We start from the raw sequence: 54,604 nt of genomic DNA, 5'->3' as shown, positions 1-54,604 counted from the left end.
AATACTCAAATAGGCAAACAAAAAAGCCCACCCAGGGGGTGGGTAGGACTTAGAGTCCGAGCGCTCGCAAAATAGTGCGCAACTTCGCGGACGTCTCTTCCAGCTCGGCGTTGGCGTCTGAGTCGGAGACGATTCCACCACCGGCCCAGGCCCGTGCCGTAAGTCCGTCGCCCGAGACCTCCGCGCAGCGGATGGCGACCATGTATTCGCCATCGCCCGAGTTATCGCACCAGCCGACGGTACCGGCGTAGAACCCGCGGTCGGATTCGGCTGTCTGGATGACGGATTCGGCGGCATCGGTAGGCGTACCGCAAATGGCTGGGGTGGGGTGGACGAGCGCGGCGAGCTCGAGCGCGGTCAAGTGAGGGTCCTTGAGCGTGCCGACTACCGGTGTGCCCAGGTGCCACATTTCATTGGTCTTCATGAGTTGCGGTGTGAGTGGCGCGTCCAAAGTTTCGCACAGTGGTGAAAGGATTCGGCGCAGATGGTCGACCACAAAGGCGTGCTCCCGGAGATCCTTGGGGGAGCGGGCCAAGTCCTGCCCGGCTAGGATGTCGCGTGCCTTGTCTTTCTGGCGCGCCGCCGAACCGGCCAAGGGGAAAGCGCTCACTGTGGATCCTTGGCGCTTGATAAGGACCTCCGGCGAGGAGCCGACGAGCATGGCGCCCTCGCGGCCTGCCGGGGTGAGGTCAGCGATGAAGCCGTCGCGGTGGTACGACATGTCAATGAGTCGCGCGGCGACCAGTCGGGGGTCGGTGGGTTCGCTGAATTCAATGTCGACTGCGCGCGCTAAGACCACTTTGTCAAGCTTGGACTCTTGAATCGTGGCGATGGCAGCCTCGACGCGACGCAGATGTTCTTCCGGTTCTGGTTCGAATCCGGTGACGCGCGCATTCAGCGTTCTGTTGCGGTAATGCGCGTGCGGTTCCAGCGGGCCGTCCTCGCGGATGATGCTCTCTGGCACCGTTAAGGCAACCCGTGCGCCGCGTTCGAAGGGGAGCGCGCCCACGATTATCTCGACGTCTCCGGACCTGAGCGCTGCGACGGCGGCATCGAGATCGTCAAAGGTCTGCTGGGCACCCTGGGTGCGCACGGAGCCAGTCGCGCGAGAGAGCAGAAAGTCCGGCGCGGTAGAAGGGCGTGAAGAAAACATAGACCTCCAGCTTACTTCGTGGGGGAATTCTTAAGGAATCGAGCGTGTCAGCTGATAAACGAGAAAAGAACTGAAACTAAAGTGACGAAAGTGTTTAATGTGAATCTCGTCAAACGGCGCCTCGTTGTGCTTGCAGTGGCCGCCGCTTTGTCCATTGGCATTGTCCCCGCTCACGCGCAGGAAGTCCCAGCGCCGGCTCCCGTACAGGAGCAGCTTGCCGAGGTTCCTACCGCCCCCCGCGCCCATTGAAACCCCGGCCGATAGCGCGCCCGCCGGTGAGCAACTGGTTCCCGAGGGAGTGCAGGAAGCGACGCCTGTTGCACCTGCACCGGTCCCAGTAATCCCGGTTCAGGAAGACCCCACGGTGAATCCCGTCCAGCCCGTCGCCAACGGCCAGACTGTCTCCGTCGATGTCGAACACGAGGGCAAGCCCCGCCGTTATCTGCTGCGCATCCCCGACAATTACAACCCCGATGACGCCGCGCCCGCCCTCTTTGGCTTCGGCGGCTGGGAAGATAGTCCAGAGAATTTCTCCAGCTACGCCCGCATGTAGAACACCGGTGCCCACGGTGAAGCCATCATCGTCTATCCCGAAGGCTACGAGCGTGCCTGGGAGGCCGCGCCTTACGCCAAGACTCGCGACGGCGAGGACATCCGCTTCATCAAGCGCATCCTTGACGATATCGACCTCGACTACCGCGTCGATCGGTCCCGCGTCTACGCCATGGGCATGTCCAACGGTGGCGGCTTTACCTCCGTCCTGGGCTGCCACGCGCAGGACACCTTTGCCGCCGTCGCGATGGTCTCCGGTGCCTTCTACAACCCGGTTGAGATGAATTGCGTCGATGCCCCCATGGCCACCCTCATCATGCACGGCACCGCGGATAAGATGATGACCTACGACGGCGGCACCCGACACGAGGCCGGTTACCTGCCCGTTCGCACGGTCCTCGGCGGCTACCTCAACCGCAACCGCTGCGACATGACCTTTATGTCGGAGCCCGCCGCCAGCGGTTCCGAGCGCCTCAACTTCAACGGTTGCCAGCAGCCGGTCGAGCTCCTTAAGGTCCCGGCGGACCACACCTGGTTCTGGGCTCCCGATGCCGCCAACGAGGTGTGGAACTTCCTCTCCGATAAGCACAAGTACGTCGTCCCGGCTCCCGCGCCGACGGCGTAGCTCTTACTGCCTAGTCCACCCGCGGAATCACTGTTGTGTCCGCGGGCTTTTCTTTCTTTTCTGGCTGCTTCGGACGGCGTGCGACAAAGAGAAGCAGGCCGACTCCGAAGATGAGGAAAGCACCGCCGAAGCCTGCGAGCACGCCTGCCCAGAAGTTGGTGATGTCGCTCGAAGTGCTTATTGGAGTGATCTGGGCCGGGCGAATGGGGTTGCTCTCGGCGGGTTCCGCTGGAGTCTCGGCTTCCTTGCGCGGAGCTGGGGCTGCGGCTTTCTGGGGCTTGGAAGCCGCAGGCGTGGGAGCCTGGATCTTCGACGCAGCGCCATTATTTCCATCCTGTGGGCTTGACTTTACGGGTGCGGGGGCTGTTACATCCGGTACGGAGTTGTCGCGCTCGGTCGGCTCAGCATTCGGAGCGACGTGGGGCGGTGTAGCGCGGGAGGAAGTCGTTTCAGAGAGCGTGGAGGGCCGAGTGCTTGGGGCTGAGGACACTTTGAGGAAGGACTCGGCCTCTTTGTAGGTTTTGTCGAGCTCGCGATCGAGCTTGCCTATTTCTTTGTCGATGCCTTTGATGTCCTTGGCGAGTCTGCGCGGGTCGGTGGATTCCTCCGCGTCGCACGGGGCGCCGACCGAATACTTCACGGAGGCGGTGGCGTCCGCGTCCGCAGTCGCTACGCGGAGCGTGAGCGTGTAGTCGCCGTCCTCGGAGAAATCGATGTCGATGTCCTCCTCGGAATTCGGAGGGACTGTGGTCTCGTCGAAGCGGGTGGTTCCGGTGCCCTTGGAGTCATCGAGCGTGAGAGTGACGGCATCGGAGGAGTCGTTGGTGACGTGGAGCGTCGCGTCGGCTCCGTCGGTGGTGCGCAGCGAGTTGGAATTGGAAATGGTGAGCGTGGCTTCGTCGCCGCAGCGGGGTGCGGCAGCGGCGAAGGGGACGAGTGCGCTGGTGGACAAAACGGCGGCGGTGACGAGCGCTAGGCGGCGCATGACGAAGTCTCCTTTGCAGTACGGAAAGTGGGAAGCAGAGGGCTCAGCGCCCAGACAAGAAGGAAGCAGGCAGTAAGCACGAGAACGATGGTGGCGCCGGCAGGAAGGTCGATGGCCCAAGCGAGATAGATGCCCACGAAGGAGCCGAGAGCGCCAATGAGTGCGGAAAGCGCCATCATGGACCGCAGGCTCGTGGTGAGCAGGCGGGCGGTCGCGGCCGGCGTGATGAGCAGTGCCAGGACCAGAATGTTGCCGATAGTGCCCACGGAGATGACTATGGCGGCGGTGACCGCGAGATACAGAACGACGTCGAGGACCGCGACGGGCAGGCCCATGGCGCGGGCGGTCTCGCGGTCGAGACACGCGGCGGTGAGCTGTGGACCGATGAGAATGACGAGTCCGATGACGACGACGTTGACTGCGACGGCCGCAATGAGGTCGGTGCGCGAAACGCCCGTGAGCGAGCCGAAGAGGAAGCTCGTGAGTGACGCGGTATAGCCGTCGATGCGGGAGATGATGAGCATGCCCAAAGCGAAGGATGCGGCGAAGAAAATGCCGATGATGGAATCCTCGCGGATGTGGCGGCGCTGCGCGAAGACGGCGATGAGCAGGGCGACGGCGCAGCCAGCGACGGCGCCACCAAGGAGCACAGAGGTGTGCAGTGCAAAGGCGACGGCGAGGCCGGGGAAGACGGCGTGGGAGACGGCATCGCCGATAAAGGCCATGCCGCGCAGGACGACGTAGCAGCCCACGACGCCGCACACGCACGCGGCGAGGATCGCCATGATGACGGCGTGGAGCAGGAAGTCGAGGCGCGGGTTGGCGAGGTCAGTGAAGAAATCGAGGAGCGTGACGTCTAGCATGCGACCCCCACGGCAGCGAGGAGAGGCGAGTGGGCGGATACTCCGAAGGTGTCGACCCACGGCTGCGGTGTGGCGAGGATGTCGGCCGCGGGGCCATCCGCGATGACGGTGCGATTGAAAAGCACGAGGCGGTGGCACGTGTGGGCAGCCTCGGCCAGATTATGCGTCGACATGAGGATGGACGTTCCCGCTTGGGTGAGTTCCTCAAAGAGCGCGAGGAGCGACTCGGTATTCGGAGCGTCGAGGCCGGTAAACGGCTCGTCGAGAAGGAGGACATCGGGACGCGTGGCGAGAGCACGCGCGATGAGCACGCGTTGGCGTTGTCCGCCGGAGAGCTGCTCGATGGGACGGCGGGCAAACTCCGTGAGGCCAACCAACGCGATTGCTTCTTGTGCTGCGCGATGGTCGACGCGTCGAAGCCAGCCGAACCGGCGCGTGCGGCCGCTCGCGACACAGTCGGCGACGGTGATGGGAAAATCCCACGCAACGTCGTGGCGCTGGGGAACGTAACCCAGCGCGGCGCGCGTGGTGATGGAACCGGAATAGCGCACGAGACCGAGTATTGAGCGCAGGAGCGTCGTCTTGCCTGCACCGTTGGGGCCGAGCAGACCGATGAATTCGCCGGACTCGACCGTCAAGGAGGCGTCCCTGACTACTCGGCGGCCGCCTAACGCGACGGAGACATCGGACGCAGTGATAGCGGGATTAGCCACGGCGAACACCCCGCAGCGCGGCGCCGAGTGCGCCGAGGACGACGAGTGCAAGGACGATGCCCACGGTCCACCAGGCCCACATCGGCAGTCCGGCGAAGCCTGCGGACGCTGTGGTGGGTTCGAAGGGGAGGGAACGGGCGGCATCGGCAGCCTGGGGCGTGGCGGCGTCGGGGCCGACGGCGAAGTTGAGGACGGCATCGGTAGCAAGCTCCTCGCCCGAGGTGGTGGTCGTGGTGAGGCGCAGGCCGACCTTGTGGGCGCCGGGCTCGGTGAACGTCCAGTTGGCGTGGGTGTGCGTGTGCAGATCGACCCACAAGGAGTCTTCGCCGTGCTCGGCGGTGCTAAAGAGCAGTTGGGGCGCCTCGAAGCCGCCATTCTGAAGGAAGAGTGAGAAATCGCCCGGGCCGGAGTGGCCGAGGAACTCGATGTTCACGCCGCGGTCCGCGACCTCGGTCAACGACGGTGCCTGGGTATTCCACCCCAGCCAGGGCACTCCTGCGACCTCGGTCTGCGGGATGACCCATACCTGGGAGCCAGGCTGAGCGCCGGTAAAGGCGAAGTCATTGGTCTCCGGCAGGGTTTGCAGGGCCTTGTCATCGACGGCGAAGACGACATCTTTCGGGTCACGCCACACCGGTGTGGGCTGGGAGTCGTCGCGGGCCTTGAACTGGGCCTGGCCGTCGACGATGAGCGCGCCCATGTCCACGTGCCCGTGGTCGATAACGGCGGCCTCGCCAGACGGGGCGACGGACTCATCCGCGGAGACAACCTGCGCGAGGTCACCCGCCCACGCCGGAGCCGCCGTGAAAGCGAGTGCGCCGGCGAGCAGAAGAGTAGGAATGCGATGGTTCATGATTAGTCCTTTAAACAGTCGTGAAGGGAGCGCGCGTTAAAGCGCATTAGATCGATATAGGTGGGGACGGACGCGTCGAGGGTGTCGCCGTAGATGGTGCATACGCGTCGGCCTGCCGCGGAGGCGGTCTCCCGCAGGGTTTGCGTACTGGCTTCTTCGGAAGGTTCGATAAAGACGGCGGGGACGTCGAGATTCTCCAACGTGCGACGCAACGCGATGACGTCGCGTGGGGACGGCTCGACGGCGGGATTCGGCGTGACGAACCCGGCGCTGCGCACGCCGTAGCCCTGCTCGAGGTATGCGTAACCGTGGTGTGTGGTGACAAGGTTGCGGCGTGGCTCCGGGATGTCGGCGATGAGGGAGCGGATTTCGGAATCCACCCCGCGCAAGGACTCGTTATAGGCACGGGCATGATCGCGGTATTCCGCGCCGTGCGACGGATCGACTTGCGCGAGTTCGTCTGCGATGACGTCGACGTAGGCCATGGCGTTGGCCACGTTGTGCCATAGGTGTGGGTCGACCTCGCCGTGGATGTGTTGGCCGAGCACCGCTTGCGGCAGGAGGTACGTCTCGCTGCCGGGGACGCCTAAGAAGCGATAGGACGGGTCCGGCGGAATCTCCTGCAGGACCGACGACGGAACGGCGATGACACTCGCCGCTGGATCGAAGTCATCGGAGCCATCCCGCAGCACAATGCCGCGGGAAGAATCCGCCGCGATGTCGAGATGGCCCTCATCAATGACATCGAGGTCGGGTGGGGGAGTCACGCCCACCGCTATCGTTATCACTGCGGGTTCGGTCAGCGAGGACGACAAGTGCAAACGGTAGATGCCCGGCGCGCTAAAAGCCCAGGACAGGTGCGTGTGCGCGTTGCCGGGCAGTTCCGTTGAATCAGGACCGCCGTCCGAGGAGTCAAAGAGGACGCGCGGCGTGCCGAATGTCGAGACGACGTACGCCGCAACCGATCCGGGCCCTTCAACCGAGTCCAAGGAAATGGTGGCGGAATCCCTAGAACCAGCGACGCGCAGACCAAGCCAGATCGCGTCGAGTGCCACGTTTTCCACGAGCGGCACGAGCTTTGCCCCGCGGGTGGACGCTACGTCGGCGACGTCGACGACGGGGCCTGAAGATACGCTATGCACGGAATCCATGAGTGTCTGCGGCTCGAGCAGAAGGCCATTGGCAAATGCGACATCGGCATTGGCTACCTCCCGCGAGGTGCGCAGCGTCGGCTCGAAAGAGTGCGGGTCCTTGCCCGCCGGGATGAGGGTCGTGACGTGCGCGTCCGGCGCAACATTGCGTGCGAGATCCGCGATGATCGGCGTCGTCGCCACGATGCGCAGGCCGTCCTCCTGGGTCGGTGCCGTACACCCGCTTAGGCCGAGCGTTACCGCGAGTACGAGCGCCGCCTTACGCACGGTATCGCGTCCAAGCAAGTAGGCCGACGCCCAGTCCCAGCACGAGCATGCCCACACCGAGCGCGCCCACGCCCCAGGCCAGGTAGCTCTCACTCGAGGCAGCAAGCTTCGTGCCTGGGCGCAGGGTGCCCGATTCGGCACCCGCTTGTTGCACTGCCGCGTCGCCTCCGGAGACGCCTGCCGAGCGACCCGACACAGAATGAGAATCGCCCGAGCCCGTCGTACCGCCAGTCGGTGCGACGCCAATGGAACCCGGCGCGGTTGAGCAGTCGCCGCCGTCTGGGTTGACCTCTGCGCCGAAGTCGAAGTGGCCGGAGCTCAGCGCACCACTAGGCTGTCCGCCGCCCACCGCGAAGTGGAGGGTGGCCTCTCCGCTGACAGTCTCGCCGGCTGTTGTCGTGGCGGTCTGGCGAATGGTCAGCGAGTAGTTGCCGGGCTGGCTAAACAGCCAGTTGGGGTGAACGTGCGTATTTTCTGGAATGTCCACCGCGCCTTGGGCTTGGCCGCCAACGACGCGGAACCATTCGTCGCCGACAATCGTGCCTAGCCCTCCTTGCGTGTAGACCATGACATCGCCGGGGCCGTTAAAGCTCGTGATGTCCCACGTCACCGGGCCCGATGTATATTCGCGCATGGTGGGGTGCTGGGTGTTCGCGCCCAGCCACGGCACGCCGGCGACTTGGGTGGAGCCGATCATCCACGCCGGGCCCTGCGGCACGGGGCCGATGTCCTGCGGCAGGTCGACCTTTCCGGTATCTGAGATGTAAAACGTCGCGCCATCCGCGTCGATCCAGGCCGGTGGGCTGACCGTGTCGTCTTTGATCTTGGGGTTCAGCCCCGCCACGCAGGCCGCGCTTTCCGATGCCGCCTCAGGGGCCGGGGCGGACTCAGCCGGGCGAGGAGCGGCAGGACGCGGGGCTGCTGCGCGCGCCTGGGTTGAGCGCGGTGCGGCGGCACGCGAGGGTTGTGCCGAAGTGGAGGTCTGCGTGCGCTTCAACGAACCATGGCTGGTGGACGTGTCGGTGTTGTCTTCGTCGTCTTTGGCGTCGTTGCCGTGGTCGCGGTCCACATCGCGGTCGGAACCGGAAGAATCGCCGACCTCCCACGTGTACGTCACGGAGTTAGAGGTCTTGCCCTTGCTTTCCGCGTGGACGGTCATCTCGTACGTGCCGGGTTTGGAAAACGCCCAGTTTGCGTGACGGTGGGCACCGTAGGGCTGATTGATGGTTTCCCCGCGCGTGAGTTCAATGCTGCCGGAGCCGGTGACTGGCTCGACGTCACCGAAGTTTGAGGTGCGGAAGACGTATACCGAACCGGGCCCGGAGACATCCTCGAAGACCAAGTCGACGTTGTCGAAGCCTGCGCGGCCGGCTGGCTGCGTATCCCAGCCCGGCCAGAGCAACGAGTGGTCCTGGTCCTGCGGCAGGAAGTAGGACGAGCCACCGATGTCCGGGATGCCTTCCGTGACCGAGTTCCATGCTGATTCTTTGACGACGAGCACGACGTCGTCGCCGGAGTGCTCCACGTCGTTGCCGGTGATGTCTTCCTTCAAGCCGAGAGTGAGGTCACCGCCCGGCGCGGTGACGTAGAAGGCATCGACGTGTCCAGTATCGAAGCGTTCGGCGGCGAGAGCGTGCGGTACGCCCGCGACGACGCAGAGCAGCAGCGTGGCCCACACCGCGAGAAAGCGTGTCGTCCGTGATGAAACAAGCATGGGGTTATCCCTTTATGAGAAAGAAGTCTGTGATGTCTGTGTAAAGAGCTGCGCACCGACAGCTCGAAAACGAGCCATCGGTGGAGGGGCAGAGGGCTACCTAGTCGTTAGCGGAAACGTTTAAGCATCTCTTGGACGCGGGCCCAAAGCTCAGCGCCGTGGTCGCGGAAGAATCCGCCGAGCGCACCGAAGACACCGGCGATGACCACCGGAATGACCCAGCCCCAGGGCTTCGCGTTGCTGGAGCCGTCCGCCTTCGGGGCCGGCTTCGGTGCGGGCTTCGGCTTGACCTCGTCCGAAGGCTTCACGTCATCAGAGGGCTGCGGCTCGGACGGCTTGACCTCGTCAGAGGGCTGGGAGTTGTCGAGATCCGACTTGCAGTCCTTGATTGCCTGGTCGCCAACGGCGAGGGTGAGCGTCTGCGGAGCCGAGGTGATCTTCTTGCCGTCCTTGGTGGTGGTGTCGTAGGTGACCTTGAACTCGTAGATGCCCGGCTTCGAGAACGCCCACGTCGTGTGGGTGTGGGTAGCGAAATCGGTCTCGATCGTGTGGTCACCCTTGGTCGAATCCATGAGCACTTCCTGCTCTTGGCCAAGATTGCGACTAATAAACAGCCCCCACGTCGCACCCTCCGGGACGGACTTCGGTTCGAAGTTCAGGTTGACGGTTCCGTTGGTCTGCCCATAGTCGAGGGACTGTGTGTTGTAGCCCGGCCAGATGATGTCGTGGTTTTGGGTTTCCGGAAGCATATAGAACTTCTCGCCAACCTTGCCCATGAAGTCGAGCTTCTTATCGCCCATGCGCTCGCTGCGCTTGACGAGAGCGTTGTCGTGGACAGCGAGCACGACGTCATCGAGCGGACGGTCGACGACGCCCTTGTCCACGAGGGACGTTTCGTCCTCCAACACCGTGGTGAGCTTGTCGCCCTCGCGCATCGCTTTGATGTCCACGTGGCCGTGGTCGAGGAAGTGCTTGCTCGAGCACTTCTTTTCGGGCACAGCCGGTTCGGAGGGCTGCTGGTGTGGCTTAGTCGTCGGTGTTGGGGCTGCTGAAGACCCAGTGGACTCGGATTCGGTAGCACTGCCCAAAGTCCCCTTCGCGTCGAAAGTTTTGCCCCGCTGGTAACTCTTCGCGAGGACGACCGTGCCGGACTGAGCCTTGATGGTCGGGTGGGGGATGACGACAACGCGGGCTTCCTGGCCGTTGTAGAGGTTCTCGTCACCGATCAGGACCTCGCCGTGACCATTGTGGATATAGCCTTCGAAGTCGAGCCCCGCGTATGTGGCGTCACCACCATCGTAGAAACCGCCGCTGATGAATCCGTTGAAGTTCTTATCTTCGGTCTCAACGACGAGCTTGGAGGAGGATTCGCCGTACGGCTCAATGTGAGCGGTGAACTTCGAATTCGTGACGGTCGGCTCTTCCGTGTCTTGTAGCTGGCGCACCGTTGACGCGTCGCCGGTGTGGTCGGACCAGGTCTCCGCTGAATCCTCGGAGGTGACGGCGGCTTCCTTTCCGGGGGTGTAGTGCAGCGGCGTTGAGACCCAGCGCGGGCCATCGTCCGGGGTAAATACAGCCTGGATCTGGGAGTCCTTGGGGCCCAAGAACTCGTCCCACTGTGCAGTACCGTCCTTGACGTCCAGATCTGTGAGGAAGTAGCCGTCGATAAAAAGCGTGAGCGTGCCGTTAGCTTTGTTTCCGGCCTCGAACTTGAGCGTCGACAGGTGCTCATCACCTTCCTGGGACCGCTTTGCCTTGGGAGCCACGCTCAGGGAGTAAGCGGCATCGGCAAGCTCAGCCTGGGAGCCGGGCTTGGCTGCGTCGAAGCGCTCGCGCGTGCTCTGAGTCTTTTCCGCCTTGGGGGACTGGCCGCCTACTTGCACTACGGCGACGGTCGGTTGCGAGGCGATGAGTTTTCCGTCCTTGCCGCGCGCGGTGGTGCGGTACGTCAGCTCATAACGGCCCGGCTTAGAAAATGCCGTGTAGTTGTGGAAGTGACTTCCTGCGGTGAGCGGAATGGACTTCGGGGAGTCCTGAGAAGTGCCGAGCAAACGGTGTAGGCCAGATTCGGAATCAAGATAGCTAAACAGCTCGACGTCGCCGGGGCCATTGACAGAGAGGAGGTCGAGTGACGCGGTGTGATCGCGGAAAGCTTCCATGGGAAGCCCAGCGTCGGCCCCAAATCCCATCCAAATTGGCTGTTGGGATCCCCAGGTAGCAGCCGGAGCGGTGTAGTAAGTCTCGCCTGGTTCGCCAAAAAAGTCGAAGAGGCCATTTTTGGGCAGTGTGAACTGGTATTGATTCCGGCCGTCGCTCCCGTAACCTTTTCCAACCCACGCAACAGTATCGTCCAGGGGAGTCGTTGTGCCTGAGACCTCGGACTTGAGGACGAACGTGTCGTTTGCCCAGAAGGTCTTCGGCGAGTCGACGTGCGCGGCGGTGGCGACGGTGCGGCCGTCGTCCGGGCCGGCGTGCGCGACGGCGGGGGAGACCAGAGCTACTGCGGTGAGCAGAGCGAGAGAGCGAGAGTGAATGCGAGACACGAGGGTCCTTTCTTCAGTTATTTTGGAACGGAGCACACTATAGGTGATGACTTTCATTACCGTTAGTGGATACCCCCGTGGAATTTTTGTGGCCAGCATTTATTGATAGTTGTTTCCATTACGCTTACCCCCGCCTCGTTCTGAGTGTTCGTCCGTGCTGGTCTACCATGGTGGGCATGACTGAGAACGCTAGTGACATTCGGGTTCGATTCTGCCCGTCCCCGACCGGCACGCCCCACGTGGGCATGGTCCGCACCGCCCTGTTCAACTGGGCTTATGCCCGCCACACCGGCGGCAAGCTCATCTTCCGTATCGAAGATACTGACGCCGCCCGTGACTCGGAAGAGTCCTACCAGGCCATCATCGACTCGCTCGAGTGGCTTGGCTTGGGCTGGGACGAAGGCGTCAACGTCGGCGGTCCCGACGGCCCGTACCGCCAGTCTCAGCGCATGGACATCTATGCGGACGTCCTGCAGAAGCTCATTGATGGCGGCTATGTTTACCCGGCGTACTCCACCGCGGAAGAGGTTGAGGAGCGCCACAAGGCGGCTGGCCGCGATCCGAAGCTGGGCTACGATAACTACGACCGCAACCTCACCGAGGAGCAGATCGAGGCCTTCAAGGCCGAAGGTCGCAAGCCTGTGTGGCGCCTGCGCATGCCGGACAAGGACTGGACCTGGAACGATCTCGTCCGCGGCGAGATGACCTTTAAGTCTGAGACTCAACCCGACTATGTGGTAGCCCGCTCCAACGGCGCGCCGCTGTACACGCTGGTCAACCCGGTTGATGACGCACTGATGAACATCACGCACGTCCTCCGCGGTGAGGACCTGCTGTCCTCGACCCCGCGTCAGCTGGCCCTGTATGAGGCGCTGGTCGAACTTGGCATTGCCAAGCAGACTCCGCAGTTCGGTCACCTGCCGTTCGTTATGGGTGAGGGCAACAAGAAGCTGTCCAAGCGTGACCCGCAGTCCAACCTGTTCAACCACCGCGACAACGGCATCATCCCCGAGGGTATGCTCAACTACCTGTCCCTTTTGGGCTGGTCCCTGTCTGCGGAGCAGGACATCTTCTCCGTCGAGGAGCTCATCGCCAACTTCGACGTCAAGGACGTTCTAGGCAACCCGGCCCGCTTTGATCAGAAGAAGCTCGAGGCCATCAACGCGGACCACATTCGCCTGCTCGCTCCGGAGGTCTTCAAGGACCGCCTGCGCGCGTACTTCACCGAGTACACCGACTTCCCAGCCGTCTATGACGACGCGAAGTTCACCATCGCCGCGGATCTCGTCCAGACGCGCATCAAGGTGCTCTCGGACGCCTACGACCTGCTCAAGTTCCTCATCATCTCGGATGACAAGCTCGAGCTAGACTCGAAGTCTGCGAAGAAGAACCTCAAGGAGGACGCCGTCCAGCCGCTCGAGGTGGGCATCGCCGCCCTCGAGGGCATCGAGGACTGGACCACCGCCAACATCGAGGCTGCGCTGTCCAAGGCTCTCATCGAGGACTTGGAACTTAAGCCGCGCAAGGCCTACGGCGCCCTGCGTGTTGGCATGTCCGGTCAGCAGGTCTCCCCGCCGCTCTTCGAGTCCATGGAACTCTTGGGCAAGGAGTCGACCATCGCGCGTCTCAAGGCTGCCTTGGCCGTGACGCCGTACCAGGCGCCCGAGACCTAAGAGCTTGCCGATGCCCCCGCAACCTTCCGGTTGGCGGGGGTTTCGCGTGTTTTAATCGGCGACGACGTATTCCCACTGGGGGTCGGGGATATGTCCGTCGCGCAGCTCGAGCAGTGCCAGGCCATGCGCCATGGCGGTGTAGCTCAGCCCCAACTGCGTATTGTTGTCGGCCATCCAGTGGAAGGGCTCGCGCGCCCAGCCCGGCAAGTCCCTGGGCAAGTACTCGCGCGGGAAGAGTCGGCCCGTCATGAGCTCGTAGAGATAGGGGTTCTCACGGAAATAGTCGCGGTGGGCGGCGAGGACCCCTGTGGCGCCGTTTTCTTCCCATCCCTCGCGCAGATGCTGACCGTATTCGCTGAGTGCCTCTGTGGCGACGAGAGCCGCGATTTCCTCCATACCGGAGACGTGCTTGTAGAGACTCGGCGCCTTGATACCGATTTCATTGGCGATGTCGCGAATAGAAATCTCTGGCCACCCGTAGTCCTGTAGGAGCAGGCGGGCGGCGGTGACAATCTCGTCCGTACGGCTCATGAACGTATCTTTCTTCCGGCGGGCGATAGATTCTACGCGTGCCCGTGTAACGATGAAGCTAACACAATTAGCCACGCGATGTCACCTTGAGAACTTGGTCTGACCTGCCGATTTGTCACACGTGCCGTTCCTGCCTATAGTTATTTCTCGTCGCACAGAGCGAGTCACTTACACTGACAAAGTGAAAGAGACAAGCACTTGATGACAATGGCCTATGGTGTAATTGGCAACACAACGGTTTCTGGTACCGTCATTCTAGGTTCGAGTCCTGGTAGGCCAGCAGTGTTCACTGCCGGAATAAGCAGTAACACTAGTTCTATGCCCCGTTCGTCTAGCGGCCTAGGACGCTGGCCTCTCACGCCGGTAACACGGGTTCAAATCCCGTACGGGGTACAAAATAGCGAAAGCCTCCAACTTCGGTTGGAGGCTTTCGCCGTGCACGGCCTGCCTACTGCGCGGCGTGGTGCTCGCCGACGAGACGCGCGACGTGCAGCGCAAGGTAGCTCACCTCGTCGTCAGTGAGCGGCGCGCCAAGGCGCAGCTCGAGGATGGAGGCGAGGCGGCTGGCGCAGGTTACCGCTTGCGGGTGGGACAGCTGCAGGCTGTCTTTGAGGACGCTCATGCCCTCGTTGAGCTGCCGGCCTTCGCTCACGCGCACGAAGAAGTAGCGCATGTGCGTGATAAAACGTGCGGCGGAAATGGACTGACGGTCGAGTTCGATGTCAAAGCTTGTATCGATGATGTCGAAGAGCTGCCCGAACACGCCCGTCATGCGGTAGGTTTCCGCAAGGCCGTCTGTGTGGAAACCAGCGTTGACCAAGTGCATGGCGATGGCAACGGCCTCGACCTGCGGCAGGTCGAGCTCGAGCTGCTTGTTCACGTGGGCAAGAATCCGCTCTCCGGCCGCGTACTCAGCGGGGTAGAGGTGCTTGACCTCGGCGGTGAGTGGATGCGGCTGGGCGGCGGTGGCGGCATCGGCAGCAACGCGCACCGCAGCGACGCTGAGGTGGTCAGCGAGGGCCACAACGGTGGCCGAGCCTCGATCCTCGAATTCGGCACGGAGCGCGTCATCGGCCGCGGCGAGGAACCTGGGGTCCAGCGCCGCGAGCTGTTGCGCGAGGTTATCGCTATCGCGATCATTTTCGGGCCTGAACGTGCGCGTGACTTTGTCAGTCTTGACCGGCTGGCCAGGCTTCGCTTGGAAGCCCACGCCCCACCCAGTGAGGATGGCTTCCGCGCCGGTCTCGTCGACCGCGAGGACGACGTTGTTATTGAGCACACGCACGACCTTCATCGCTGCAGATTGCCTCTCTTTGGATGGGAACGGGCGGGACTACTTGGTGAGGGACTCGCCGTTGGTGGCGATGACCTCTTTGTACCAGTCGAAGGACTTCTTTTTGTAGCGATCGAGCGTGCCGGAGCCGTCATCGTCGCGGTCGACGTAGATGAAGCCGTAACGCTTGGACATCTGCGCTGTCGATGCGGAGACCAAGTCGATGCAGCCCCACGTGGTGTAGCCGAGGACCTCGACACCGTCCTCGACAGCCTCGCCGACCTGGACCAGGTGCTGGTTCAGGTAGTCGATGCGGTAGTCATCCTCGACAGTGGGGCCTTCGGGGCCATCGACGAGCTTGTCTTTGGCACCCAAGCCGTTTTCAACGATGAACAGCGGCTTCTGCCAGCGGTCCCAGTATTCGTTCATGATGATGCGCAGGCCGACCGGGTCGATTTGCCAGCCCCACTCGGAGGCCACGAGGGTCGGGTTGGGAACGCCACCCACGATATTTCCTTGACCTGCCGTGTCCTTGGCCGGATCAGCAGTTTCGCACACGGACATATAGTAGGAGAAGGAGACGAAGTCGACCGTGTTGGTAAGGTCGTCACGATCCTGCTCAGTGATATCCAGCTCGACACCGAGGTTCTTGAGCTTGCGCAGGTAGTAACCCGGGTAGTACCCACGGCAGTGGATATCACCAAAGGCAAGGTCATCGTGGCTCTTATCCAGCGCTTTGAGGGCATCCTGTGGATTCGGCGTTAGCGGGTAGCGTGGCACCGCGATGATCATGCAGCCGACCTTGTTGTTCGGGTCTATTTCGTGTGCAATCTTAGTGACACGTGCAGAGCCCACGAGTTCGTGGTGGACAGCTTGGTAAAGCTTCTGCGGGCCAACCTCCTCTGGCGTGCCCTCGAGACCACCGAAGAACGGGAAGTGGAGTACCGAATTAATCTCGTTGAAGGTGAGCCAGTAGTGCACGCGACCCTTGTAACGCTCGAACACGGTGCGGCAGTACTTCTCAAAGAAGTTGATGACTTCACGGTTGGACCACCCGCCGTACTCGCGTGCGATGGCGAGAGGTGTTTCGTAGTGGCTCAGCGTGACGAGGGGCTCGATGCCGTACTTCTCGAGTTCGTCGAGCACGCGGTCATAGAAGCGCAGGCCCTCCTCGTTCGGCTCATCTTCATCGCCGCGTGGGAAGATGCGGCTCCAGGCAATGGAGAAGCGGAAGGTCTTAAAGCCCATCTCACCGAACAGTGCGATGTCCTCGGCATAGCGATGATAGAAATCGATGGCCTCAAGCTTGAGGTTGTCATCCGTGGGGCCTTCCGTGGGCGGAGTTTGCAAGCCATCGGGCATGACGTCTTGGATGCTCAGGCCCTTGCCATCCACGTTGTATGCGCCTTCGATTTGGTTTGCGGCGGTGGCGCCGCCCCAAAGGAAATTCTGTGGGAACATGTATGGATTTCTCCTTGTGATGAATGCTGGAAGGCAGGACGTTGGTGTCCAGCCTAGGGATAAGTGGATTACTTCGCCGCGCGCAGGCCGGCTTCTCCAGCGACGACCAAGCCAGGCTGTGCGAGGTGCTCGACCGTGCTGAGCTTCTTCGAATTGGTGACAATGAGAAGGGTCGTGGCCTTGTACCCAGCCTTAGCTACCGCGTCGAGGTCCACGTCGACGATGGGCTGGCCAGCTTGGACGTGGTCGCCCACCGTGACGTGGGGCGTAAAGCCCTCGCCGTCCATCTGAACCGTGTCGATGCCTACGTGAACGAGGGTCTCGACGCCACCAGCTGACTTGATGCCGACGGCGTGGCCGGACTTGGGAGCGGCGACGACTTTGCCCGATACCGGTGCGAGCACCTGTCCATTCGATGGCTCGACGGCGATGGATTCGCCCATGGCGCCTGAAGCGAAGACCTTGTCTTCAACCTCGTCGAGCGGGATGACCGTGCCGTTGACGGGGATGAGCACCGTGTCAGACGACGCGTCCTCTGTTGCAGCGGCCGTGTTGTCGTCGCCTTCAGTGGCTTCGAGCTCGGCTGCGGCCTTAGCGGCCTTGGCTTCTTCTTCCCTGCGCTCAGCGCGGGGGAGCAGGATCCAGGTACCGACAAACGCGATGACCATGGCGATAATCGTGCCGATGACGAACATGAGGAAGTTGCCTTCGCCCAGTGCCGCAGGGAATGCGAGCAGGGACGGGAACGTGAAGGAGTTGAAGGACACACCGGCCAGGCCGATGATGATGCCGCCGACAGCACCACCCACGACGCCAGCGTAGAACGGAACCTTGAGTGGGAGGTTGATGCCGTAGATGGCAGGTTCAGTAACACCCGCCAGGATGCCGGAGACAGCGGACGGGCCGGCGAGCTTGCGACGCGCCGGAAGGTGCGACCGGAGTGCGACAGCGATAACTGCTGCGGCTTGGGCCATTACGGCTGCCTGGAGAGGTGCCATCATCGCGGAATGGCCCAGGTTGGCGATGTCATTGAGGAAGATAGGGACGAAGCCCCAGTGCAGACCGAAGATGACGAGGACCTGCCAGAAAGCACCGAGCAAACCCCCGGCCAGCCACGGAGCGACCTGGAACAGCCAGGCGACGCCAGCAGAAATCCACGCGGCCAGCTTCATAGTCAGGGGGCCTACAGTGAGCAGGACGATGGGGACCATGATGAGCAAGACGAGGACTGGAGTCATGAAGTTGCGCACCGCGGAAGGCAGAATCTTCTCGCAGTAATGCTGCACGTAGCTGGCCAGCCACACGGTGACGATGGCCGGAATGACGGACGAGCTGTAATCCATCGCCGTGAGCGGAATACCGAGAAGCTTGAGGTCAGCGTCAACCGAAGCGAGCCCGATAATGCTCGGGTAGACGAGCGGAGCAACGGTCGCCATGGCGATAAACTCGTTCATCTTGAACCGACGTGCGGCGGTCACTGCGAGGAACATGGGCAGGAAGAAGAACAGGCCGTCTGCCAGTGCAGCAAAGACGATGTAATTCGTGGATTCGGTGTCAAACCAGCCCAGGTTTGTTCCAGCAGAGAGGAATGCTTTGACGAGGGCAATGCCGGCGAGGGGCCACAGGATTGGAGTAAACAGCGAAGAAATGAGCTGGATGAAGGCGTTAAATGCGTTGGGCTTTTCTCCATTGTCTTCATCGGAATCTTCGACCGCTGCGCCCCTGGCACCCTTGGTCGCCATACCGGGTAGCGACACCACGGCGTCATACGCAAATGGCACATCGTTGCCAATGACGATCTGATGCTGGCCACCGGCCTTCATGAGCGCAATGACGCCCGCGGTGTCCTCAATCTTTGAGTCGTTGACTTTACAGGCGTCTTTAATCTTGAAGCGCAGACGCGTGGCGCAGTGGGTCACGGAGCTGACGTTGTCTGCTCCGCCGAGTCCTTCGAGCACTGCCTTGGACAGCGGCTCGAAGTCGGTCTTCGTGGTCATCGTGTACTCCTTGGTGGAAGAGCTGGGCGAAAATGCAAAAAGACCTGAGCCCCACGCGCGCCCTTGAAAGGCGAGCGTGTTGCTCAGGTCTTGCCCCGAACTAAATCGGGTTACAATCCGCGTCCCAGCGTTACTGGAAACCTGTTCTTATGATGCTGCGGAGCGCTCATAAAAGTCAAGAAAAGTGTGGTACTTCACGAAAGTGACGAGATGCCCCATGAGGTGCTCATGTCGGGGGCCTGATTACTGTGTACTGAGAGAAGTAGCCGCACCGCAGTATCCCAGGAGAGACGACGATGAGCGAAGAACGTGAGCCGATGAATGCAGTCCCGAGCAGCAGCCCCGAGCTGCGTACCCAGTTGGCGCAGCAGCTAGCTGAGCTCGTTCCGGAAGCGTTCAGCGACGGCAGGATCGACGTCGCGAAGCTCGGTGAGCTCCTTGGCGAGGATGCTTCCGATGCCGCCGAGCGCTTCGGCTTGTTCTGGCCTGGGAAGAAGCGTGCCATGCGGGCAGCACAGCAGCCCACTACCGCCACGTTGCGGCCCGATAAGGCCAACTCCAAGGAGTGGGATACCACCGAGAACGTCTTCATCGAGGGCGACAACCTGGAAGTCCTCAAGGTTTTGCAGAAGCACTACCACGGCAAAATCAAGATGATCTATATCGATCCGCCGTACAACACGGGTCACGATTTCGTCTATCCGGACAACTTCAAAGAGGGGATTGGCACCTATCTCGACTGGTCGAAACAAGTCAACGAGGAAGGCAAGAAACTCTCCTCCAACTCTGAGTCGGAGGGGCGTTTCCATTCCAACTGGCTCAACATGATGTATCCGCGCCTGAAGCTCGCGCGCAACCTGCTTAGCCAAGACGGCGTCATCTTCGTGAGTATTAGCGATGACGAGTACTCGCACCTAAAGAAGTGCCTCGATGAAATCTTTGGCGAGCTGAACTTCGAAGGCTCGATCCACTGGCGCCGGCGCCACAATCAGCCCAATGACCCCACCAAGCTCATCGGGCTTGTGGCCGAGCACATTCTGGTCTGCGCACGGAACTCGGCGCATCTCAAGCACGCTGGCGTGGGCAAGCTGCCGCTCACGGGCAAATTCACGAACCCCGATAACGACCCGCGCGGACCGTGGAATTCCAAGCCATGGAAGGTGGGTGCAGGCCAAGGCGGTTCCTCGTACACGATTGTTTCGCCTACGGGCGTCGAGTTCAACGAGGTGTGGATGGGCGAGAAGGCGACCTTTGAAAGGCTGCTTGCTGATAACCGCATTGTCTTCACCAAGGGCGGCGACGGCTTGCCGCGCAAGAAGCAATTCCAGTCCGAGCGTGAGGAAAGCGGTCAGTCCGCCACCAACTGGTTCCCGCATGAATTGTTTGGCAGCAACCAGGAAGGCTCCGCAGAAGTCGCTGAACTCTTCGGTGTAAAAAGCATTTTCAGCAACCCCAAGCCCACGAAGCTGCTGCAGAACTTGGTGCGCCTGGGCAATCTGAACGACGGCGATATTGCCCTGGACTTCTTCGCGGGATCCGGAAGCCTGGCGCATGCCGTCATGCAGCTTAATGCCGAGGACGGCGTGCGTCGCCGTACCATTCAGGTGCAGCTTCCTGAACCCACACCGGAGAACTCCGCAGCGCGGAAGGTCGGCTTCGAGGACATCGCGAGCATCTCCCGTGAGCGCATCCGGAGGGCAGGTGACAAAGTAGCCGCCGAGTACGCCGAGGTGATCGCACAACGCGAGGTGCCCCTCGATACGGGATTCCGTTCCTACGTGCTTTCGGATACCAACTTTGTGAAGTGGCAGACGGCGGCGGATACGGACGTGACGACGCTGGAGCAGCACTTGCTAGACCTGCGCGGAAGCGTGGACGACGACGCTACGGTGGATGACATCCTTGCGGAAATCCTCATTAAACAGGGATTGTCGCTCACTGAGAAGATCCGTGACTGCGACATCGCCGGCGCGGGTTATAAGGCCGTGGTTCGCAGCGACGGGGCTGGCGGTGAAGAGGTTGCGGTTTTGGCGTATCTCGACGAGCATGTCACCCCGACTCTCGCGCAGTTGCGTGATGCGGTCGCCATGAAGCCAGTGCAGTTCATCATTCTGGAAGATGCGTTCCAGGGAGACGACGAGTTGAAGACCAACCTCGTCCAGATGTGCCGTACTGCGGGTGTGGATCTCTGGACCGCCTAGGGGTAATGGCAGACCTTTTCGTTCGAACTGGTATGGAGGTACCCCATACCAGGCAGGAGCCACACTATATTTTGCTGCACAAAAGAGGGACTGTGGGTGAATACCAGCTATTAGTTTTGCGAAGGTCTTCCCACGGCGCGGACTGGGGTTTAGGCTACGGGTTGTAAGCAGAAAGCGGACAGAAAGGATGCGAATGGACGAAAGTCAAGCGCATTATTACTCAGACGGTTTCTCCCTGATGTAGTGCGAAAATAGCGGCATAGCCATAATCCACAACTTCTTTTTTAACAACGATTGTACGAAGTACAGGAGCTTAAAAGCACAATGCATATAGGACGAAACGTCGTCCCGGACCAGCGCCACACAACCTAGCTTCTAGCCCTTTTACCTACAGGTTTGCAGCGGAATAACCACTGATTCGATCCGCACCACGGCTCCGCGAAGCTTTAACGAAGTAGCTCACACACGGTCCGGGATTTTTATTGGTTTTCTAGGCCTTTACTTGTGCTGAACCGCGTTGATTTGGGAAGCATGTGAACGATGGCGCGGGCCACGTGCTTTGCGCTTGCTTGCATGTCCACTGAGAGGCATACGGTCCAATCGTGGCTAACTCTAGGGTCCGGAACTGTTGCTGTTGCTACTGTTCGGTGCGTGCCGCTTCTTCTTGCTTGCGCTGGGCTTCGTGCTTCGCGATGACTTCAGCATCGTGACGCAGCGCGTAGTGAATACATCCTTGTGGTTGGAGAGCGCAGGAACCTGTGTTCGCTGGCCACTGGGATGCTGCACTTTCACATTCGTCCTGTGAGTTGTAGGGGGTCGCGTAAGAACCACTTGTATCCATGGTCAGCTTCGTGCAGAACGACTGGATCCTGGTGGCTCGGTTCTTGCGCAGGCGCTGTGGGTTCTGACGTCGCTAGTTCGTTGTGTTCGGTCGTGGGGGGCTCTGTCGTTTGGTGTGTTGTGCTGCTGCTCGTTGCCGGAGGAGTCGTCGTGCTTGTTTTCGTCGGGGACTCTTTCACTGTGGTGACGTGGGTAATGGTGACCCGTTCGGACTCGCCCGTGTTGCAAGCCGTTAGCGCCAGTGCGGTGGCGCAGAGGGTGGTGCTGGCACATAGTTTTTCCGTCGCATTTCTATGGTGTGTACTGCGGATTTGGTGGAATGTAGACGCGTCGTTTACTCTTATGAAGTCCGCAGCGAGCCTCGCTTACTGCACAGACCGCGCCCCGTTCGTCTAGCGGCCTAGGACGCTGGCCTCTCACGCCGGTAACACGGGTTCAAATCCCGTACGGGGTACAACGTTAAGCCTCCACTTTTGTGGAGGTTTATTTCTTTTTCTTTCGCGGGTGCCATGCGGGGGGATGTTTTACTTCGCTTGCTACGCTGTGCTCACTCTTTCTCTCACTCTCTCGTAAAGCAGGCTATACGATGGCAACCGGTAAACATCGCAGGCATTCTCAGCAGCATCAGAACCCCAATGATGCAGTGGCGCACGCTCTCGACGGGCTGTGCGAACTACGCGTCAAACCTCGGGCAACGTGGTATGCGATAAGCGCAGTGATCGTCGTTATTGCTCTGGTGCTGGGGGTGACGGTCGCGGCTTTAAGAGGCTCGAATTCGGAGGAGCCAGCAGTGTCGCATGCCCCTGAGTCTCCAGTAACGACCTCAAGTGTGGCGGATCCACTCAAGGATTCTGATAACGACGGGCTTAAGGATGGCGAGGAAACCCGACTCGGTATCGATCCGCACAAAGCAGACACTGACCAGGACGGGCTTAAGGATGGCGAGGAAACCCGACTCGGTACTGATCCGCGCAAAGCAGATACAGACCAGGACGGGCTTACTGACGGATTTGAGGTCGACGACACCGGTACGGATCCTCTGAAGGCGGACACTGACGGCGACGGAGTGGATGACGCGGAGGAACTGGATGCGGGTTCGGATCCGCATATCAACGATTCGGATGGCGATGGCCTCGATGACTTTGAGGAAATTCAGACCTACGGCACTGACCCACTCTCACGCGATACGGATGCGGACGGCTATAACGACGCCTTCGAAGTGACCTATCGAGCAGTCAAGGAGCTTGATCCGCTGTTTGAGGACGTAGAGGTCTCGAAGCTCACATACGCCAAAGATTTCGCCAAAGGAGCCTTCGCTGGCGATGCCATGCCGGTAGATTCCGTCGCTTGGTTGGCAGGGAACATTCTCGTCGCAGGGGCAGGGCTCATTCCGGGTATCGGCAAATTCATTGCGCATGCTGCAGATCTACGAGACTTTTTGGTCTCCGCTATTCATGGTGATTGGGTCACGGCGGCGTTTACTGCAGTAGGCATCATTGGATTTGCTGGAGACGCTGCTTCCATCCCGAAGCGTGTATCGGCTTTTAGCACCACATACCCTGCGCTGGCCGCGAGTGCGGGCACGCTCATTGCAAGGATTCCGAAGCTTCCCAAGCCGGTTCGCGAGAACGCAAGCAAAGGTGTTTATAAGCAGTGGGATTACCTCGTTAAGGAAGGCGCAACTCCCGAAAGCCTTCTCCGCCTGATGAAGGGAGGGCGGGTGAACCTCGACAAGTTAGCGGGATATCGCCAGCGGCCGGGACATGTTGCAACCCCAGCTGTGGAGTTTATGAAAGATGGCCGCGCAGGCGAGGACTATCTCAAGCTCATGCTCGTGAAGAAACGACTCGTGAGGAAGAATATTGAGCCCTCAACCCAGGTCGTGCTGCGGACGTCGGAGTGCGTTGAGGTGTGCAACCGGGCGGTGCGGCGCGTGGATGTTTTCGCTGACGGAATTGCCCACGAATCGAAAGTGGGGCCAGTGGTGCTCACGGAGTCTATTAGAAGGCAAGTCGAATCTGATGCTTACCTCATAGAAACCGGACAGATCAAAGGAGCAACGTGGCACTTTTTCCCCAGCGCCGTATCAAATCAATTGGGTCCGAGCGAGCCCCTTCTCGAATTGCTCGAGAGCAAAGGGATTAAGTACAGCATCGCCTTGCCTCGCTAAACCGGCCCGCTGCTGTCCGCTGCACACGGGGGCGCTCTTCGCTATTGTCGAGACGTATGAACATTCGTGCTGTGACAGAATCCGATATTCCAGGTGCGGCTGCCGTGTTGGCGGCCGCGTTCGCTCATGATCCGTCGTTCGGACGGGTGATCGGAAACCTCGAGAACCCAGAGGAGGCGCTCGACGCGTTGTTTCGGGCGCAGCTGCGCACGCAGTATATTCCGCGCGGCGTGGCGGATATCTGTGAAGGCGAGGACGGGGAGGTGCTCGGGGTAGCGCTCTGGGAGCGCCCGGGCACGACGTTTGGGGCGGGGTCGTATTTGCGGCTGGCGAGCGAATTGGCGCGCGTCTTTGGCACCGGATTGGTCAAGCTCGCGGTGAGCGAAGCACAAGCGGCGAAGTACCATCCAGAATTCCCGCACTGGTACCTCTATACGCTCGTGGTAGCGCCAGGAGCGCAAGGCCAAGGCATTGGTTCTCAGCTGCTGGAGCATGGATTGACGCGCGCAGGAGACGATGCGGTGTATCTGGAAGCCACGACGCAGGGGTCGGCGCGGCTGTATACGCGGTTGGGGTTTGTTCCGCTCGGGGAGATCCCCAGCAAGGACGCAGGCCCCAACGAGCTGGCCATGTGGAAGCCGCCGGTGGTCTAGCTCGCCATGACCTTGGTGCTCGCAATCGCCGCACTGAGACGCTCGTGATAGCCGTCCATGAGGCGACGCAGCCAGAGCCCCAGGATGAGCGCGGGGATGGTGAAGAGGACCAGCAGACCGAGTTCCCGCCACAAGTCGCCCTCATAGGAACCGGAGATGGCCGCGCGCAGCGCGCTGATGGCATGCGTCGCAGGCAGCCAGGGGCTAGCTTTCTGGAAGAACTCGGGCAGCAGCGGCAGGGGGTAGGAACCGCCGGCGCCAGAGACTTGGATGACGAGGAGGACGACGGCGATGGCCTTGCCCGCGTTGTCGAAAGTGACGACGAGGGCGTAGACAAGCATCATAAACACGAGTGCGATCACCCAGCCCACGACGATGAGTTGTATGGGGTGCTGTGGGGCGATCTCGACGAAGAAGATAAGGCCCGTCGTCACGAGCGTGGACTGGATAAGTGCGATAAGCGCCAAGGTGAGAAAGCGGCCGAGGAAGATGGCGTTGCGGCTCATCGCGGTCTCGCCGCGGCGGTAGGTGCGCTCCGCGTTGGCATAGATGAACACACATGCAATGAGCGCGCCCACCCACAAAGCGAGCGTGGTGTAGAACGGCGTCATCGCCGCGCCAAAGGACTTGACAGCGAAGACAGCTTCGCGGTCCAGCCCCAGGGGCGAGGCCAAGCGGGAGGCGGTGAGCCCCGGATCGTCGCCGACGACGCGCGCGAGCTTATCCAAGTCGCCCGTCTGGCGGGCGTCATCGAGCGCGGAATTGATGCGCTCGAACTCGGCCGACTGTGCGGCGAGTTTGTCCGCGAGCGCGCCTACTTCGTCACGCGAGGATTCCAGGCGAGAGGCCAGTGAGTCTGCACCCGCGGCATTCGCGCGGGCGGCATCGAGATCGGAACGCACCGTGGCGACGTCGTCGGCGACCGCCTTGATGGACTGTGACAGCTCAGCGACCTGTGGCTTGAGATCCGTGGTGTAACTCGTGCGGGCGTCTTCGACAGCGCGCGAGGCGCGATCCACGGCGTCGCGGGCGCGTTGCGCTGCGGCCGAGGTGTCCTGTGCACCGGTCTCGAGGGCGGTGGCGGTCGTGTCCAAAGAGTCGGCCATTGCGCGAGCCTGGGCGGCGGCGGTATCGAACTGCGTGGTGGGCAGGGCCAGGCCGGCAAGCGCGCCGCGCGCGGTGTCGAGACCTTCCGCCTGGGAACGGACTTGCTTGGCAAGGTCGTGTAGCTCATTCGGATTGAGCGCGTTGGTGCCCGTCGCGTCGTCGAGGCGGGCGCTTACCGTGCCGAGGCTGGAGGAAGCAGCGGTGAGTGCGGAAGAGAGGGCATCGGCAGACTCGCGCAGCGTCGCGTCGAGATTGACGGGAGAGGATGACTGCGTGGCGGGTGCGGTGGAATCACTCGTATTGGCGCGCGCGAGCAGCGAGTCCGCGCTCGTAGCCAGGGGAATCGCGCCATCGATGAGCCCGGTGAGCGAGCGGACGGTGGCGGACGCCGAGTTGAGGCGTCCGCTGGTGGCCTGCACGCGGGTTTGGACGGTGCTCAGGGCGGACTGCGTGTTGTCCTCGTTGAGGTAGTCATCGAGCGAGGAGAGGAGGCCCAGCCCGACGTCGGACAGGACCTCGGCGAAGCTTTCGTCAATATTATTCGTCACGCCGGTGGCGACCTTGGACGTAATGGATGAGCTTAGCGCGTTCTTCTTCTGGTTTGTATAGAGGTCGAGGCGGGTGGGCTCGGCGCCGTCGAGGTAGAAGGTGAGCATGTCGTCGCTGAAGGACTCAGGTAACACGATGGAGGCGTAATAGTCGCCGGACCTCGTGCCCTCCACGGCGTCGGCGCTGTCTGTGATGACCCAGTCCACGGAGTCGTTGCGCGCGAGCTGGGAAAGCACCTGGTCGCCCAGGTTGACGTTGAGCTTGCCCACATCGGTGACGTGGCCCTTGTCGTTACTGGCCACGGCGATACGGAGATTGCCCGTGTTGCCGAAGGGATCCCAGGAGGCCAAGACGTTGAACGTCGTAAAGATGAGCGGGATGATGAGCACGCCAAAGACAATGAGCGCCGTGATGGTGTTCGTGCGGATGGCGCGCAGGTCGTCGCGCAGGATGGTCAATGCGTTACGCATGGGTATCGCCCTCCGGTAGGGATTCGGCGCGCAGATGGCGGCGTAGTTCGTTCTCTGGCAGGCGCGCGAGGTCTTCGGCGCGGGCGAGGGATTGCTTGACGTATTCGAGCGTGAGGATGACGCCGAGGGCTACGAGAGTAACGAGGAGAGAAAGCCCGAAGTAGAGCGACTTGTTGCCAGCATCGAAGTGCGCGATGACGCCGAAGGCGACGATGAGAAGGAACCCCGTCGCGATGGTGATAGTGACGACCTGCGCGTAGTGCCCGCGCACGCCGCGCCAGCGCCCGCCCAAGCCCTCGGTAAACGCCGTGCGGTCCTGGAGAACCACGAGGAGGTCTGCCAGCTTGTAGCGCGAGCCTTGCGCGTGGATTTCCTCGTTCGTGATGAGGCCGCCCGCGGCGAGTTCCTCGTTCACCATCGTGTTGACGTGTGCAAGGCGGCGACGCAGGATGACGCCCGCGATAAAGGCGAGAAGCGCCATGCCGGCGAGCGCTGCGAGGTCGCGCCAATAATGCAGGCTGTAAAAGCCGCCCACGGTCTCGCGCATCATGGAAATGCCGTAGCTAACCGGCAACCACGGGTAGAGCTCGCGGAAGAAGCTGGGCGTCATCTCGATGGGATAGAGCCCGGACGCGCCGGGGATCTGGATGAAAGCGAGCACGACGGCGATGACGCGCCCGATGTGCCCGAACGTCGAGACGAGGAAGAAAATAATGGACAGATACGCCAGCGCGATGAGCGCGGCGGTCGCCACGTAGGCGGCGGGGGAGACGGTCTCGACGCCGAAGGCGAGGTTGCCCACGGAGACGATGAGAGCCTGCGCCACGGCCATGATGCCGAGGAAGAGGTACCGCGCCGTATAGGCCTGTCGCACCGTGCGCGCCCCGTCGACCTCCGAGCGGTAGATGATGAGCAGCATGAACGCGCCAATCCACAGCGCGAGGTTGGTAAACAGCGAGCTCATGCCCGAGCCATAGTGCTCGACGGGAAAGACCGAGTGGCTATCGACCTGCGCCGGCGCGGCCAGGAAGCTCGACACAGCGACGGTATCGAGACCGCGCACGGTGGTGAGCGTTTTATCGTTGTTCGCATCCTGCGTGAGCGCCAGGATATCCGTACGCGCTGTACGCAGGGTCGACTCGATGTCGCCCAGGTCCGCATCAAAGGAGGCGAGCACCTGGTCCGCGCCCTGCAGCTGCTTTCCGATGCCCCCAATCAGCTCGCCAGCCTGCCCCACCAGCTCCTCCTGTGCATCAAGCCGCGCGCTCAGGCGCGCGGTGGTGGACTCAACTCCGGCGAGCGCCGCGTCGATGCGCGCCGTGCCAACCAACCCGCCTTGGGCATCTTTCGCCTGCGCGACCGCGTCGTCGAGGGCGCTCGTCGCGGTGTCGAGCTCGTCAAGGCCGCGTTGTGCGTCGCCGCGCAGCCGGTCGATGCTGTCCACGGTCGCCGCCGCTTGGTCATGCGTCGCCCGCAGATCGCCAGCGAATTGTCCAGGCACGATTTTGAGCAGCGCGCCAGTCTGGTCGCGCAGCGTCGTGGCCGCGCGGCTTGCAGCATCAAGGCCGCCTAGCGCCCCGCGCAGTTCGCCCGTGAGCGTGCCCACCGTGGCATTCGCAGCGGCCGTGCCGTCCGCGAGCGCCTCCGTGCCTTCGGCTCGCGCGTCGGTGAGGCTGCGGCCGGTCTCGCCTGCGGTCTCCCGAATGCCTGCGGAAAGGGAGTTGACGCGGGCGAGGGAGGAACGGGCATCGGCAAGCGTGGCGTTGACATCGCGCAGGGTCTGCTGAGTTTGCGCGACCTTGGGCTGGGCCGCGGCCAGTTCGTCGCGCACGCCGGCGAGGATGCCATGCGCATTCTCCAGCGAGTCCGCAGTCTCGCCGAAGTTGCCCGCCGCGCTGTTTCCCGCATCCGTGAGCTTCGTGTTCAGCTCTCCGCCCTTGTCGCGCAGCTCCGAAGTGACGGCCTCGGCGACGGACTCCTTAAAGGTCTGGCCAATGGTCTCCTCAAGCGTCGAGGCGCCCGTGTCCGTGATTTTGGGGGCCACCGCATTGAGCTTTTCGTTAACCTCGTAGTGCAGCGTGGGCTGGTGATACTCACCCTCGAAAAGGCTCACGAAGTCTTGGCTGAACTCGGCCGGGACCGTGACGGATGCGAAGACGTCGCCGCGACGCACGGCCTCGGCCGCCTGGTCCGCGTCCATGAATTGCCAGCCCAGCTTGTGGTTGTCGTGCAGCTTGTCCACGAGCTGTCCACCCACGTTGAGGTGGCCCGTAAGCTCCGAGTCCGCGCCGCGGTCCTCGTTGACCACGGCGACCTGGAGGTGTTCCGTATTTTTATAGGGATCCCAGAACGCGCGCACGTTGAACCACGAGTAGAGCGCCGGCGTGACAAGGACGCCGATGGCGATGATCCATACCGCAGGCGTGCGCCACACACGCGCGAGATCTCTGTGGACGATTGACCAGATTGTTGACACGGCGTAAACGATAGCACTTCCTCCGCTTAAGGCCTGTCTAGGATATGGGCAATGACGATGACGTTGCAGATCGCCGTAAAGTCCTAGGCAGTCTCATATTCGCACAGATCAGGGGCGGTATCCCTCAAGGCGTGGCGTTCTCCATGAGCTCGCTGCTTGCTGCCGCGATGGCGGGCGCCGCGTGGGGCGGCATGGGTGCCATGCTCACCACGCTCGGCATGCCTGCCATGGCGTGGATCGAAATCGTCCTGTTCATCGCGGTGGGCATGATGTTTGCCGTCGTGCGGCGACGCTCAACCGACGAAGCCCGCCTTCGCCGTGGGCGCCGCTAGGCGCTCGGCTCGTCGCGGAAGGTGACCTCCATGATGACGCCAGCGAGCGGCAGGTGAATGAGGATGCGGTCGCAGCACTTACCTGCCGCCTCAAGGGCGGCGCGATACGTCGCCATCTGGCCCAGGTAATGCTGCTTCACGAACTCCGCCGGGTCCTCGTTGCCCGGGTTGGACTTGTGGTCGATGAGCACGACCGTGTCGTCTCCGGTGTCGAGGAGCATATCGATCCAGCCCTCGGCGACCTGGCCGTCCGCGAGGTAGCGCATGGGCACCTCGGTCAGCCGCGGCGCATCCGGGTAGTTTTCCGTGAGCCACGCATCCCAGCGCCGGCCGGCCTCGACCAAGTCCTTGGCCTCAATGGCGCTGACCCCCCAGCGGCCCAAGATGGCCTCTGCGTGCGCAAGCTGCGCCGCCTCGTCGAGCGCGGTGTAACTCGTACCGAGGTAGGTGTGGATGGCGTCGCCGACCTTGTTCCAGTCCATCTCGCCGTGCTCGACCAGACGTGCACCCAACGTTGCGACCACCGCGGTATCCGCTCGGTCCTTCCAGCCCTCCGAGGTCACCAGCGACGCCGCGAAGCGGGCCGCCTTGCGCTCGGCCGTGCGCGTGGACTCGCCGCGCCACGCAGGCAGCATTCGTTGCGTGCCTTCGAACGCTGTTGGTTCAGCCACCACGTCGTCGCTGTAGGCGTGGAAGTCAGCATCCACGCTGACGAGCTCGGTACCCGTGGAGGAAATTACTAGTGCCTCTTTCTCCTCGTCGTAATCGAAATTTACGTCGGCGCTTGCAAAGGGGGCATGGCTACCAAGGTCGTGTTCGGTCACGGCGAGGACCGTGTGCTCCTTGGAACGCGTCATCGCCACGTAGGCAAGTCGTACGTTTTCCTCCTCGAGGCGGCGCTGACGTGCTTTGATGAGCGGAAGCGACTCGAAGATTTTCTTCGTGCCTTTCGCGGCGCGGAGCGTATAAGGCCAGAACATAAGCGTGCGACCTGCCAATGGTTCTTCGAGAGTGAAATCATTCGCAGGTGCTGGCTCGGTCCATGCGTCGTCGAGCTTGAAACCCTTAGGTGGGGTCTTGAGGCCTAGGACAACTGTGTTCCAGCCCAGCCCCTTGGAACCATGCATGGTGGTGACGAAGACATTGCCCTCATCAAGGCTCGCGCGAGCCACGACCCCCAGGCCTGTGGGGGACTTTTGCTCGGCATCGAATTCGCGCAGAAAACCAGCAAGTGTGGCGGCTGATCCCACGCCTTCGTGGTCGTCCTCATAGGTCTTGGCTTGTTCCAGGAATCCGAGCAGAGTGCCGTAGCGGCCTGAAGGCGATGGGGCACTGGCGATGCGACCTCGAAGGTCGAGCGCATCGATAAGCTCCGTGATCGCGCGGGAGGGGCTCAGTTGGCCGCTATGTTGGGCGACATCGGCTACTGCCGCAAGAATGGGATCTTTCTTCCATTCTTTCTTGAGGGCACGGCGAGCGGTCTTATCCGGTGCCGAAGCGAGCTGGTTAAACCACGTCGCGTGGGCCGGGTGCTCCGGCAAGAGGGTGATGAGCTCGAAGAGTGAGGATTCGTCCGTCACGTCGGCGCAATAACGCAAAGCTGCGACCAGCAGCATTGCCTCGACCTCTTCATCAGCGGAAACGCCCTTACCAGTCGCAGGGATATCGGCGCGACGCAGTCCCGCCAAGACTTTCTGTGCGTCGGTATTCGTTCGAACGAGCACAGCGATTTCCTGCTCAGGGTTCTCTGCCTTGAGCTCGCGGATGCCTTCGACAATCGGCGTGACGAGTTGAGTATCAACGGATGTGTTTCCTCCTCCCCACGTCCACACTGAAAGGCGGCCTTCGGTATCGATGTCTGGGCGATCGACGCGTCGAGCGTCATCAATGCTCAGTCGTACATTTTCTTGGTCAGCAAATGCACGGGAGAAATACTCGTTCGATAACATGAGGGGCATACCGGAACTGCGCCACGACTTGTCGAGCGAATCGTGGGTACCACCACCAGCGTGGATGGCTGCTGCGGCCGTCTCCATAAGAACGGGGTCCGCGCCACGGAAACCGTAGATTGACTGTTTCGGGTCACCAACCCAGCGCACCTCACTGACCAACTCGCCGATGCGTAGGAAAATCGCCAACTGCAGTGGACTCGTGTCTTGGAACTCATCGACAACCAGAACATCAAAGGACTCACGCACCCATTGGCTTGCTTCGCCTTCAGGGTCTTTGAGCAATTTCAATGCCCGGGCCTCTTGGTCAGTAAAGTCGATGAGCCCTGCTTCTCGCTTGGCCTCGGTGTACGCCTTCACGCAATCGCGTGCCGCTTCAAATGTGATCCGAATGAACTTCTCCGTCGCGTCGCGGAAGCCCTGCGTGCGCGCCACTTCGAGCGGGCCGTCTGGGAAGACTTCCTCGAAGATTTGTGTCACTGGTTTCGTGGGACCTGCGCAATTCGGAAGTTCGCCTTCGACTGCTTTGAGCGCATCTGCCCATCCCAGGGAGAGCTCCCCGCTTACTAAAGCCTGGACGGTATTTTCCCGTGCCTCTCTCGACTTCATGAGCGATGCAGTGCTGCGTCCGCCGACTATCGATTTGATGTCCTTCTCCAACTTTTCCTTGTTGGCTTTCGCTTCTTTGATCTTTATCGCTAGGTCGAGTTCATCATGAAGTTTCGTAATGGCACCAGCGATCTTTGTGACGAAATCGGCTAGAGTCTCAGGCTCGCCCTTGCCGAGGTCCAACTGACCAAACAAAGAAGCCTGCGACTTCTTGATGAAACTCTCCAGATTGTCTGGGTCCTCGAGATCAACGGCGTTGGCACGCAGGGCAGTGGTTAGTGTTTGCACTGAGTCTTTCCACGAACCCTGACCGCCACTGATGATGCCGAAAGAATTGCGGTACCCGTCATAACCCATCGACTCGATGAGTTCGCGGTATTTGTTTTCATACGAGGCGATAACCCCGTCGCATGCATCATCAAAAACGAGCTTCTCCGCGTTTTCGCTCAGCACAGACAGCTCAGGAGATATGCCGGACTGAAGTGCAAAGCGCCGCACGATGGCGTCGGTGATGGAGTTGACTGTGCCGACCAACGCCGAGTCGATTTCCTGGGCCTCGACGATCTTTCCTTTTTCGACGAGCTTGACGCTGATACGTTCTGCTAGCTCCGCTGCTGCGTCTTTTGTAAACGTTGTGGCAATGATGCGTGCAGGATCCTTGCCACCGCCAATGACTGCGGCGAGGTCCTCCGTGATGCGAAAAGTCTTACCAGAACCGGCGCTGGCCTGGACGAGCGTGTAGTGGGAATAGTTGGTTCTCATTTAGTAGTTTCCCTTCACTCCAGTCAGAACGTCGTAATCGCGGTACTTCACTGCGTCGGGGAAGAAGAAATCATCACCCAGGTCACCGCGTATCTGTTTGGCTAGTTTCTCTGCCTTGGTGTCAGGATCGCGGAGCTTCTCATGTGCTTCGTCGACAACCAGGCCTGCTGCGATATCGGTGAGGCGCTTGGACAGAAGCGTCTTGGCGCGCTCGAACAATTCTTGATCCATCGTGCTTCCGTTACCCTTGATGAGTTTCGCTCGACGGAATTCCCAATACGCGGTCGGTGCAGCCTTCTCGAACCCCACGCCCCAAGCGTAGACAGCGAGCTGCAATGCTTCGTTGTTACGCACGACGTCTTGGTACTTGTTGCGCGACGTGGTGTACTTTGCGTCAATAACGCCTGGCCGGCCCTCACTGGTCTGGATATCCAGGTCACGGAATCCTTCGAACTTCTCAATGACCCATGTGTTGTTTGGAGCGCCTTGGACAGTGACATCAAGCGGCTTGTCGAACTGTGCTTCAGTATCGACGAGTTTCCAGCTGTGATTTCGAAGCTCGCGCTGCAGCGTCAACAATGAGCGCACCCCGAGTACAACGAGTGATTGGCGCCGCGCGAGTTGGCCGGGTGCGTTGAGTTCAACGCCAACTTCTCCTATCGCTTGCTCAATCGCTGCGGTGATGCTGTCTTCATCCCATTCATCGAGTTTCGCCTCGTGAATGTGCTCGAGTGCCTTGTGGAACATCGAACCCACCATGGCGTTACCCGTCGAGGGCCGACGTCGGCTTCCCAGCGAGATCTCAAGGGGCTTTTCCAAGACCCACTCCAATGGACGGGCCAGCAGCTTCTCCAGCTGGGAGTACGACATATAGTCAGGCAAGAGTTGGGTGCCTGGTGTGAATGTCTCCTTGGTGAGCTCTGGACGCGTTGGCCATGATTTTTGAGTCTGTTGCGTGAGTTCGCTTTTAAGCAGACTCGACGCAGTGACAAAGAAATCTTCAAAGTGTGCGCCAGCTGCTACATCTTCGGCTACGAGCTGGGCGAGTACTTGGTGCGGGCGTGTTCCTTTCTCGCCCACTATTTGCTTTTGTACTACAGCGATAACGCGCTCGGCGGAACGCAGCGCTCGTAATTGAGCAGCGGAACGCAGCGCGGTCAACTTTTTAGCTGGCAAGACAGCGTGATTAAAGCCAGCATGCTCCGCTGCGGACCACGTATCCATTCCGGAAACACCGTCTGCAAGTGCTCCCCACCACAGCACCGTCGCGCCGGGTCGCACGTGCGCCGGATCAGTGATGACCTCGTAGTCATTGGTTGCGGCGGGGCGAATGCTCCACGCCGCTACCCGTCGCGAGACGGTAGTGAGCAGGTGGTCAAGTTCACGACGTGAAATTACCGAATAGTGAGCGAGAAGTGTGCTGAGCTGGCGTGCGGCTTCACGCAGTGAGTCGCCTCTCGCAGTAGTTGCAAACCACTCGAGCGCATCTTGAAGGCGCGATACTGAAATCTCGTCATCCAGCTCGGTATGCGCAAGGTGCTTGTCGATACCCTTCGCGACGAGTTTGGCATCTCCCGTGAGGCGCTCGATGGCTTGTGCCCATTTCCCCCCAAACCCGTATTCGCGGCCTAATGCATAGAGGAGCTTTCCGCTGGCTTCGTAATTGAAGAGGGTGTCGCCCTCAATCTGCATGAGTAACAGGTCAACGATTTCAGGAACCGCGCCAGCCGTGGTCGCGGCTGTGACAAATGCGGTGAGCGCCTGCGCGCCGCCGACGTTGGTGGTCTTTCCTACGGGCGCGAATCCCGCACGAAGCAGCTCGGCGTCGAGAACCGCCGTTTCGGTAGTAGCCAGCAGTTGTGGCACGATGCCCGCCTTCGCCGCTTTGCGTAGTTCGGCAATGATGACATCGGCCGCTTCAAAGTCATGCTGCGCAGTGACAAAAAGCTTGTCTTTGAGAGCAGGCGCGCCGGTGCTTTCCTCAACGACAACGTCGCCTAACGCATCGACAATGGACTTCCAGACTGGCGGCAGATCCTCGTAGTGGTCACGCAAGATGACTGTTTTCAGCCCCAGATCGAGTCCTGGATAATCTTTTAGAGCATCTGCAACCGCAATGGTGAGATCTGCTGGTCCGGTGATTGGTGACGGGCGCTCAGCAGCCTTGATTGCGTCTACTCGCTGCGAGACGCCGTCCGGCACGTTACGCGGATCCACGCCCGCTGCCACGAGCTCATCGCGCCAATCGAGGAGTTGACTTGCCACAGCCCACGCGTCGACCTCAAATGAGTCGCGTAACCATTCCTGGTTATGCGCCACGATTCCGCTAAGTCTCTCACGGTATGCAACGATGCGTTCCGGTTTGTCCAGAACCGGTATCGTCACGCCTAAGCGCGTGGCTAACACGCGGGACAATCCCGCGGGCCCTACGGTCAATTCCCCAAGGCTTGAGGAGGGCGTCCAAGCCGCTCCGTCTAGGCCGAACCCGAAAGTGATCTTCATATTGGCATGGTAAATGCGATCTGAGTTTTGTGCAGTTTAACTGGAAAAGATTCCCCAATTGACGCGCGGCTGGTGAGGCACGACGTTATCCTGAGGTCATGCCCGACAAGTCGAATAAAACCATGAAGCCGGCCAGCGGCGCGCCAAATGACTACGTCTACTACCAAAACTTTGGTGCGAAACTTTCACTTCCTGAAAAATATCAAGCATCCCGTCAACCGGATTGGCGACTTGCGCACTTTGCCGTCATCCTTCCTTTCCCATTTGCGTATGCCAAAGATCCTGGAGAGTCGTGGATTAAAGGCAGATTCAAGGGCATCAAGGAAATTATCGCTGCGGCTGAAGTCAATCCCGGTGATTTCCAATATCCGCGTTTCGAGTACAAGACAGGGGCAGAAACTGAGACCGAACGGCAGGCACGGTACGACCGCAACAGCGCTCAGTTTTTCAATAGGACGCCTCGTGCCTGGCATGCTCCGGCGTCGAGTAGGTTCAAGTTTCCGTTCCGCCAATCCATAGGTTCCGTGGCGGTAGACGGTCCTGCTTGTGAACAAATTGAGGGCAAAGTTGATAATGCAGAAAAGCTTGAAGCCACTGCATATAAGTATCTATTCAGCCCAGATATTACTGGCGACGCAAAGAAGCCTGATGCTTGCGCAAGTTCTGACCTTCGCCAGGATTGTTTAGAGAACCAACCGAGCGTGGAATCGGAAGTTATCAAACTTGCTGACGATGATGACCACCCGTACTCGCAATTGCGCTTAGCCTGTGCGGAGCTTCTGTCTTATCAGGGGCCTGAGTATCATCCTCTTGCTCGTGATAAAGAGGCGGAGAAAGTTGCACAGACCTTTTTGGTACTCCACGTCATTGCAGAAAATTGTTCGTCGAAAGTCCTCGAGAACGTTTCTCGTGCACTGTACCGACCAAGGAACGTCGTAAATCTAGCGGCCGAATCCTCCGCAAAATTTGGTGGTCAGAAAGCGTCAAAACGCATAGTCAAACTTAACGAGAATCAACTGTGTCCGCTGGACTATTTCACGCGGACTGCGCTGTCTAAGATTGTCGATTTTGATAAAAATGTTCACATCTCTCGTGGTGGATACCTCGCACATAAGCGAGATGAAAACGAAAACAGCACGGAATACGAAATCGCTGCACGGCCGTATCTTGTAACGTGCGCCATCCCTGGTGGCAATGCTGTTTCTGACAGTCCCGAGCTCTTGAGGAAGACATCCGGGCAGTGGGAATGGGAAGATCAATGGGCCTGGCAGCTGAGTACTGGCGCGGACGGGTTTTTCTCGCCTATACCTGAGCAGAATGATGAAACCTTGTCGCGCCATAGAGCCGGAATTTTCAAGAACTGGATAATCCATACTTCTGAAAATGGGTTGGCTGTTGTGAGACGTTGCCAGGTCTCAAGGGAGGATATGGGGTTCTGGATGCTCACCGGAACTCGGTACGTTGATCTTGCAGTGCTTGTCCGGAGAGAAGCGAAATTTGCCGAAACCATCAGTGCGGGTCTTCGGGCAATGGAGTTCGATGAGACCATCAACACCAGCGCGGATCGTGGGTCGCTCGATGACGCCAATGACCGATACCGTGAGAGCGTGAGGAAGTTTGAGCACCTTCAGCAAGACTTCCTGACGTATCGAGACTATCTGTGGTTTGACAACGTCCCTGCTCGTGAAACGGATACGTTAGTCCTCAATGCTATCCAGAAGTCGACCGGGACAAAGAAACACTATGAAGAAATCGCAAATGAATTGAGTACGCGCCGTGAGTACTACTCGACGATGTACGAAAATCTCCGAATGCGACTGGATGAGAAGAACAAACAACGCAAGAAGGCCGAGCAAGAAGCCGCTGCGAAACGAACTGCAGCCATTACCAACAGCTTCGCCTTCTTAGCTATTGTCTTTGCTCTGCCTGGAATCGTCGCGCTAACTGAATGGTGGCGTTTCTGGATAACAGTGGGACTAGTGCTGATATTTGTGGCCGGGGTTTTCTTGTATCTCCGGAAGAACTCCGTGGTTACTACTGTGCGGAATGGAGCGTCGGAAGAACGAAGCAGTTCAACAACTGCCGATGAATAAGGCTAAAGCCAGCACACACGTCTGTGTCTGCTGGCTTGAGAATCGAGCTATGAACTAACTTCTAGTGCTCGTCGTAGTGGTCGCCGTGTGCGGCGTGGCGGTGGCCATCGTGGATGTAGTCGACGTGGTCGCCGTGGGGGATGGCGACGTGGCCGCAGCCCTCGCCGTGGACGTGGCCTGCGTGGTCCTCGGCGGCGACGTGCTCGGAGGTCTCACACTCGTCCCAGTGACCCTCGTGCAGGCGGTGGATGTGGCCCTCGTGGGCGTAGTCGGTGTGGTCGCCGTGCTGGAAAGCAACGTGGCCGCAGCCAGCGCCGTGGGTGTGGGGGTGAGCTTCGTGAACTGCGTGGGTCATGACGTGACTCCTTATCTTTGGTGTGCCGAAGCGGCGTTGGGGCAGGAAAGGTGGACGCCCTGCCTGCGTGTTTTCATTACATTTTCAGTAAACCCCATTTCCATTTTGTTTTCAATTGCGGGGGTAGCGATTCGGGCGTGACGGTTGTCACAGTCCAGGTGGGGGCGACGGCGAGACCTTGTGCAGGCTATGCACTAGGGTCACAGGGGTGAAGATTTCTCGTCGCCTCAAGACCCTGTCCGTCTCCGCTGCTGCTGTTCTCGTCGGCACGCTAGGGGTCGCGCCGCTCGCCAACGCTGCGGCGCCCGCTATTGCCACGCAGGGCCACATCGTTCAAACCTCCGAAGGCACGACGTGCACCATCGGCTACGTCGAAGGCAACCGTGCGTGGACGGCCGCCCACTGTGGTGTCAACGGCCAGGCTGTCTACAACGAGTATGGCTCGCACATCGGTACGCTGCGCTACTTCCGTGAGGAGGGTGCGACCGGCCAGGATATTGCCTATATACAGTTTGCGGCGGGCACGGTCTCTGGTGGCAACCCGGTCTCGGGTGACGGTATCGGATTCAAGCCAGCGGATGGCAACGGCATTTGCGTTACTGGTCGCAACTCGCCGGAGAACTGCGGCACGGTCGTGCGGCGCCCCATGCAGACGGCGGGAATTTACTCGTCGACGGAGCTCTTCAAACAGCATGGTGACTCTGGCGCGGGCGCGTACGTGAAGGGTCAGCCGGGTGTGGTGGGTATCTACTCGGGTACCGCGACGTTTATCCAGGGCGGCAAGCGTCGTGCGTACGAAGACATTGCGTACTTCCCGTCGCCGCAGGAGCGCGCCGGGCTGCCGCAGGGCTACGTGCCGCGCAAGCCTGACCTCGTGCGCCGGGCCAACACGATCCTCGACGTTCCGGCGCTCTACTTCCGCGCGTACCTCGAGCCGGCGGAGGCCATCCTCGCGCTCATCATGGGCGGTTTCAGCCCGGCGGACTTCCGTGGCCTCATGGCAACGCTCGGCATTACTGGCGTGACGATTTAGGGCGGGCTGCATGGAGGCGCTCACCCCGCGTCTTATGCAGGCGCTTAACGTTGCCACGCGTGCCCACGATGGGCACTACCGCAAGGCGACGGATATTCCGTACGCCTCGCATCTCTTTGGCGTCATGTACCTGGCGAGCAAACAGGGGCTTTCGGCAGACGTGGAGGAAGACGTGCTCATCGCATGTTTGCTGCACGACACGCTGGAGGATGTCCCGGAGAAATACACGGCCGAGCAGATGGAAGCCGATTTCGGCCCGCGGGTGCTCGACATTGTGCTGGGCGTGACGAAGGATGACACGCTGGGGGACTGGCAGGAGCGCTCGGATGCGTACCTTGCGCACTTGCGTGAGGCCGCGTATGAGTCGGTTGTCGTGTCGGCGTGCGACAAGCTGCATAACTTGAGCTCCATCCTTGCTGACCATGAGGTCCTTGGGGACGAGCTGTGGCCGCGCTTCAACTCGGGTAAGGAGCGCCAGCAGTGGTGGTACCGCGCGGTGCTCGAGGTTGTCGAGCAGCGCGCACCGGAGCTGCCCTTGCTCGTGGAGTATCGCGCGAAGGTGGCGCGGCTCGCCGCGCTCTAAACACCGTTAGAGCAGCGCGCCGAGCCGCTGGGCGGCATCGGAAAGCAAGGTGGCGTATTTATCCGCAGGGGAGGGGCGGAAGCGCTCGGCCGAGCCGGAGATGGAGAGCACGGCCATGAGCGTGCCCGCGGCGTTGAGGACGGGCGCGGAGATGGAGGCGAGGCCGGCCTCGCGTTCCTCGATGGACTCGGAGTAGCCAAGCTCGCGGGCCTTATCGACGTCGGCTTGGCTATAGAGGGCATCGGGAATCTCAATGTCCTCAAACGCCGCGATAATGCGCGCCGCGGAACCGGAGTTCAGTGGCAGCTGGCGGCCGACCGGCACGACGTTGTGGAGGCCGTGCGAGGGTTCCTTGGACGCAATGCACGTACGTGTATCGCCGGTGTGCTGATACAGCTGGATGGATTCACCGGTGGTTTCGAGCAGCTGCTCCATGATGGGGGTAGCTGCCTCGATGAGGTGGTCGCGGTTACCGGGCAGGGCGGGGCCGGCGGTCCAGTGCCCGTCTGCGGTGCGCGTCAAAATGCGGTGCGCCTGTAGTGCGGTGGCCAAACGGTGTGCGGTGGCGCGGGGCAGGCCCGTCTCTTCACACAGGTCGCTGAGCGATGAGGGGCGATTGGTGGCGGCCATCATGATGGCCACTGCTCGATCCAATACCTTAATTCCAGAAACTGCGCTATACTCTCCCATATAGTGAAATTTACGTCCCAATTAATGAGATTTCAAGTGGAGTGATTGAAATGTCGGAAAAGCTGACGCTCGCAGAGAAGGTATGGCGCGATCATATCGTGACCAAGGGTGAGAACGGCGCACCGGATCTCATCTATATCGACTTCCAGCTCCTGCACGAGGTCACCAGCCCTCAGGCCTTCGACGGCCTGCGCATGGCCGGTCGAAAGATGCGCCACCCCGAGCTTCACCTGGCCACCGAGGACCACAACGTCCCGACCATTGGGATCAAGACGGGCAACGTGCTCGAAATCAAGGACGAGACCTCCCGTACGCAGGTCTCCACGCTGCGCAAGAACTGTGAAGAGTTCGGCGTGCGCCTCCACTCGATGGGCGACGAGCAGCAGGGAATTGTCCACACTGTGGGACCGCAGCTGGGCATCACCCAGCCGGGCATGACCATCGTGTGCGGCGACTCGCACACCTCGACGCACGGTGCCTTCGGTTCCATCGCCATGGGTATCGGCACCTCCGAGGTCGAGCACGTCATGGCCACGCAAACACTCTCGCTCAAGCCGTTTAAGACGATGGCCATCGAGGTTTCCGGCGAGTTGGCTGAGGGTGTTTCCGCCAAGGACCTCATTCTGGCGATCATCGCGAAGATCGGCACCGGCGGCGGCCAGGGGCACATCATCGAGTACCGCGGCGAGGCCATTCGCAAGCTGTCCATGGAAGCCCGCATGACCATCTGCAACATGTCGATCGAGGCTGGCGCCCGTGCCGGCATGGTCGCTCCAGACGAGACGACCTTCGATTATGTCAAGGGCCGCGAGTTCGCCCCGAAGGGTGCGGACTGGGACGCCGCCGTCGAGTACTGGAAAACCCTGCCCACGGACGAGGGCGCGGAGTTTGACACCGTCGTCCACATCGACGGTTCCTCTTTGACGCCGTTCGTCACCTGGGGCACTAACCCCGGCCAGGGTGCCCCGCTTGCCGATGCCGTCCCGGACCCGGCGTCCGCACCCGACGACAACGCCAAGGCCGCCCTCGAGAAGGCGCTCACGTACATGGATCTGGAGCCGGGTACGCCACTGCGTGACATCAAGATCGACACGGTCTTCCTGGGCTCCTGCACCAACGCCCGTATTGAGGACCTCCGCGCAGCCGCTGGCGTGCTCAAGGGCCGTCACATCGCTCCGAACACCCGCATGCTGGTCGTCCCGTCCTCCGCGCTTGTCATGAAGCAGGCGGAGGAGGAAGGTCTCGATCGGATCTTCCGCGACTTCGGCGCCGAGTGGCGCACCGCCGGCTGTTCGATGTGCCTGGGTATGAACCCGGACCAGCTCAAGCCAGGCGAGCGCTCCGCGTCCACGTCGAACCGTAACTTCGAAGGCCGCCAGGGCCCGGGCGGCCGCACGCACCTCGTTTCGCCGCTCGTTGCGGCCGCGACCGCCGTGACTGGCCACCTGTCCTCGCCCGCTGATTTGCCCGCCGCCAACTAAAAGGAGAAAGCATCATGGAAAGGTTCGTTACCCACACCGGCACCGGCGTCCCGCTGCGCTACTCCAACGTCGACACGGACCAGATCATCCCGGCTGTCTACCTCAAGCGCGTCACGCGCAGCGGCTTCGACGATGGCCTCTTCGCCAACTGGCGAAAGGACGAGAACTTCATCCTCAACCAGGAACCCTTCAAGCACGGCTCCGTGCTCTTCGCTGGCCCAGACTTTGGTACCGGGTCCTCGCGTGAGCACGCCGTCTGGGCACTCAACGACTACGGCTTCAAGGCCGTGTTCTCGCCGCGCTTCGCGGACATCTTCCGCGGCAACTCCGGCAAGGCCGGCCTGCTCACCGGTATCATGAGCCAGGAAGACATCGAGCTTATCTGGAAGCAGCTGGAGGCCGGCGACACCGAGGTCACCGTCGACCTCGAGGCCCGCACCGTCACCGTGGGCGGCAACGTCTACACCTTCGAAGTGGATGATTACGTCCGCTGGCGTCTCATGGAGGGCCTCGACGACATCGGGTTGACCCTGCGCGACGAGCAAGCCATCACCGACTATGAGGCCACGCGCCCGGCGTTCAAGCCGGCGGTGCACTAGACACCGCCCGCCGTCGCGTAATATAGAGGACGGTCATGAACTGCGCCCCGTTTTCCTGACTGGGTTAATTCTAAATGGTTTGGGTCTTTGCAAGGGACTGGTTCCGATATTGCATCGGGGCCAGGTCCTTGAATTGTTCCTGCTGGCTGGTCGCGTTGTATTACGCTCAACATCGGGTCCCGCCGGCATAGGAAACATCCTTCCGTTACTTCGTGCCCTCCATCAAACCCGGGCTAGCTCAGCATACAGTGTGCGTGCCATGTAGACGCAAAAACTCTGTGTGAACAGTCTTTGCAGGTAGTCCATGAGAATCCTGTCGCGTATCTCCATTCAGCCCTGGCTGGTGCGAAGATAGGTAATATCCCCGCATAGCCCAGTGGTGCTGAGCGTGGCTTGTTGGTAGGGGTGTTGTGGAACGGTGGTAGGGCTGGATTCCGACTAGGCGGTAGGGCCGGGCAGCTGGCCTCGTCGGGGCCAGCTGCCGGGCCTCTAATCCGATCGACTACTCGTTGGCGCCATGTGTGGCGCTTGCCAGGTGTTGGCACATGTCGTAGTCGCCGAGTTCGGTGCGCTGTCCGGCCTCAACACCGAAACACCAGTCGCCCAAGTGGCATAAACACTAAATTAACGAGTTTCCCGTCCACAAAACTTGACACAGCCCAAACGAGCTGAACCGCGTCTATGTAGTGTCTGGCGGCTTAGATGGAAAGTATGATTCCGGTGATCGGAAAGCATGCGCTGCGGGGACTGCAGCGGGGGTGATTTTCTTGTAGTCGACGGGCGTCCCAGTGAGTACGGGGCGTCCGCATCGACCACGAAAGGGGTCCGTTGATGTCAACGGATTACCGCGCGATCATGCTCGCGCTTTTACACGAGTAAACTTACGCCGCAATCTCTGCGCGACTGAGATGCTCATCGAAGACAATTCGCCAAGTCCGCTCGGTCTTGGATGTCCACGGCTTCAGTGTTGATGACGTTGCCGGCTTGTCCGACGGGCAACTGGAACCAAGCGCTAAACACCCGCAACAACCAGCTCAAATGTAAAGGTGGGACACAGCCAATTATGCGAAACCCGGGCTATCAGCTATGCCGTTTTTGGAGGTAGGTTAGTAGTGCAGATTGAGGTTGACCTGGTTGGCGGCCACTTCATTGTTGAATATAAATCATAAAAGCCTTCCAAAGTGATTCAGTTCACTGTAGTATGTTGCTTGGGTCACGCAAGTGGCCAAGGTCAATTGAAGGAGGGAACGAATATGATTCCGCAGATGTCTGATATTGCGCAACAAATTCTTGAGGAAAATGTTGAGCCAGCTACCGAATCTCAGCTGGGGGATTTTGTCGACGAATACCGTATCCAGAATGCCGCGTGGGAGCACAAGAAGGATTTTTAATCTTTTACTTGTTTGTTTCCTGACGCTGGGCGGGCCCTCAGGGCCCGCCCAGCCCTTTGGGTGGAGTTTGTATGCAGTACCTGATCGACCATGGCTTGAAACTTAATTTGACAGGAAAATCTCGCGACTTTCAAACGGCGTATCGCAATACGTTCGACTGTCGTGAAGAGGGATTGGGCGATTACATTCTTATTTTGACGCGCCACGACGATTCTGAAGTCGATCAGCTGTCCTTGTCTCTGGCCGCACTGGGAATCCCGATGGTGCGGTTAAATTCTGATGATGTCAAGGCTGTTACTACAACGGAGGTGTTTATGGATGGAACCATGTCATTGAATGGTTACCATGGACGCCCACGGTTGGTGTGGCGTAGGCACTTTGCACCAGAGGGGATACCAGTGTCGCAGGGGGTTGATCAACTAGAACGAATTTATGTTCAGAATCAGGTGGAAGCGCTAGGCGATACTTTGACTGAAGTGATCGAACGCTCGATAAACGGTGATACTACTGCTCGAACGCGGCTGAATCAGCTAAGGGTAGCACGGGAATGCGGATTTGAAGTCTTATCCAGTTGGATTGGGTTGCAACCTTCGACTCCACTTGGAGCAGCTATTGCAAAGCCAATCGGAACGCATTGGGTCGAATATCCTTCACATGAATTGACGGGAGTAATGCCCAAGGTTGTTGGTGACGGTTTCTGTGCCAATCTGGAGAAAGTACCAGTTCTGCTCCAAGAATACCTTGAGATCGAGTTTGAATTACGAGTCTTTGTTGCGGGTGAAAAAATGGTCGCAGTTTCAATTTGGAACTGTGCTGATGCTAGATCCCTTTGGTTGGATAATTCGGGCCTCGAGATGCGGGAGGAAGAGTTAGATCCAAAATTGGAATCGCTTATACGAAACTATTGCGAACGAACCAAAACGGAACTTTGTGCTATCGATTTCGTTGTTAGTGATGGATACTATTATTTTTTAGAAGCCAATGTGCTTTTTGATTGGGTTTTTTATGAGCGTTTGATTGAGACGAACGTGATCTCGGAGCTGTTTTTGCATTGGATAGCAAAGGAGTTTGCCCTTGTTAATTCCTAGCAACTTTGGTTTTTTGGTGCTTCGCTCGGACGGCTTTATCTGGGATGACCCATTATATAAAGTTCAAACTCCAATTTCGGTTGAGGATTTAGACTTGCTGCGGTCTTATCAAGAGGATCGCTTACTCGGGAAGCTGCCTGATGATTCAGCGCTTGGGTACAGAAAATACGAGAAATTGGTGAATCTTAATGTACTTGTGTTAGTGAATTCGGAGCGTTTTGCTGACGAGAGTAAAGTCATGGATTCTTGGGGCCAGTTGCCTAACCTGTTGAGGAACTACGTCGCTGCGAGCAGGGTTACTTCAGGGTCGGCGCGGATTTCAAAGCAAGCCCATGACTCAGCTTTGTACGAAGATGCTGAGTATTTTGGCATTCCTAAACATTGTTGGGAACTTTCAGACGAGTGGAGCTTGGAGACTGGCCCCGCTGTTTCGTTGAGTGAACCCTTCGGGAATAGGGAGCAAGAGATTCTTTCTCAAATTTCTAGACGGCGACGTTCGGAACGTTTTTTCAACGGCCCTTATGTTCTTAGCTGGGGCCAGTTGTCCACGATTCTTCGGTTCGCCGCGGGCTATCATGACATTCCCGGGATTGGTGGGGAACATGTTCATTTTGGAACGGTTTTTCGGAACGCTCCATCTGCCGGTGGTCGAGGTTCCACCGAGGTTTTTGTGAGGATTGGCCCAGGCATCGACATTGAACCCGGCTATTATCTTTACAATCCAAGACGTGATCAACTTATTTTTCAAGCCGAAATTGACACCCCGGAAGAATGGGAAGTGGCATTGTCGGGACAGAATTGGGTGACGGATGCGCCAGTGCATCTCATATTGGCTGGTGATCCACAACTAATTTCATGGAAGTATAAGTCTCTAAATGCGTTGAAGGGGCTTCTGCTAGACATCGGTCATGTTAGTCAGTTGGTTCTACTAATGGCTGAATGCCTCGGAGTCAGAACTCGTCCTGTTGGCTTATTCCTTGAAGATCGGTTAGAGAAGATTCTTTCTATTGAGCCATCGAGGTTTGTTTTTGGTGTGATAATTGCCTTGGGAAAACCTCATTCCAAAGTTTGATTAATTAGAGCAGTGACGGCTTCTGATTGGCCCAAATTTGGGTCTGTGAATTCCGCTTTCTTAGGAAAGGAATTATTTTTGAAAACTCTCGATTTCCGCCTCTACTGGCTTTCCGATGTCCTCGCCCAAATCACCGGCGTTGCGGCCGGACTCGCGGTCCCGCTTGTCGTGTTTCGGCACACGCAGGACATGGTGGCCACGGGCATCGTGAGCACGGCCTCCGGCATCGCGTCGATGGCGGGCGCCATCGTGGGCGGGACGATCGCCGATAAGTACGCGCGCAAGCCGGTCATCATTGGCTCGAATCTCCTCGCCGGCTTTCTCGCATTCGGACTCGCGTGGACGGCGCTGCCGGGGAATTTTAGCGTCGGGCTTTTTGGCACGCTGCTGTGCGCCTTCATGTTCTGCTATTCCATCGGCCAGGCCTGCGCGGATCCGTCTCTGCCACAGCTTGTCGCCGAGGAGGATATTGCGGCGGCGCAGGGCTTCATCCAAGCTCGTATGCAATTCGCTGGGCTCATTGGCCCTCTCCTCGGCGGCGTGCTCATCGACGTTGGGGAGTGGGTGCCATTCGCGGCGGCGGGCACGGGCTGCCTCGTCGCGGGAGCGTGCTTCCTCTTCATCCGCGCCGACCTTAACCCCGAGTCGCGCGCCACGGAGAATTTCTTTGCCGCGACCGCGAAAGGTTTTGCCATCGTGGGCGCAAGCCCCGTGCTGCGATCGCTCATTACCATGCAGGTCTTCGCCAACGCGGCGCTCAGCGGCGCACTCTTCTTAGCCGTCGTGTCGCTTGAAAATGCCGGATTCACCGGCGTGGTCATCGGCATCGCGCGCTCGGCCATCGGTGTCATCGGCATCCTCGGCGCGCTGGCCACGCGCTTTATTCAGCGGACCTTAGCTTTCCGCACCCTCATGCTCGTCAACACGGGCTTCCTCGCCGCGGCGTTGGCGTGTGCGGCGCTCGTGCATGATTCGCTCGCCGTCGTCGTCCCGCTGGGCATCGCGGTGCTCTTCGCGCCGGCGGCGGGCGCAGTCATCTACGCCAAGCTCGTCGAGCTTATCGACGAACACGCCTTCGGCCGCGTGACCACCATCCAGTCGACGACGGTGACCACGCTCAGCGGTGTGTGGAACACCCCGCTCGGGTACATCACGAGCGCGTGGTCCTTCCTTGCCGGCTTCTGGGCCTGCGCGGGGCTCGCGGTGCTGGGCTTTGCCACCACCTTCTTGTTCAACTCGGCGGTGGCGCGCAGCGAGACTCGTTAACGCACCGGCAGCGGACTCGGCAGGTAGTCAGCGCCCGTGAGCTCGCCCTCGTTGAAGGAGAGCACCCACACGGAGGCCTTCTTCGCCTTGAGGTCGTCGAGGGCGTCCTGCATGAACTTAGGGTTGAGCTTGCGGATGACCGCGGGGATGGTCTCGCCCTGGCTTACGACCACGGAGACACCGCCGCGGTCGATGATCTTCTCGAAGGCCTTGAACGCGGCCTTCTTATCGTCGAGCCAGGCCTCGTCGCCGAGGAGCACGTCGCGGTGGATAGGCAGGTTAAGCTCGGCCGCGAGTGGTGCGGCGGTCTGCTCGCAACGGTCGGGCTTCGCGGAGTAGATGGCGGTGGGGTGGTAGGGCAGCAGCATGGGCACGAGCATCTCGGCCTGGCGGCGGCCTTTCTTATCCAACGGGCGCAAGTTATCGTCGCCGTGCCACTTGCTGCGCTCGTGGGCGCGAGCGTGGCGCACGTAGAGGATGCGCGTGGTCGGCGCGTGCTTCAAACGCTTCTCCGCCTTGTCGAGCACCTGCGTGTCCACCTCGTAGGTGAGCAGCTCGCGGGCTTCCTTGAAGGAGAGCCAGCGGATCTCGTCGACCTCGTCGTTCTTTTCGAACTCGCCGCCGATTACTTGGCCCATCCAGTAGTAGACGACCTTCGTACGGCCCTGCACCGGGTAGGTCACCTTGCCGATGAGCTTGCCCAGCTTGACTTCATAGCCGGTTTCTTCCCAGATTTCGCGCGCGGCGGTGGCGGTGAGGGATTCGCCCGGGTCGACCTTGCCCTTGGCCAGGGACCAGTCGTCGTAGTGCGGGCGGTGAATGACGGCGACTTCCGCGTTGTCGCGCTCGCCGCGCCAGAGCACCGCGCCGGCGGCGAGTGTCGTGCGCTTGAACTCGGCGGCGGGGTCGCGGGGAACGGCCTGGTAGCGGCCAGTGATGAGCATCTCCGAGGCCAGGTCCTTGTCGTCTTCGTGCATCTTCTTTTCAGAGACCATGCCCGTTGCTCCTCCACTAGGGTTGGGTAAATCTTTTAGCGTCTAACGCCTTCTATTTTTACTCACGCCCGGCGCGCACGCAGAACTGCCCCGCCCACGTGTCCTAGGATATGAGGGCAACGTACGTACAATGAGAGGGGAAACAATGGTCAACGTCGCGGTCATGGGCGCCGGTTCCTGGGGCACCACGCTGGCGAAGGTCTTCGCTGACGCCGGCAATGAGGTGCGCCTGTGGGTTCGCCGCCCCGAGCTCGCGGAGACCATCGCGACCACCCGCCGCAACGCGGACTACCTGCCGGACGTAGAGCTTCCGGCCGGCGTGACCCCGCTTACCGATGCCGCCGCGGCGCTCAGCGCCGCCGACGTCGTAGTCTTTGGCATTCCCTCTCAGTCCCTGCGTCCCAACCTTGAGGCGTGGGCCCCGCTCCTGCCGGAGGATGCGACACTCGTGTCCATCTCCAAGGGCGTGGAAACCGCGACCCTGAAAAGGATGAGCGAAGTCATCGTGGACGCGACGGGTGCACGGACAAGCCGGGTGGCCGTCTTGTCCGGGCCGAACCTGGCGAAGGAAATCGCGCAGGAGCAACCCGCCGCGACCGTCATCGCGTGCACGGACGAGGAGCGCGCGAAAGCCGTGCAGGAGGCCATCGCGACGTGGTACCTGCGCCCGTATACGAATGCGGACGTCGTAGGCGCGGAGGTGGGCGGCGCGTGTAAGAACGTTATCGCGCTGGCGTGCGGTATGGCCACCGGCCGGGGGCTAGGCACCAATACGCTGGCGACACTTATTACGCGAGGCCTGGCGGAAATCACGCGCCTGGGCGTCCAACTCGGCGCGGACCCGCGCACCTTCGCGGGACTCGCGGGCCTGGGCGACCTGGTCGCGACGTGCTCCTCGGAGCTGTCGCGTAACCGCACCTTCGGCTTCCGCCTGGGCCAGGGCGGCACGCTGGAGGAAGCCAAGGCCGCGACCAACGGCCAGGTCGCGGAAGGCGTGACCTCGTCCGAGTCCATTTTCCGGCTGGCGCAGGCCGTCGGCGTGGAGATGCCCATCACGCAGGCGGTCTATGGCGTGTGCCACCGCGGCGTGCCCGTATCCGACATGGTCGTGGCCCTCATGGGTCGCACCACGAAGCCGGAGTAAGATTCCACCCCATGACGAATAAGACCCGCGTCGCCGTTGTCTATGGCGGCCGCAGCACCGAACACTCCATCTCCTGCGTCTCTGCCGGCGCCATCATGGCGAACCTGGATCCGGAGCTCTACGACGTCGTGCCGGTGGGCATCACCCGTTCCGGCGCGTGGACCCCGGGTTCGCGCGAGGGCCTGAAGATTGAGGGCGAGACGCTGCCCGAGGTCGTCATGGGCGATGAGCTTACGCTCTCGCTCAACCCGGCGACGCGCGGCCAGATCCACAACGTGACGACCGGCGAGCTCTATGCCACCGTCGACGTCGTCTTCCCGGTTCTCCACGGCCCCTACGGCGAGGACGGCACCGTCCAGGGCCTGCTTGAGCTCACCGGCCTGCCCTATGTCGGCCCGGGCGTGCTCGCCTCCGCGGCCGGCATGGACAAGGAGTTCACGAAGAAGCTCGCCGTCGCCGAGGGCCTGCCCGCCACCCCCGAGGTCATCCTGCGTCGCGGCCGCTCCGAGCTTACCGAGGCCGAGAAAGCCACCCTCGGCCTGCCGGTCTTCGTCAAGCCCGCGCGCGGCGGCTCGTCCATCGGCATCTCCAAGGTCTCGGACTGGTCCGAGCTGCCCGCCGCCGTGCAACTCGCCTACGACAACGACACGCAGGGCGACCCCAAGGTCATCGTCGAGGCCGAAATCGTCGGCTCCGAGGTCGAGGTGGGTGTTCTCGAATACCCGGACGGCTCCCTGCGCGCGTCCGTGCCGGCGAAGCTCAACGGCATCGAGGACTCGGACGAGGGCTTCTACGGTTTTGAGACAAAGTACCTCGACGACGTGGTCTCCGCGCAGATTCCCGCTGACTTTGAGCCTGCGATCATCCAGCAGCTCCAGGAGCTCGCCGTCGCGACCTTCCGCGCCTGCGACTGCAAGGGCCTGTCTCGCGTCGACTTCTTCGTTACGGAGGACGGTCCGGTGCTCAACGAGATCAACACCATGCCGGGCTTTACCCCGATTTCCATGTACCCGCAGGTCTTCGCCGCGGTGGACGTGGATTACCCGACGCTGCTGCACACCCTCGTGCAAACGGCGCTTGCGCACGCGTGATGACATTTGTCATCTCGAAGTGATGACGTAACGCTCTGTTGAGCTTGCCCGCGCGCGGCGATGATAGTCAGCATGAACATCATCGACGTCCGCGGCTTTCGCGTACTTATAAGAAATTCACGGCAGTAGACAGCATAAACTTTTCCGTCGCACCGGGTGAGTGCTACGGACTGCTTGGCACCAACGGCGCGGGCAAGACCTCGACGCTCGAGGTTCTCGAAGGGCTAGCTGCCCCTTCTGCTGGCACCGTCGAGGTCCTCGGCGGCGACCCGCGTCGCGACCGCGCCACACTACGCCCGCGCATGGGCATCATGCTTCAGCGTGGCGGCCTGCCCAGCGGGCTCACGGTCCGCGAGACCATGAAGCTATGGGCGGGCACCTGCTCCAACCCCCAGCCTGCCGATGCCGTCTTGGACCAGGTTGACCTCCTCCATAAGGCCGACACGAAGGTCGGGGCGCTCTCCGGCGGCGAGCAGCGCCGCCTGGATCTCGCGTGCGCCCTGCTCGGCGGGTCTGAGCTTATCTTCCTCGACGAGCCGACCACAGGTCTTGACCCAGAGTCGCGCCGCAACGTCTGGCGCCTGCTGCGTGAGCTCAAGGAATCCGGCGTGACGATGGTTCTCACCACGCACTACCTCGAGGAGGCCGAGTACCTCTGCGACCGCCTGTGCATCTTGCACCGGGGCCGCATCGAGCTCGAGGGCACGCTCGCGGAGCTCGTCGAGACGCGCGCGTCTGAAATCGTCCTCGAGCCGGCCCTCGTGCCGGAGACCCACGCCAGCCAAGCGATCTACGAAGGGGACCGCGTCATCGTCCACACGAACAACCTGGTGACCGATACCCACGGGATCCTTGCCTGGGCACAGGACAATGGCGTGACCTACACGCATTTTGCTGCCCGCCCCGCCACCTTGGAAGACGTCTTCCTCTCTATCGCCGAAGGAGTGAAGTAAATGACCACCCTCATCTCGCCCCGCCGTGCCGTCGCCTTGTCCCGCGCAGAATCCACGCTGTTCCTTCGCAATCCCACGCTCATGGTCATGGCCCTGTTCATGCCCCCATCCATGGCGCTTATCATGTACGGCATTTATGACAGCCAAACCGGAATTGAGCCGCGGTTGGCGGCCGGGTTCGCCTCCGAGATTTTTGTCCTGGCCGCGCTCATGTTCGTGCAGTTCTACTCGGTGCTCTCCGCCATCACGGCCCGGCGCGATGAGGGCGTGCTCAAGCGCCTGCGCACCGGCGAGGCCACCGATGCCGAGATTCTCTCCGCCGTCGCCGTGCCCGGCGCGCTGATTACCATCGTGAGCACCCTGGTCGTATCAGTAGTGCTCAGCGGACTCGCTGGTGGCACGCCTACCGATGTCTTGCGGCTGGTGCTTGCCGTTGGCTTTGGACTTGCGCTCTCGACCGCATTCGCTTTCGTCACCTCCATCTACACCCGCAGCGTTGAGTCCGCACAGGTGACCTCACTGCCGGTTATGGCCATGGCGATGCTCTCCCAGTCCGGCATTCGCGAGATGATGCCCGAGCGCCTCCGTGAACTTGTTGACTACACGCCGTTCGCCGTGATTTCCGACTTCTCGCTGTCCTCCTGGACTACGGAGCCGGTCGGCATGGGGGTAGTCCAGGGCGTGCTCATTCTGCTGGTGTGGACCCTCGCCCTGGGGTACTGGGCCTATTCCTGCATGCGCTGGGACTCCCACCGCTAAAGTATCCAGACGTGAACTTCTTACCAGCCCCGGGAGCGCCGCGCTTTGTGTGGTGGTCCCGTTTGGGGCTGCACATGATCAATGCTGTGCTCGTGGTAGTCGGTGCCAGGAACTGGGGAAGCCTCACCACGCTCCCCGGTGCGGGAGCAGTCGCCGCGTTGGTCTGCACCGCGGCCACCGCCACCGTCGTCATTGAGCGCCTGCCCGAATACAACCTTGCTCCACGCCGCCCGGTCGACGCGTGGCTGCATCTTAATTACTACGGCGGCCTAGGGATCGTCGCAGGTTGCCTTGCCGTGGTCACGGTCGGCCCAGCGGAGTGGGCGCAGGCCGCCGCGGGCACGGCCGTGATTGTTGCCTCGATTATTGCCGGTTCTTCGCTGCCGCGCTTTCCGGCGGCGTGGCTCCACGCCGTGGTGCTCACCGTCATTATGTGGCTGTTCCTGGGCTCTGCCCTCGCGGCGCCTCTGTTGATTCTGCCCGCGCTGTGCTACGCCTCCGCCGTGCTTACCCTGTGGTACGTGGGCAGCCTCAAGACCTCGGAGCGCGCCCGGCACCTCGAAGCCGCGCTCAAGGTCAGCGACGAGCGCTTGCGGTTTGCCCAGGAGCTGCATGACACGCTGGGGCAGAACCTCGCCGCGCTGTCTATCAAAGCGGAGCTGGCCCGTGCACTCGTCCGCCGCGGCGACCCACGTCTCGACGAGGAGCTGGAAGAAATCCAGCGCCTCACCAAAGTCTCCATGACGGATATGCGCGCCGTCGTCGATGGCTACCGCCGTGCCTCGCTCGACACGGAGCTAGCAGGTGCCCGCCAACTGCTCGAGGCCGCTGACATTCGCGTCGCGGTTACTGGCGAGATCGCAGACGTCCCGCCGCAGCACCGCGAGCGCGCCGGATGGTTCGTGCGCGAGGCCGCGACAAACGTGCTCAAGCACGCCCGAGCCACGTACGTTGACATCGAAGTACAGCCCAACGCCATCAGCCTGCGCAACGATGGTGCCCACGGGGAGGCTGGCGAAGAAGCCGGGCTGGCCGCCCTGCGCCGCCGCGGCACGGATATCCACACCCATCACGCTAACGAGACCTTCACGGTCGAAATGAGGTTCCATGATTAAGGTCGCCATTGCGGACGACGAAGCGCTCGTCGCGCAATCCCTGGCCACGCTGCTCGGGCTCGAAGACGACATCGAGGTCGTTCGCACCGCCTGCTCGGGTCGCGAGCTCATCGATTGGTGCGCGGTGCACCCCATCGATGTGGCGGTCCTCGACTTGCAGATGCCCGGTCTCGACGGAATTGATACGGCCGCCCAGCTGTCCGATGCCGCCGTCCTCATCGTTACCTCCCATCCGCGCCCGCAGGCGCTTAAGAGGGCCCTAGCCGCAAACGTACTGGGATTCGTGCCCAAGACATCCTCGGCCGAACAGTTCGCTCTAGCGATCCGGACGGTCGCGCAGGGAAAGCGATTCCTCGACCCGGAAGTCGCGGCGCTGGCAATCTCGGCAGGCGAGTCACCGCTCACCGACAGTGAGGCGCGTGTCCTCGACGCCGCGGGTACGGGTGCCTCGGTCGCAGACATCGCCGCGCAGGTTTGTTTGGCGGCGGGCACGACGCGCAACTACCTTTCCTCGGCGATGGCAAAGACGGGCGCGCAGAACCGCTTCGAGGCTTATACCGTCGCCCGCGAGCGCGGCTGGATTTAGTTCGCGACCTGCTTCGTGGACTTTGTCAACGCGTCGCTGATGTCCACCAAGGCATCTGCGGCGACGTCCTGCGGCACGGACAACGCCACGTTGACGTCGCGGCCCAACGCGAACCACGTTGAGGCGGTCGTGCCGCCGGCCAGCGTCGTGTCCTCGAACCACGGCACGTCGTTGACCTGCTGGAGCTGCGCGCCAGCCTGGTAGCCGGGGGCGTCCTCGACGCCGCAGCGTAGCTCGATGGGCTCGCGGCCGTCCGCGGTCCAGACAAGCGTGTTCTTCGCGGTGCCCTCGGGCAGCTGGTCGAGGCGCGTGTAGTCGCCGAGCTCGCGCGGGGCGGCCTTGAGGAAGGCGGCGCATTCGCCGGGGCCAGTCTTCAGCGAGGCGAGGGCCGCGGGGAAGCGTTCCGGGGCATCACCGGTGAGCGCGCCGAGGTCAAGCCCCGTGGGCTCCTGGTCGTCGAAGGTCGTCACGGCGACGACGGGGGAGCGGTCCGCCGTGTACCACGAGGTGAGGTTCGAGCCCGGCGTCATGTCGCGGACCTTGAGCCACGTCGTGCCATCCACGTCAGTGGTGTGCGCGTACGGGGTGTACTGATAAGGCATGGGCACGCCGCAGCGCAGCGTCACCGCCTCGCCGGAGTTCGTGGACCATGCAGCCACGCCCTCGGGCACGGGGTCGGCGACGCTCGCGCGCGGGTGCCCCATGAACTTCTCGGGCAGCGCGTCGATAAGGGCGGCGCACTCCGCGGAGCCAGACTCGGGCGAGTCGACTGGCGACATGGCGACGGGGGCGCGTTCGATATTCTCGAAGACATACTTCGAGCCAAAGATGACTCCAAAGATCAGCGCCAGCGCGAGTGCAAGAGAAACGTAGATGGCGGTGCGGTTAAATAGTGGGGTCATACCCCATGAGTCTAGAGACGAAAGAAGAACGCGTGAAACTCACCCCGACGCTGGCGGAAATTGGTGAAAAGCGGGTCATCGAGGCGATCACCTCGGTAGCACCAAGCTCCATCAATGGCGATGACGCGGCAGTCCTCCACACGCCCGTTCCCAACCGTCGCACGGTGGCGACCACGGACCTCCTCGTCGAGGGACGCCACTTCCGGCTCGACTGGTCCACGCCGGAAGAAGTGGGCCACAAGGCCATTGTCCAGAACTTCGCAGACATCGAGGCCATGGGCGCGCGTCCGGCCGCAGCCCTCCTCGGCCTCGCCGCGCCTGCCGACACCCCCATTTCCATCGTCCAAGGCATCGCGCGCGGCATCGCGGAGGCGTCCTCGCACTACAACACGGAGCTCGTGGGTGGCGACGTCACCCAGGCTGGCGAGCTCGTC

The 54,604-nt window shown here is 60.9% G+C and carries 44 protein-coding genes and 3 tRNA genes (1 of these 47 running past the window's edge); 27 read left to right on the top strand and 20 right to left on the bottom strand.

Translation table 11 applies throughout. The annotated features are described in order from the left end of the window. Window positions 1-49 precede the first annotated feature (49 nt). On the bottom strand, window positions 50-1,153 hold the full coding sequence (locus tag HMPREF3227_RS03965) for an isochorismate synthase (protein WP_066487618.1): 1,104 nt from the start codon (window positions 1,151-1,153) through the stop codon (window positions 50-52). Between the two features lie 90 nt (window positions 1,154-1,243). On the opposite strand from HMPREF3227_RS03965, the gene HMPREF3227_RS13490 reads away from it, so the two are divergent. From HMPREF3227_RS13490 to HMPREF3227_RS13665, 3 genes are all read left to right on the top strand, one after another. Further along, a complete protein-coding gene (locus tag HMPREF3227_RS13490; RefSeq protein WP_168162244.1) occupies window positions 1,244-1,402 on the top strand; it encodes a hypothetical protein in 159 nt (52 codons plus the stop codon). A gap of 115 nt (window positions 1,403-1,517) precedes the next feature. Beyond that, window positions 1,518-1,706 carry an alpha/beta hydrolase family protein gene (locus HMPREF3227_RS13670; protein WP_231725030.1) on the top strand — a complete coding sequence of 63 codons (189 nt, stop codon included), beginning with the start codon at window positions 1,518-1,520 and terminating at the stop codon, window positions 1,704-1,706. Window positions 1,707-1,730: 24 nt separating this feature from the next. After that, the gene (locus HMPREF3227_RS13665; RefSeq protein ID WP_353935776.1) at window positions 1,731-2,330 is read left to right on the top strand and encodes a CE1 family esterase; all 600 of its coding nucleotides are present in this window, start codon (window positions 1,731-1,733) and stop codon (window positions 2,328-2,330) included. A 10-nt stretch (window positions 2,331-2,340) separates the two neighbouring features. On the opposite strand, the gene HMPREF3227_RS03955 is transcribed toward HMPREF3227_RS13665, so the two are convergent. The 7 genes from HMPREF3227_RS03955 to HMPREF3227_RS03925 all read right to left on the bottom strand — a co-directional run bounded on the left by HMPREF3227_RS03955 (window position 2,341) and on the right by HMPREF3227_RS03925 (window position 11,419). Then, the gene (locus tag HMPREF3227_RS03955) at window positions 2,341-3,315 is read right to left on the bottom strand and encodes a hypothetical protein (RefSeq protein WP_066487615.1); all 975 of its coding nucleotides are present in this window, start codon (window positions 3,313-3,315) and stop codon (window positions 2,341-2,343) included. Next, the gene (locus HMPREF3227_RS03950; protein WP_066487612.1) at window positions 3,303-4,178 is read right to left on the bottom strand and encodes an anchored repeat-type ABC transporter permease subunit; all 876 of its coding nucleotides are present in this window, start codon (window positions 4,176-4,178) and stop codon (window positions 3,303-3,305) included. The genes HMPREF3227_RS03955 and HMPREF3227_RS03950 overlap by 13 nt, the downstream gene beginning before the upstream one ends. Next, window positions 4,172-4,891, bottom strand: coding sequence for an anchored repeat-type ABC transporter ATP-binding subunit (locus HMPREF3227_RS03945; RefSeq protein ID WP_066487637.1), 720 nt, complete (start codon window positions 4,889-4,891; stop codon window positions 4,172-4,174). The genes HMPREF3227_RS03950 and HMPREF3227_RS03945 overlap by 7 nt, the downstream gene beginning before the upstream one ends. Further along, window positions 4,884-5,744, bottom strand: coding sequence for a choice-of-anchor M domain-containing protein (locus tag HMPREF3227_RS03940; protein ID WP_066487609.1), 861 nt, complete (start codon window positions 5,742-5,744; stop codon window positions 4,884-4,886). The genes HMPREF3227_RS03945 and HMPREF3227_RS03940 overlap by 8 nt, the downstream gene beginning before the upstream one ends. A 2-nt stretch (window positions 5,745-5,746) precedes the next feature. Further along, window positions 5,747-7,180, bottom strand: a complete 1,434-nt coding sequence (locus HMPREF3227_RS03935) for an anchored repeat ABC transporter, substrate-binding protein (protein WP_066510451.1) — start codon at window positions 7,178-7,180, stop codon at window positions 5,747-5,749. After that, the gene (locus HMPREF3227_RS03930) at window positions 7,155-8,876 is read right to left on the bottom strand and encodes a TIGR03773 family transporter-associated surface protein (protein WP_066487603.1); all 1,722 of its coding nucleotides are present in this window, start codon (window positions 8,874-8,876) and stop codon (window positions 7,155-7,157) included. The genes HMPREF3227_RS03935 and HMPREF3227_RS03930 overlap by 26 nt, the downstream gene beginning before the upstream one ends. Window positions 8,877-8,983: 107 nt before the next feature. Next, complete coding sequence (locus HMPREF3227_RS03925; RefSeq protein WP_156452963.1) at window positions 8,984-11,419, bottom strand: choice-of-anchor M domain-containing protein; 2,436 nt, start codon at window positions 11,417-11,419, stop codon at window positions 8,984-8,986. A gap of 167 nt (window positions 11,420-11,586) precedes the next feature. Between HMPREF3227_RS03925 and gltX the strand changes: the two genes are divergently transcribed. Then, a complete protein-coding gene (gene gltX, locus HMPREF3227_RS03920; protein WP_082750240.1) occupies window positions 11,587-13,092 on the top strand; it encodes a glutamate--tRNA ligase in 1,506 nt (501 codons plus the stop codon). Window positions 13,093-13,143: 51 nt separating this feature from the next. Here gltX and HMPREF3227_RS03915 read toward each other — a convergent pair whose 3' ends face one another. Next, the gene (locus HMPREF3227_RS03915; RefSeq protein WP_066510448.1) at window positions 13,144-13,623 is read right to left on the bottom strand and encodes a TetR/AcrR family transcriptional regulator; all 480 of its coding nucleotides are present in this window, start codon (window positions 13,621-13,623) and stop codon (window positions 13,144-13,146) included. 208 nt (window positions 13,624-13,831) lie between these two features. Between HMPREF3227_RS03915 and HMPREF3227_RS03910 the strand changes: the two genes are divergently transcribed. After that, window positions 13,832-13,903 (top strand) — tRNA-Gln (locus HMPREF3227_RS03910). Between the two features lie 40 nt (window positions 13,904-13,943). Beyond that, window positions 13,944-14,016: transfer RNA gene (locus tag HMPREF3227_RS03905), tRNA-Glu, on the top strand. 55 nt (window positions 14,017-14,071) lie between these two features. Here the strand turns inward: HMPREF3227_RS03905 and HMPREF3227_RS03900 are convergent. From HMPREF3227_RS03900 to HMPREF3227_RS03890, 3 genes are all read right to left on the bottom strand, one after another. Continuing rightward, window positions 14,072-14,917 carry a PRD domain-containing protein gene (locus HMPREF3227_RS03900; RefSeq protein WP_066510442.1) on the bottom strand — a complete coding sequence of 282 codons (846 nt, stop codon included), beginning with the start codon at window positions 14,915-14,917 and terminating at the stop codon, window positions 14,072-14,074. Between the two features lie 39 nt (window positions 14,918-14,956). Then, window positions 14,957-16,357 carry a glycoside hydrolase family 1 protein gene (locus tag HMPREF3227_RS03895; RefSeq protein ID WP_066487586.1) on the bottom strand — a complete coding sequence of 467 codons (1,401 nt, stop codon included), beginning with the start codon at window positions 16,355-16,357 and terminating at the stop codon, window positions 14,957-14,959. A 68-nt stretch (window positions 16,358-16,425) separates the two neighbouring features. After that, window positions 16,426-18,354 (bottom strand): beta-glucoside-specific PTS transporter subunit IIABC, encoded by a 1,929-nt coding sequence (locus tag HMPREF3227_RS03890; protein WP_066510441.1) that lies wholly within the window; start codon window positions 18,352-18,354, stop codon window positions 16,426-16,428. Between the two features lie 296 nt (window positions 18,355-18,650). On the opposite strand from HMPREF3227_RS03890, the gene HMPREF3227_RS03885 reads away from it, so the two are divergent. From HMPREF3227_RS03885 to HMPREF3227_RS03865, 4 genes are all read left to right on the top strand, one after another. After that, window positions 18,651-20,555 (top strand): site-specific DNA-methyltransferase, encoded by a 1,905-nt coding sequence (locus HMPREF3227_RS03885; RefSeq protein WP_066510437.1) that lies wholly within the window; start codon window positions 18,651-18,653, stop codon window positions 20,553-20,555. A gap of 1,221 nt (window positions 20,556-21,776) precedes the next feature. Next, window positions 21,777-21,849, top strand: a tRNA-Glu gene (locus HMPREF3227_RS03875). A 132-nt stretch (window positions 21,850-21,981) separates the two neighbouring features. Continuing rightward, window positions 21,982-23,565: a hypothetical protein gene (locus HMPREF3227_RS03870; RefSeq protein WP_156452962.1), complete on the top strand. Its 1,584-nt coding sequence runs from the start codon at window positions 21,982-21,984 to the stop codon at window positions 23,563-23,565. 56 nt (window positions 23,566-23,621) lie between these two features. After that, complete coding sequence (locus HMPREF3227_RS03865) at window positions 23,622-24,218, top strand: GNAT family N-acetyltransferase (protein ID WP_082750239.1); 597 nt, start codon at window positions 23,622-23,624, stop codon at window positions 24,216-24,218. Here HMPREF3227_RS03865 and HMPREF3227_RS03860 read toward each other — a convergent pair. Together HMPREF3227_RS03860 and HMPREF3227_RS03855 are read right to left on the bottom strand one after the other, a co-directional pair. Continuing rightward, the gene (locus HMPREF3227_RS03860) at window positions 24,215-26,344 is read right to left on the bottom strand and encodes a YhgE/Pip domain-containing protein (protein ID WP_066510421.1); all 2,130 of its coding nucleotides are present in this window, start codon (window positions 26,342-26,344) and stop codon (window positions 24,215-24,217) included. The genes HMPREF3227_RS03865 and HMPREF3227_RS03860 overlap by 4 nt on opposite strands. After that, window positions 26,337-28,820, bottom strand: a complete 2,484-nt coding sequence (locus HMPREF3227_RS03855; protein ID WP_231724968.1) for a YhgE/Pip domain-containing protein — start codon at window positions 28,818-28,820, stop codon at window positions 26,337-26,339. Before HMPREF3227_RS03855 ends, HMPREF3227_RS03860 begins: the two co-directional genes overlap by 8 nt. Before the next feature lie 143 nt (window positions 28,821-28,963). Here HMPREF3227_RS03855 and HMPREF3227_RS03850 point away from each other — a divergent pair, with 143 nt between their 5' ends. Further along, on the top strand, window positions 28,964-29,152 hold the full coding sequence (locus HMPREF3227_RS03850; protein ID WP_066510415.1) for a hypothetical protein: 189 nt from the start codon (window positions 28,964-28,966) through the stop codon (window positions 29,150-29,152). On the opposite strand, the gene HMPREF3227_RS03845 is transcribed toward HMPREF3227_RS03850, so the two are convergent. Both HMPREF3227_RS03845 and HMPREF3227_RS03840 read right to left on the bottom strand, forming a co-directional pair. After that, window positions 29,149-32,472, bottom strand: a complete 3,324-nt coding sequence (locus tag HMPREF3227_RS03845) for a UvrD-helicase domain-containing protein (protein ID WP_066510413.1) — start codon at window positions 32,470-32,472, stop codon at window positions 29,149-29,151. The genes HMPREF3227_RS03850 and HMPREF3227_RS03845 overlap by 4 nt on opposite strands. Next, window positions 32,473-34,974, bottom strand: coding sequence for a PD-(D/E)XK nuclease family protein (locus HMPREF3227_RS03840; RefSeq protein ID WP_066510411.1), 2,502 nt, complete (start codon window positions 34,972-34,974; stop codon window positions 32,473-32,475). Between the two features lie 98 nt (window positions 34,975-35,072). On the opposite strand from HMPREF3227_RS03840, the gene HMPREF3227_RS03835 reads away from it, so the two are divergent. Then, a complete protein-coding gene (locus HMPREF3227_RS03835) occupies window positions 35,073-37,067 on the top strand; it encodes a DUF3784 domain-containing protein (protein WP_066510408.1) in 1,995 nt (664 codons plus the stop codon). Between the two features lie 61 nt (window positions 37,068-37,128). Here the strand turns inward: HMPREF3227_RS03835 and HMPREF3227_RS03830 are convergent, their stop codons facing one another. Continuing rightward, window positions 37,129-37,422 (bottom strand): hypothetical protein, encoded by a 294-nt coding sequence (locus HMPREF3227_RS03830; RefSeq protein WP_066510404.1) that lies wholly within the window; start codon window positions 37,420-37,422, stop codon window positions 37,129-37,131. 208 nt (window positions 37,423-37,630) lie between these two features. Between HMPREF3227_RS03830 and HMPREF3227_RS03825 the strand changes: the two genes are divergently transcribed. Beyond that, complete coding sequence (locus HMPREF3227_RS03825; protein WP_066484654.1) at window positions 37,631-38,455, top strand: chymotrypsin family serine protease; 825 nt, start codon at window positions 37,631-37,633, stop codon at window positions 38,453-38,455. 10 nt (window positions 38,456-38,465) lie between these two features. Continuing rightward, window positions 38,466-39,038 (top strand): HD domain-containing protein, encoded by a 573-nt coding sequence (locus HMPREF3227_RS03820; protein WP_066510401.1) that lies wholly within the window; start codon window positions 38,466-38,468, stop codon window positions 39,036-39,038. 6 nt (window positions 39,039-39,044) lie between these two features. Here the strand turns inward: HMPREF3227_RS03820 and HMPREF3227_RS03815 are convergent, their stop codons facing one another. After that, window positions 39,045-39,728, bottom strand: coding sequence for an IclR family transcriptional regulator (locus HMPREF3227_RS03815; RefSeq protein ID WP_066510398.1), 684 nt, complete (start codon window positions 39,726-39,728; stop codon window positions 39,045-39,047). Between the two features lie 50 nt (window positions 39,729-39,778). Here HMPREF3227_RS03815 and leuC point away from each other — a divergent pair, with 50 nt between their 5' ends. The 6 genes from leuC to HMPREF3227_RS03795 all read left to right on the top strand — a co-directional run bounded on the left by leuC (window position 39,779) and on the right by HMPREF3227_RS03795 (window position 46,625). Next, window positions 39,779-41,209: a 3-isopropylmalate dehydratase large subunit gene (gene leuC, locus HMPREF3227_RS03810; RefSeq protein ID WP_066510395.1), complete on the top strand. Its 1,431-nt coding sequence runs from the start codon at window positions 39,779-39,781 to the stop codon at window positions 41,207-41,209. A 14-nt stretch (window positions 41,210-41,223) separates the two neighbouring features. Further along, the gene (leuD, locus tag HMPREF3227_RS03805; RefSeq protein ID WP_066510389.1) at window positions 41,224-41,808 is read left to right on the top strand and encodes a 3-isopropylmalate dehydratase small subunit; all 585 of its coding nucleotides are present in this window, start codon (window positions 41,224-41,226) and stop codon (window positions 41,806-41,808) included. Window positions 41,809-43,061: 1,253 nt separating this feature from the next. Then, window positions 43,062-43,199, top strand: a complete 138-nt coding sequence (locus HMPREF3227_RS13220) for a hypothetical protein (RefSeq protein ID WP_154666909.1) — start codon at window positions 43,062-43,064, stop codon at window positions 43,197-43,199. A 71-nt stretch (window positions 43,200-43,270) separates the two neighbouring features. Then, a complete protein-coding gene (locus HMPREF3227_RS13215) occupies window positions 43,271-44,287 on the top strand; it encodes an ATP-grasp domain-containing protein (protein WP_156452961.1) in 1,017 nt (338 codons plus the stop codon). Next, window positions 44,274-45,359 (top strand): SagB/ThcOx family dehydrogenase, encoded by a 1,086-nt coding sequence (locus HMPREF3227_RS12800; protein ID WP_082750238.1) that lies wholly within the window; start codon window positions 44,274-44,276, stop codon window positions 45,357-45,359. Before HMPREF3227_RS13215 ends, HMPREF3227_RS12800 begins: the two co-directional genes overlap by 14 nt. A 78-nt stretch (window positions 45,360-45,437) precedes the next feature. After that, entirely contained in the window at window positions 45,438-46,625 is a 1,188-nt protein-coding gene (locus HMPREF3227_RS03795; RefSeq protein WP_066484621.1) for an MFS transporter, read from the top strand. Here the strand turns inward: HMPREF3227_RS03795 and HMPREF3227_RS03790 are convergent. Continuing rightward, window positions 46,622-47,620, bottom strand: coding sequence for an NUDIX hydrolase (locus HMPREF3227_RS03790; protein WP_066484618.1), 999 nt, complete (start codon window positions 47,618-47,620; stop codon window positions 46,622-46,624). The two genes, HMPREF3227_RS03795 and HMPREF3227_RS03790, sit on opposite strands and share 4 nt — an antisense overlap. A 145-nt stretch (window positions 47,621-47,765) precedes the next feature. On the opposite strand from HMPREF3227_RS03790, the gene HMPREF3227_RS03785 reads away from it, so the two are divergent. The 6 genes from HMPREF3227_RS03785 to HMPREF3227_RS03760 are packed head-to-tail and all read left to right on the top strand — an operon-like array spanning window position 47,766 to window position 53,268. Beyond that, the gene (locus tag HMPREF3227_RS03785; protein ID WP_066510382.1) at window positions 47,766-48,764 is read left to right on the top strand and encodes an NAD(P)H-dependent glycerol-3-phosphate dehydrogenase; all 999 of its coding nucleotides are present in this window, start codon (window positions 47,766-47,768) and stop codon (window positions 48,762-48,764) included. Between the two features lie 11 nt (window positions 48,765-48,775). Further along, window positions 48,776-49,855, top strand: a complete 1,080-nt coding sequence (locus HMPREF3227_RS03780) for a D-alanine--D-alanine ligase family protein (RefSeq protein WP_066484610.1) — start codon at window positions 48,776-48,778, stop codon at window positions 49,853-49,855. A 38-nt stretch (window positions 49,856-49,893) separates the two neighbouring features. Continuing rightward, a complete protein-coding gene (locus HMPREF3227_RS03775; protein ID WP_230384188.1) occupies window positions 49,894-50,808 on the top strand; it encodes an ABC transporter ATP-binding protein in 915 nt (304 codons plus the stop codon). Then, window positions 50,809-51,567 (top strand): ABC transporter permease, encoded by a 759-nt coding sequence (locus tag HMPREF3227_RS03770; protein WP_066510380.1) that lies wholly within the window; start codon window positions 50,809-50,811, stop codon window positions 51,565-51,567. An 11-nt stretch (window positions 51,568-51,578) separates the two neighbouring features. Further along, entirely contained in the window at window positions 51,579-52,682 is a 1,104-nt protein-coding gene (locus tag HMPREF3227_RS03765; protein WP_148138770.1) for a sensor histidine kinase, read from the top strand. Then, a complete protein-coding gene (locus tag HMPREF3227_RS03760; RefSeq protein ID WP_066484590.1) occupies window positions 52,675-53,268 on the top strand; it encodes a response regulator transcription factor in 594 nt (197 codons plus the stop codon). The genes HMPREF3227_RS03765 and HMPREF3227_RS03760 overlap by 8 nt, the downstream gene beginning before the upstream one ends. Here HMPREF3227_RS03760 and HMPREF3227_RS03755 read toward each other — a convergent pair. Next, entirely contained in the window at window positions 53,265-54,170 is a 906-nt protein-coding gene (locus HMPREF3227_RS03755) for a DUF3515 domain-containing protein (RefSeq protein ID WP_066484587.1), read from the bottom strand. The two genes, HMPREF3227_RS03760 and HMPREF3227_RS03755, sit on opposite strands and share 4 nt — an antisense overlap. A gap of 5 nt (window positions 54,171-54,175) precedes the next feature. Here HMPREF3227_RS03755 and HMPREF3227_RS03750 point away from each other — a divergent pair, with 5 nt between their 5' ends. Beyond that, window positions 54,176-54,604, top strand: the 5' portion of a protein-coding gene (locus tag HMPREF3227_RS03750) for a thiamine-phosphate kinase (RefSeq protein ID WP_082750237.1). The gene runs 555 nt beyond the window's last position; 429 of the gene's 984 nt are visible here — the first part of the coding sequence; its start codon is at window positions 54,176-54,178; its stop codon lies off the right edge, out of view.

Origin of the sequence: Corynebacterium sp. CMW7794, assembly GCF_001563605.1 — a bacterium.
Taxonomy (GTDB): domain Bacteria; phylum Actinomycetota; class Actinomycetes; order Mycobacteriales; family Mycobacteriaceae; genus Corynebacterium; species Corynebacterium phoceense.
Note: the sequence above shows the minus strand (reverse complement) of the source record. Positions and strands in the feature narration are given on the sequence as shown.

Excerpts from the sequence above, each read along its gene's own strand:
- HMPREF3227_RS03760 (WP_066484590.1), top strand. The coding sequence starts at position 52,675 with ATGATTAAGGTCGCCATTGCGGACGACGAAGCGCTCGTCGCGCAATCC.
- HMPREF3227_RS03845 (WP_066510413.1), bottom strand. The coding sequence starts at position 32,472 with ATGAGAACCAACTATTCCCACTACACGCTCGTCCAGGCCAGCGCCGGT.
- HMPREF3227_RS03900 (WP_066510442.1), bottom strand. The coding sequence starts at position 14,917 with ATGAAGGTCGTGCGTGTGCTCAATAACAACGTCGTCCTCGCGGTCGAC.
- HMPREF3227_RS13215 (WP_156452961.1), top strand. The coding sequence starts at position 43,271 with ATGCAGTACCTGATCGACCATGGCTTGAAACTTAATTTGACAGGAAAA.
- HMPREF3227_RS03915 (WP_066510448.1), bottom strand. The coding sequence starts at position 13,623 with ATGAGCCGTACGGACGAGATTGTCACCGCCGCCCGCCTGCTCCTACAG.
- HMPREF3227_RS03815 (WP_066510398.1), bottom strand. The coding sequence starts at position 39,728 with ATGGGAGAGTATAGCGCAGTTTCTGGAATTAAGGTATTGGATCGAGCA.
- gltX (WP_082750240.1), top strand. The coding sequence starts at position 11,587 with ATGGTGGGCATGACTGAGAACGCTAGTGACATTCGGGTTCGATTCTGC.
- HMPREF3227_RS03940 (WP_066487609.1), bottom strand. The coding sequence starts at position 5,744 with ATGAACCATCGCATTCCTACTCTTCTGCTCGCCGGCGCACTCGCTTTC.
- HMPREF3227_RS03885 (WP_066510437.1), top strand. The coding sequence starts at position 18,651 with ATGAGCGAAGAACGTGAGCCGATGAATGCAGTCCCGAGCAGCAGCCCC.
- HMPREF3227_RS13220 (WP_154666909.1), top strand. The coding sequence starts at position 43,062 with ATGATTCCGCAGATGTCTGATATTGCGCAACAAATTCTTGAGGAAAAT.
- HMPREF3227_RS03955 (WP_066487615.1), bottom strand. The coding sequence starts at position 3,315 with ATGCGCCGCCTAGCGCTCGTCACCGCCGCCGTTTTGTCCACCAGCGCA.
- HMPREF3227_RS03820 (WP_066510401.1), top strand. The coding sequence starts at position 38,466 with ATGGAGGCGCTCACCCCGCGTCTTATGCAGGCGCTTAACGTTGCCACG.
- leuC (WP_066510395.1), top strand. The coding sequence starts at position 39,779 with ATGTCGGAAAAGCTGACGCTCGCAGAGAAGGTATGGCGCGATCATATC.
- HMPREF3227_RS03890 (WP_066510441.1), bottom strand. The coding sequence starts at position 18,354 with ATGACCACGAAGACCGACTTCGAGCCGCTGTCCAAGGCAGTGCTCGAA.
- HMPREF3227_RS03860 (WP_066510421.1), bottom strand. The coding sequence starts at position 26,344 with ATGCGTAACGCATTGACCATCCTGCGCGACGACCTGCGCGCCATCCGC.
- HMPREF3227_RS03930 (WP_066487603.1), bottom strand. The coding sequence starts at position 8,876 with ATGCTTGTTTCATCACGGACGACACGCTTTCTCGCGGTGTGGGCCACG.
- HMPREF3227_RS03870 (WP_156452962.1), top strand. The coding sequence starts at position 21,982 with ATGGCAACCGGTAAACATCGCAGGCATTCTCAGCAGCATCAGAACCCC.
- HMPREF3227_RS03965 (WP_066487618.1), bottom strand. The coding sequence starts at position 1,153 with ATGTTTTCTTCACGCCCTTCTACCGCGCCGGACTTTCTGCTCTCTCGC.
- HMPREF3227_RS03895 (WP_066487586.1), bottom strand. The coding sequence starts at position 16,357 with ATGTTCCCACAGAATTTCCTTTGGGGCGGCGCCACCGCCGCAAACCAA.
- HMPREF3227_RS03770 (WP_066510380.1), top strand. The coding sequence starts at position 50,809 with ATGACCACCCTCATCTCGCCCCGCCGTGCCGTCGCCTTGTCCCGCGCA.
- HMPREF3227_RS03830 (WP_066510404.1), bottom strand. The coding sequence starts at position 37,422 with ATGACCCACGCAGTTCACGAAGCTCACCCCCACACCCACGGCGCTGGC.
- HMPREF3227_RS03865 (WP_082750239.1), top strand. The coding sequence starts at position 23,622 with ATGAACATTCGTGCTGTGACAGAATCCGATATTCCAGGTGCGGCTGCC.
- HMPREF3227_RS03950 (WP_066487612.1), bottom strand. The coding sequence starts at position 4,178 with ATGCTAGACGTCACGCTCCTCGATTTCTTCACTGACCTCGCCAACCCG.
- HMPREF3227_RS03840 (WP_066510411.1), bottom strand. The coding sequence starts at position 34,974 with ATGAAGATCACTTTCGGGTTCGGCCTAGACGGAGCGGCTTGGACGCCC.
- HMPREF3227_RS03850 (WP_066510415.1), top strand. The coding sequence starts at position 28,964 with ATGAGCTCGCTGCTTGCTGCCGCGATGGCGGGCGCCGCGTGGGGCGGC.
- HMPREF3227_RS03755 (WP_066484587.1), bottom strand. The coding sequence starts at position 54,170 with ATGACCCCACTATTTAACCGCACCGCCATCTACGTTTCTCTTGCACTC.
- leuD (WP_066510389.1), top strand. The coding sequence starts at position 41,224 with ATGGAAAGGTTCGTTACCCACACCGGCACCGGCGTCCCGCTGCGCTAC.
- HMPREF3227_RS03785 (WP_066510382.1), top strand. The coding sequence starts at position 47,766 with ATGGTCAACGTCGCGGTCATGGGCGCCGGTTCCTGGGGCACCACGCTG.
- HMPREF3227_RS03835 (WP_066510408.1), top strand. The coding sequence starts at position 35,073 with ATGCCCGACAAGTCGAATAAAACCATGAAGCCGGCCAGCGGCGCGCCA.
- HMPREF3227_RS03790 (WP_066484618.1), bottom strand. The coding sequence starts at position 47,620 with ATGGTCTCTGAAAAGAAGATGCACGAAGACGACAAGGACCTGGCCTCG.
- HMPREF3227_RS03780 (WP_066484610.1), top strand. The coding sequence starts at position 48,776 with ATGACGAATAAGACCCGCGTCGCCGTTGTCTATGGCGGCCGCAGCACC.